Consider the following 56,824-nt stretch of genomic DNA (forward strand, 5'->3'; position numbering starts at 1 on the left):
CGGCAGCCAGTCCCATTGCAGCGAGACGGCACACCAGATGACGATCCCTGCGAAAATCAGCATCATTACGACGCGATGCGGTTGCATCAGAGATCTAAGACTGATCATTTACTACCCCCTGTCAGAGAGGGCTGGCCACGGCGGGCCCACTTTTCAATCCGGCCGAAAATGACGCCCGAGCACAGGGTGACCATGAGGTACAGAAACCCGGCAGACAAGAAGAAGGTAAAATAGGCGCGGGTGCTGCTGGCGGCTTGTCGGGTTTCAAGGGTCAGTTCGTTGAAGCCAACGACTGCAAGCAGCGCGGTGTCCTTGGTGGCGATCAGCCATAGATTGGCCAGACCGGGCACGGCAAAGCTCATCATTGCTGGTATCGTTACGCGGCGCATGGTCATAAAGGCTGGCATGCCATAGGACTTGGCAGCTTCGATCTGGCCGGGCGGTACGGCCTGAATGGCCCCGCGCAGAATTTCGGTGGCATAAGCCCCCTGAACAACGCCCAGCACCCAGATGCCAGCGGCCACTCCGTTGATCTCGACCCGTCCGCCACCTATGGCTGCGGATATCTTGTTAATAATATCCGACCCTACATAATACAGGATCAGGATCAGGACCAATTCCGGCACAGCCCGGATAACGGTCGTGTAAATGGCAAGAAGATCGCGTGTGACCTTCCCGCCGTATAGTTTGCCATAAGCTCCGAACAGTCCGATCACTAGGCCGAGCGCATAAGCACCAAAGGCGATTTGCAATGAATTGGACAAACCGCGCAGCAGATTGCCACCCCATCCTGGAGGCGAGAGCGACAGCAGCTCTGCGCTCTGCGCCAAACCTAGCGATTCCAGTAGTCCGGTCACGTTAATGGCTTAGTAGATGCTGGCAGAGAAGTAGTTCGAGGTGATCTTTTCATGTGTTCCATCCGCCAGGATGGCAGCGATACCCCTGTTCAACGCCTCTCGCAGATCATCTTGCCCTTTGCGGACACCGGCCCCAACGCCGCGCCCCAGAATGGCAGGATCATCTTTAACGGCCCCTTTGATTTCACAGCAGGCACCAGCGTCGGAATTCACAAAGTCCGCCATTGCGATGCTGTCGGCCTGTGTGGCGTCGATCCGGCCCGCAAACAGGTCCTGATTGGCTTCGTCCTGAGTTTGATAGACGCGCAGTTCCGCATCTTTGAAGTATTCTTGTGCATAGGCCTGGTGGATGGTCGAAGCCTGCACGCCAACAACTTTGCCCGCTAAGGATTCCGGAGTTGCATCGATATCGATCGACTTATCTGCGACGATGACCGCAGGAGTGTTGTAGTAAGGATCGCTGAAATCAATGGTTTTCAGACGTTCCTCGGTGATCGACATCGAGGCCATGATGGCGTCGATCTGCTGACCCGTCAGCGACGGGATGATACCGTCCCACGCAACTGGAGTGATGACGCAATCAAGTTCGGCCGCCGCGCAAACAGCGTTGATCACGTCGATCTCCCAGCCGACCCAGGTGCCGGAACTGTCAAGCGACGCGAATGGCGGATAGGGTTCGGCTGCGATACCAATCTTGACCTCTTCGGCACTGGCGACGCCAGCTGAAAGAAGTGCAGCAGCAAGGCTGGATGCAAAAATTTTACTGATTTTCATTATGTTACTCCCTGTTGGCTTTGTTTTGTTGGACTATGCGACCGAACTTAGAAACTGCTTCAATCGTTCAGACTTGGGGTTACCGAAAACCTCGGCAGGTGGTCCCTGCTCTTCAATTCGGCCTTGATACAGATAGACGACGTGATTGGCGACTTCGCGCGCGAACTTCATCTCATGGGTCACCAGCAGCATCGTCCGCCCTTCGGACGCAAGATCGCGGATCACGGTCAGCACTTCACCGACCAGTTCAGGATCCAGCGCCGAGGTCGGCTCGTCAAACAACATGACCGAAGGATCTACGGCCAGCGCTCGCGCAATTGCCGCGCGCTGCTGCTGTCCGCCGGATAGATATGCAGGGTAAGTGTCGGCCCGGTCGCCCAGCCCCACGCGCTCTAGCAACTCATGCGCACGCGCGATGGCCTGAGCTTTGGGAACCTTGAGTACGTGCACCGGCACTTCGATCACGTTCTCCAGAAGCGTACGATGGGTCCACAAATTGAACTGCTGGAAAACCATCGCCAGCCGGGTGCGTATACGCTCGATCTGTCGACGATTGGATGGGCTGCCATCGTCGTGCATCTCGACCTGCTCGCCACCTATCGTGATCTTGCCCGAACTCGGAGTTTCCAGAAAGTTGATGCAACGCAACATTGTCGACTTGCCAGAGCCCGACCCCCCGATGATTGCGACGACATCGCCTTTATGCGCCGTCAAGGACACGCCTTTCAAAACCTCTAGCGGGCCGAAGGACTTGTGTAGGTCTTCAACCTTAATCGCTTCGTCATTCTCTGTCGTATGATTTACGGGTGTAGCGGCTTTGGCTGCGTCCATATCCAGGCATCTTCTGATTTCAGCTTGCAGTAAGCCCCGAATCTCGTGATTATGCAAGTGTATAATAACTTCATGTCATGGATATGCCCGCGGTGCAGGACAATAGCCGAAAATTTACGCGTGAGTCCGCCGAGCATCGGCGCGAGGCATTGATTTTGGCAACTCTGGACCTGATCGCCGAGATGGGGGTGCGTGGCGCAACTGTGCGTGAGATCGCGGCGCGTGCAAACGTGACTCAAGGTTTGATCCGACACTATTTCACCTCGAAAGACGAATTGGTGCACGCGGCCTACGAGCATCATATGAATACGCTGACCGTCAAAACGGCCGCCTATACCGGGGAAGGGACGGCGGTGTCTCGGTTGTCGAACTTTGTCGATGCGTCTTTGCGGCCACCAATTGTCGATCCCAAGGTCGTCGCCCTTTGGGCCGGATTTCTGAACAAGGTCCAGACGGACCCCAAAATGCAACATGTCCACCAGCGCACTTATGACTACTTCCGAGACCATCTCGAAGCGCTCATCGTCGCTGCGCTCAAGGAAACCCGGCGCGATGTGGAACCCTTCGAGGCGAAACAGTTGGCGATCGCGTGCAACGCGGTGATCGACGGCCTCTGGCTGGAAGGCGGTGCGCTTCCGGATGCGTTTGCCGAAGGCCAGTTGCCCCAGATCGGCCTAGACTCGGTCGGCGCAATTCTAGGTATCACGTTGAACAAAGAGGCAGCAGAGTCATGAGAACCTCAGCAGTAACAGCTCGGTTGGCGGGTTTGGGTGGCGCCAAATGGAGCGTACACCTGAAAGCCCGCGAACTTGTCAAAGCAGGTGCTGATATCGTCGAGATGACGATAGGTGAGCCGGATGTTCCTGTGCCCGCCTCTCTGATCGAGACTACGGTACATTCGCTGCATGCAGCGCGGACGGGATATTCCAATGGTCGTGGAGAAGAGGGCCTGTTGGATGCGTTGGCCGAGCGATACTCGCTCCGCCGGGGACGCAGTTTTAAATCTGAAAACATCCTCTGTTTTCCCGGCACGCAAACCGCCCTTTTCGCGGTTATGGCCGGGGTTGCTGAGGCTGGCGACGAGGTTCTGGTCGGCGATCCGATGTATGCCACCTACGAAGGTGTCGTGCGCGCGTCAGGAGCAGACATGGTGCCCGTTCCCTTGCGACCCGAGCATGGATTTCGCCTTCAGGCTGAAGACATCGCCAAACGGATCACGCCGCGCAGCCGTGCGATCTTGCTGACGACGCCGCACAACCCAACCGGTGCGATCCTGACTGCGCAAGAAATTGCGGAGATCGGGCAATTGGCAATCGCGCATGATTTGTGGATCATAACGGACGAGGTTTACGAAGACCTGGTCTTTGAAGGGTCACAATTTGTCTCGCCCCTTGCGTATACGGAATTTGCGGATCGCGTCATCGGAGTTTCATCCATTTCGAAGTCACACGCTGCGCCCGGCTTCCGCAGTGGCTGGTGTGTCGGTCCATCCGACTTCTGCGAGGCACTGCTGCCTTATTCTGAAACCTTGCTGTTCGGAAATCAGCCCTTCATCGCGGATATGACCGAGAAAGCGATCCGTGACGGGTCAGAGGTTGCCTCTGGCATGGCCAAACGGTTCGCGGGCCGGGCCAGTTTGCTGGCGGATCGCTTGGGGGCCGACACTGAACTTGTTGTGCACCGTCCCGAGGCTGGGATGTTCGCACTCATTGATGTTGCGAACACCGGTCTTGATGGTGAGGCCTACGCATGGCGCTTGTTGCAAGCCGGAGTTGCTGTCATGCCGGGCTCGGCCTTCGGCGACAGCCTGAAGAACTGGGTGCGTGTGGCATTGACGATCAGTGACGATGATTTCGCCACTGCCATCACCCGCATTGTTGATCATGCCAACAACATACCGCGTGAGGTCGCATGAGCGCTCTGACAGTTGGGGAAGCTTTGGTCGCAGAGCTTCGGCGCCGAGAAGTGGCCTGTGTGTTCGGTATTCCGGGTGTCCATACCATCGAGCTGTACCGCGGTCTTGCGGCATCGGGTATTCGACATGTCACCCCTCGGCACGAACAGGGCGCAGGGTTTATGGCGGATGGCTATGCACGTGTATCGGGTAAGCCGGGCGTAGCTTTTGTGATAACTGGGCCGGGTTTGACGAATACGCTGACCCCTATGGCCCAGGCACGGTCGGATTCAGTGCCCTTGTTGGTGGTGTCCGGTGTTAACCCGACGGCATCGCTTGGAAAGGGCATGGGGCATTTGCACGAGCTGCCCGATCAACTGAAACTTGCGCAAACAGTCGCGTTGCTATCTGAACAGGTTTCTGACGCCGATCAGCTTGACCCGGTCGTAGACCGCGCCTTTCAGCGCTTGACCACCGAGCGGCCCGGGCCTGTGCATATCGAGGTTCCCTTGGATGTGGCTGCCCATCCCTATGTCGCGGCGCCCATTGCCCTTTCCCACACCGAGTGTCAGGCAGGTACTGATCTGATCAGTGAGGCTGCAAGCCGACTGGCCGAGGCTGGGCGCGTCGTAATTGTCGCCGGTGGTGGTGCAAAGCGCGCAGAGGGTGCTTTGCAAGCGTTGGCCGAAGCGCTTGACGCGCCGGTTGTGCAAACCGTCAACGCCCGAGGCCTCATGCATGATCATCCATTGACTGTGCCTGCCAGCCCCAGCTTGCCGGCCGTGCGCTACTTGATTGAAGACGCAGATTGCGTGCTGGCATTGGGAACCGAACTTGGCCCCACCGATTTCGACATGTATGCAACCGGCCAGATGGCAGAGATGCACGGTCTGATCCGGGTGGACCGATGCCGTGATCAGCTGGCCCGCCATACAGCCAAGGTTGCGATTCACGGAGATGTCGAACTGGTCGCACCTGTGCTGGCCGCGTCATTGCCAAAAACGGCAAAAAAGGGCGAAGGTGAAATGCGGGCCAAGCTTGTACGCACCGCTGCGTTGGACGAAATTGGCCCGGACTATCGCGAAATAGTTGATATTCTCAATGCGATCCGCGATGCGGTGCCCAATGCGCTTGTGATCGGGGACTCAACCCAACCGATTTATGCGGGTAACCTGTACTATGACCACGACCGTGCGGGTGGCTGGTTCAATGCTGCAACCGGATATGGTGCGCTTGGCTACGGAATTCCTGCGGCGGTCGGAGCTGCAATCGCCGCCCCTTCCACCCCTGTGGTGTGTATTGTCGGGGATGGTGGCGCCCAGTTTTCCCTTCCTGAAATCATGGCCGCCGTCGACGAAAACCTGCCTGTCATCTTCGTGATTTGGAACAATAGCGGGTACGGAGAAATTGCAACGTCGATGAGGGACGTCGGTGTAACAGTGATCGGTTGTAATCCTACGCCTCCCGATTTTGCGGCAACCGCAAAGTCTTTTGGCATTCCGTATTTTGAAGCTCGTGCGGAACCACAGGTGGTCGCGCGAAAGTTACGCGACGCTGTCGCCGTGAAAGGACCGTCCATGATCGAAATCACTGCCGCAAAACTTGCACCCACGAAAGACTGACCCATGACAGACCCCACTTTCGAGTTTTCACGCGCCATCACCCGTCGCCCTGCATCCACAATCGCAAACGGGCTGCGCGCTGAGGATGTCGGCGATCCAGATCTTGATGGGATGTTGGCAGCGCATCAGGCATATGTAGCCACCCTAAAGAGCACGGGTGCAGAGGTGATCGAGCTTGGTCCGCTCGATACCTTTCCAGACGCACAATTTGTCGAAGACACTGCTCTTTGCCTCCCTCAAGGCGTGGTTCTGATGCGGCCTGGTGCGCCATCGCGCATGGGCGAAGTCGCCGAAATGGCTCCGACCCTTCATGACTGCTACGATACGGTTCGTGCGATCGAAGGCCCTGGTCATATCGAAGGCGGTGATATTATTGTAACCGGTCGGGAAATTCTGGTGGGCCGATCAGATCGTACCGACGCGGAAGGTGTCGCTGAACTGGCAAGGATAACTTCTGATTGGGGACACAAGCTGCGGGAAGTCTTCACGCCCAAAGGTGTGCTGCACTTCAAAACAGATTGTTCGCTGATGGATGCCGAGACCATCCTGTCCACCCACCGACTGGACGCATCAGGCTGTTTTGACGGCTACCGTGTGTTACATGTCGCCGAAGGAGAAGAAGCCGCTGCCAATGCCATCCGTTTCAACAATCTGGTGCTGATGGCCGCGGGCTTCCCTCGAACGGCCGATATGCTGGACCGCGCAGGCTATGAAGTTGTCGAGATAGACAATACCGATTGTGCCAAGTTGGACGGTGGTATGTCATGCCTGTCTCTAAGGCTTCCCTAGAGGTATCGCCAAGTAGTTCTGTCGCAAACTCTGGCCTATATGTATTGGGCATGCGTCTAAAGTAACGTCTGTCGACCCAGAAGATGCGTTGCGAATTTGTGTCTAAGCCGACCGGCCATATCCCTGCGGCATCTTCCGGCGGGGGGTAAACCGGCAAGCCATCTGAATCGGGCCCGGCGGTGTTCCGCCCTAGGTTCGGTGAGAGGATGCCGCCGTCGCGCCGGACCTTCTCCAAAACGTGCCAAGAAAAGAAGCTTTGGTAGAAAGGTTGCGATCGTGGGCAAGAATCATATGACGACGACTGCAAAGATCTGGATCAGAATGAAGGGCATGACTTGGATTAATAGTGCGCCGATTACCAAGGTTCGAGCCATTGCCAAGCCAGGTTATCAGCTCGTGGCCCGCGCCAACTGACGGAACAGTTCGCACGAGTTGAAGCCACACAACGGGCATCCGAATTGAGCAGATCCACATTGGATTTGTTGAAGCGTTAGTCGGGCGTTGCGCCGATTGAAATGATCTGCGTGCACAATGTGGTGGCCGCAGCAAGTGACCGAGCCGTGGTCTGGGCCATGGTCGGCAGGATCATCCATTCCAATGCCCACGCGCTGCCGGATCGTTCCTGTTCATGCACCATAGCATGGTGCATCCCGGACACCTGTACGGCGTTGAACCGCGCCAGTGTCACCAGCAGTTCAGCCAGAATGGGGTTCTGTTTATGTGGCATGGCCGAGGATGTTCCTCCACCGGACAGCCTGATCTCGTCCACGCCTTGTTGGGCCATCAGGCAGATATCCTGCCCCATCTTTCCCAGTGACCCCGAGATGCGCGACAGCAGATCGGCATACGCCACCAGTCTGTCGCGGGTGGTGTGCCAGCTTTGATCTTCCACATGCAGCCCAATTGCATCGGCGATATGCTTCGCCAAATCGTGCAGCGAGGGCCCGATCGTCTGACCATCGCCAACAGGTCCGGCCAGTTGCACGCATTCCACGCGCGGCCGCAGGTCGGATAGGTTTTGGTGATAGCTGCGCAGCGGATCGCGCCAGGTTTCGATCCGGTGGCCGACCGAGACAGGCAGGGCAACCTGCATCCGCGTGCGTCCCATAATTTGGCGTCCACCAAATTTTTCACTGAGATCGCCCAGCACGTCCGACAACTGTGACAGGCGCGCTTGCAACAGATTCGTGGTCTCACGCAAGGTCAACGCCAAGGCCGTGTCCATCACGTCTTGCGAGGTCGTTCCAGTGTGAATGGCTGGTGCCAGTGGTCCTGCATCCGATCTAAGGGCCTGAACCAGTGCTGGTGCAGGCAGCCCGTCCGCGATGGTGCCCGCGCGCAAAGTATCCATACCGGGCGCGGATTGTTCAATCCATGCGGCAGCAGCGTCCGCTTGGTCGGCGGGGATTTTACCGATTGCACCCAAGCCGCGTGAATAGGCAGCCTCGAAGGCCAGCATATGGGTGAGCGACCGTTCTGCAGACCAGATGCCCTGCGCCTCGGCGTCGCCGAACAGGCCGGAAAACCAGGGGTGCGAGAACAGATCGGTCATCGTCGTTGTCCTTATCTTGGGTCGTCCGGACTGGCGTCAGGCCGCAGCCGAGCGCAGACCCAGAATGGCGCGCGCCTGGTCTACACTCGCAACCGGGCGTTCATGGGCATGGCACAGATCGACGGCCCGCTGCACCAGCGCTGCATTGGACGGGGCCAGCGTGTCGCGATCCAGACGCACGTTGTCCTCTAGCCCCGTGCGCACATGCCCGCCCGCCGCGATGGACCATTCGTTCAGCTTGATCTGCCCAGCCCCGATCCCGGCGGCGCACCACGGGACGTCTCCGAACAGGCGGTGCACGGTATTGACGTAGAAGTCGAATACATCTCGATCCACGGGCATCGCATTACGGACCCCCATGACGAATTGGATATAGGGCGTATCGGGCAATTGCCCCTCGCGGTGCATCCGGGCCGCTTGCAGTATATGTGACAAGTCAAAAGCCTCGATCTCGGGTTTGACGCCGTAGGTTGCCATCTCGCTGGCCAGCCAGTTCACCAGATCGGGCGGGTTTTCATAAACGCGCGTCGGAAAGTTGTTCGATCCCACCGAAAGCGAGGCCATATCCGGGGACAGCGGCAACATACCCCCGCGCGCTTTGCCCGCGCCGGACCGCCCCCCGGTTGAAAGCTGCACAATCATGCCGGGGCAGTGCGTTTCGATCCCCTCCTTCAGCGCTGCGAACAGGTCGGGGTCCGAGGTGGGTTTGCCCTCGGCGTCGCGCACATGGCAATGAGCGATGGAGGCTCCGGCCTCGAACGCTTCGTGCGTGCTTTCGATCTGTTCCGATACGCTGATGGGAACGGCCGGGTTATCGGCCTTGGTGGGCACCGATCCTGTGATCGCCACACAGATGATGCAGGGGGTTTGAGAGACAGGATCAGACATCGAAAAACACTGTTTCTGAGGGGCCTTGTAATTGAATATCGAACCGGTAGCCGCCTTCCACCCGTTCCGCGATAAGAGTTTGCCTGCGCACGGGCTGCTCAATCAGGTTCAGCACCGGATCCGACGCATTTGCCGCCATTTCATCGGGGAAATAAAGCCGGGAGTTGAGGCCTACGTTGATCCCACGTGCAACGAGCCACAGGTTAATATGTGGGGCCATCACCGCGCCGGATTGGTCTGTCACGGGGCCCGGTTTGATCGTGTCGAACACCCATTCGCCCGTGTCGAAATCCGGTATCACACGGCCCCAGCCACGAAAGCCCGGATCAACAGTACCCAGACTGGGATAAACGCCATTTGCATCCGCCTGCCATGTTTCAATCAGTACATCCTTGACCGGCGCGCCGGTTCCGTCGCGCACCACACCGCGCACAGTGATCTTCGTCCCTGACGCATCTGGCCCCGCGATGTCACGGCCCAACTCGTGCCGGTAGATATCGAACCCGGCGTCTCCGGGGGCCAGCCCGATATGCACATAGGGCCCCGCAGTCTGTGAGGGCGTTTCCTTGAGATAGTCCAGCTTTTGCACCATGGTCAGTTCCCCTCGGGCCGGTTTTCAAAATAGGTCGACCGCAGCCCGCGCAGCACGATGTCGAATTTATAGGCAAGACAGTCGAAGGGAACGGAGGCGTTGATATCCAGCGCGGCCACCAGTTGGTCAATCGCGCGCGGGTCGGGGATCGTGTTGATGATCGGGCATTTTGCGATTAGCGAGTCGCCTTCAAAGTAAAGCTGCGTGATCAGGCGCTGCGCAAAGCTGGTTCCGAAGACTGACACGTGAATATGCGCAGGCCGCCAACTGCTGACCCAGTTGCGCCAAGGATAAGCGCCGGGTTTGACGGTGCGAAACTGGTAGTAACCCTGATCATCTGTCAGCGTTCGCCCGCAGCCGCCGAAATTCGGGTCGATGGCGGCCAGATAGGTGTCTTTCTTGTGGCGATACCGCCCGCCTGCATTTGCCTGCCAGATCTCGATCAGAGTATTGGGCACCGGGCGGGCGTTTTCATCCAGTACCCGTCCATGCAGCAGGATACGCTCGCCCACCGGATCGCCGGTTGTAGCGAAATTGCGCAGCAGGTCATTGTCCAACGGGTCGATGTCGCCATGGCCAAAGGTCGGGCCGGACAGCTCGCTTGTGGTTCCTTCCAGCGACAAAAGCGGCTGTTTCGGAGACCGTGTCACGCTGGTCTTGTAGTTGAGGTCCATGGCTTGCGGATGCCAGGCCCGGTCGCGGGGAAAAAGCTGGGTCATTCCGCCATGTCCTCCATCTCGGAAAAGGTTTGTTTGGCAAGGGCAATGGCCCGATTGGCGCAAGGAACGCCTGCATAGACGGCGGCGTGCAGGAAAGCCTGAAGGATATCGTCCTTCGAGGCCCCGGTATTGGCGCAGGCGCGCACATGCATGGGGATCTCGTCAAAGTTCCGCGTCGCGGCCAGCAGCGCCAGCGTGATCATGGAGCGTTCGCGCGGGGTGATCGTGTCATCCGCCCACAGCGTGCCCCACGCGGTTTCGGTGATCATGTCCTGAAACGGCGCGTCAAAGGCGGTTTTCCGGGCCTCGGCGCGATCCACATGGGCGTCGCCCAGAACCTTGCGGCGCACGGACATGCCGGTTGCATGGCGATCCATCACGTTCCCCTTTTCGTCGGTCATCTTCAATAGGGCAACCCTACATAGTTCTCGGCCATCGCCTTTTGCGCGGCTTCGTTGCTGCGCAGAAAGTCAATCTCGGCCCGTTGCATCTTGAGGTCAAATTCGGATTGGTCGGGAAAGCGGTGCAGAAGTGATGAAAACCACCAACTGAACCGCTCGGCCTTCCAAACCCGCGCCAGAGCGTTTTGTGAATAAGCGTCGATCCCGGCTTCAGACCCGTCGCGGAAATAGTCCTTCAAACCTTGAAAAAGGTAGTGCACGTCCGAGGCTGCCGTATTCAGCCCCTTGGCCCCGGTCGGGGGCACGATGTGCGCCGCATCCCCGCACAGAAACAGCCGCCCCCAGCGCATCGGCTCGGTCACGAAGGAACGCAGTGGCGCGATGGATTTTTCGATCGACGGGCCGGTTACAAGGCGATCGGCATATTCCTGTGGAATGCGGCGTTTCAGCTCGGCCCAAAAGGCGGCATCGGTCCAGTCTTCCGGGTGATCGGACAGAGAACACTGGATGTAATAGCGACTCAGCGCCTCGTTGCGCATCGAGCACAGCGCAAAGCCGCGATAGGACGAGGCATAGATCAGTTCGTGATGCACAGGCGGGGTTTCGGACAGAATGCCCAGCCAGCCAAAAGGATAGATCTTTTCGTATTCGCGCCGAACCGACAGCGGGATGGTTTGGCGGCTGACCCCGTGAAATCCGTCGCAGCCCGCGACGAATTCCGCGTCAATACGCTGATCTTGCCCATCGGCGGTGAAGGTCGCATAGGGGGCGTCGGTTTCGGCGTCATGAATGGTGACGTTTTCGGTGTTGAAGATCAGCGCGCCACCTGCGGCTTCGCGCGCGTCATAGAGGTCGCGGGTCACTTCGGTCTGGCCGTAAACCAGAACCGGGGTGCCGGTATGGTGCTGGAAGTCGACTCGGAAGCAATCCTCTTCGACCGCGATCAATGTGCCGCTATGTTCAATTGCCTCAGCGTGCAGGCGCGCGCTGACGCCTGCCTGATCCATCAGGTCGACAAAGCCCTGTTCCAGCACACCGGCGCGGATGCGTCCCAGCACATAGTCCTTTGTTCGACGTTCCAGAACGATGCTGTCGATTCCCTGCGTTGCGAGAAGCTGTGACAACAGCAAACCTGACGGCCCGCCGCCGATCACAAGAACTTGTGTCCGCATCTGATCCTCCTGTCCCCGCTGCGCAGGATTGCATTGCAGACAGGGTTTCGCAACGCATGGATGCCAGCATACCGTTGCGATTAAAGCATAAGGGGGCCATACATGACCCTATGCGATGGCCGGATACGGGCCGTGCAGGTTCAAAGGCTTTGACCTTGCGACAAAAACAGCGACAAAAAAGTTGCGATATTATGCATGTTATGCATTAAACTGCATCATGGCGCATCGCGCAGAGGAGGAGGAACCAATGAAGATCAAACGCACGCTCATCGGGGCGTTGGGGGCTTTGGCCCTTGGCATGGGAACGGCGGCAAACGCGGCCGAGTATGAATTCAACCTGCAAAGCTTCTTGCCTGCGCAGGCGACGATTCCATCGAAAATCATCGACGTCTGGGCCGACAAGATCGAAGAGGATTCGGGCGGACGCATCGAAATCACCCGCTATCCCTCGATGCAACTGGGCGGCAAGCCGCCGGAACTTCTGGATCAGGTGATCGACGGCGTGATTGACATGACCTGGAACGTCATCGGTTATACGCCGGGCCGCTTCCCGTCGACCGAAGTGTTCGAATTGCCCTTCCTGGTGAATGACGCCAAGCCCGCTTCGGCCGCGTTCTGGACCTTGCTGGAAGAAGACATCGCTGCGCGTGAGTTCTCGGACGTGAAGGTTCTGGGTGGCTGGGTCCACGGCCCCGGCATGATCCACGCTAACAAGGAGGTTCTGACGCCAGACGATTTCAACGGCATGAAAATCCGTGGCGCCTCGCGTCAGGTCAATGCCTTGCTCAGCACATTGGGCGCGACCCCGGTAGGTATGCCTGTGCCCGCGGTGCCCGAGGCGCTGTCCAAGGGTGTGATCGACGGCACGACCATTCCGTGGGAAGTGACCAAGGCGCTGAAAGTGCCGGAACTGGTGGAGAATCACACCGAATTCACCGGGCCGATGATGTATACCGTTACCTTCGTTCTTGCCATGAACAAGGACAAGTACGCCGCACTGCCGGATGATCTGAAGGCCGTCATCGACGACAACTCGGGTTTGGAATTTTCCATGTTCGCAGGCGAAGTCCAGCAGGCCTATGATGAGCCCGCACGTGAAATCGCGCTGGATCGCGGGAATAACGTGGTGACTCTGGACGCTGAACAATCCGCCGCCTGGGCCGAGGCCGCACAGCCTGTCTATGACACCTGGCTGTCCGAGATGAACGAAAAGGGCATTGACGGTCAGGCCCTGATCGATCGGGCCAAAGCGTTGATGAACGAGTACGGCAGCTAAGCCGGACCTTCCGCGCGGCGTATTCCGAACGCCGCGCGGCAATTATTCCAAAATCTGCATCGGCACCGTTGGTGGAGGGGACATGCACCAAACGATAGAAAAGCTGGCGCGCGGCATGGCATTGCTGGGCGGGGCGGTTCTGACGGCTTTGATCTTGTTGATCTGTATCTCGGTTCTGGGCCGGTCCCTCAATACATTGCTGCATGGGTGGCTCGGGCAGGTTGCGCCGGGCTTTTCCGAATGGGCGCTAGGGTTGGGCGTCGGGCCCATCAATGGCGATTTTGAGATTGTCGAGGCGGGCGTGGCCTTTGCAATCTTTGCTTTTCTGCCGCTCTGCCAGTTGAATTCGGGTCATGCGGTCGTGGATATTTTTACCTCGAAACTATCGCCTCGGGTTGACCGTATCTTGCGGATGTTGGCCGAGGTGGTCTTTGCCGCCGTTTTGGTACTGATAGCGGTGCAGTTGTTTGGGGGCATGATGGCGAAGCTACGGTTTGGCGAGAATACGTTTATCCTGCAATTCCCCGTCTGGTGGGGTTACGCCGCCAGCTTTTGCGCAGCCGTAGTGGCGGCGGTCGTTGGTCTTTATATGGCGGGCATCCGCATCCGCGAATGCGCGACAGGAAAGGAACTCCTGCCGTGAGCGATCTCGCCATCGGGTTGCTGTCCTTTCCGGCTCTGCTTTTGTTGATTTTTGCCCGGGTGCCGATTGGGTTGGCAATGTTCGTCACCGGTCTGGTCGGCATCGTGACCGTCACCGGAAACCTGAACATTCCGCTGGGTCGTTTGAAATCCGAGACCTACACGACCTTCTCAAGCTATTCGCTGTCGATTGTGCCGATGTTCCTGCTGATGGGGTATTTTGCGACACTGGGCGGGATGTCTACGGCCTTGTTTAAGGCTGCCGAGGGCTTTCTGGGTCACCGCAGGGGCGGTGTGGCCATGGCCGCGATCGGAGCTTGCGCGGGGTTCGGGGCGATCTGCGGATCGTCGCTGGCCACGGCGGCCACGATGGGGCGCGTGGCGCTGCCTGAGTTACGTCGGTATGGCTATGCCGGTGGCTTTTCTACCGCCACGCTGGCCGCAGGGGGGACGTTGGGCATTCTAATCCCGCCTTCGGTCGTGTTGGTGATCTACGCGATCCTGACCGAACAGAATATTGCCAAGCTGTTTCTGGCCGCATTTATCCCCGGCGTTCTGGCGGCTTTGGGTTATGTGATTGCCGTCTCGGTCTATGTGCGCCTTTACCCAGACAGCGCCGGAACCCGTCCCGCCGTGCCCTACCGCGAACGGTTTCGGTTGCTGCTGGACGTCTGGCCCGTGCTGGTTGTCTTTGGCGGCGTCGTCGGCGGCATCTATGCGGGGTGGTTCACGCCCACGGAAGGCGCTGCTGTAGGGGCGGCTGGAACTGGCTTGATCGCGGTTGCTAATGGGGGGCTGACATGGTCGACGCTGAAAGACAGTTTCACCACCACAGCCAAATCCACCGCGATGATCTTTTTCATCATTCTGGGCGCGGGGTTTTATAACGGGTTTCTGGCGCTGACGAATGTGCCGCAGGAACTGGCGAATTTCGTGTTGAGTCAGGGCTTCAGCCCCTGGGCAATTCTGGCGCTGATCCTGGTGTTTTATCTGATCCTGGGCTGCGTAATGGATAGCCTCAGCATGATCCTGTTGACGATTCCCATCTTTTACCCGGTCATATCTGTGCTGGATTTCGGTTTGGTTGACCTGATCGCGATGCAACATGATGCAGCCCGCGCTGCTCTGGCCGGAGCCACCGACATTGCTCCAGACATCCGGGCCGAGATCGAATCTCTGATTGCCTCGGGGGCCGAGATCAGTCGCGATTTGCAGAAAGAGATCGGTATCCGCGTCACACAAGGCATGGCGGACCGCATCGCCGAAGAGCGCACAGCCATCTGGTTCGGTATCCTCGTGCTGATCGTAGTAGAGGTCGGGTTGATAACGCCTCCGGTTGGGATGAATCTGTTTGTGATCAACACGATGGACCGTGAAACCCGCATGACCGAGACCTACAAGGCCGTGCTGTTCTTTGTCGGATCCGACATCCTGCGGGTCGTCCTTTTGGTGCTGTTCCCGGCGATCACCCTATTCCTGATCCCATTTGGCTGATCAGCGCTGATTTGTGCAAGAAAATGCACAAACGCAAAAAACACTGTTGCAAACATATCCGAGAAATGTGCATTATAACGCATATTTCAGGCGTCGGGGCGGAATTTTCCAAAAACCTCGATTCGAATGATCCCCGAACGAGGCGACCCAATGGGGGAGATGGGTCGCGCAGCAGGGTGATTGTTTTTCCGGCAAGCAGCCGCTGGCCTGTCGAGGGGAGGAGGAACCCGTGTCAGAAAACCAGAATGCATCCCTTTGGTTTGTGGATCGTCACCTGCGTGAAGGGCGCGGCGACAAAGTGGCCTTTCACGAGGCAGACGGACAGCAACGCACCTTGACTTATCGCGCCTTGGCCGAGGAAAGCGCACGGTTTGCCGGCGCGCTGGCGCGCCATGACGTGCGCCGGGAAGAGCGTGTTGCGATGGTCGTGCTGGACCAGATCGAATTTCCGATCCTGTTCTGGGGCGCGATAAAGTCCGGGGCCATTCCCGTGCCGATCAACACATTGCTATCCGCGCCGGTTTACGCCGCGACCCTGAACGATAGCCGCGCGACGGTTCTGATCGTATCGGCCGAGATGTGGGCCACGGTCGCACCTGCGATCCAAGGCAATACAAATCTGCGGCAGGTTATCGTTATAGGCGACGCGCCCGATGGCACCACCAGCCTTGAGGCGTTCATGGATGGGGCCACGCCAGTGGAAACCGTCACCTCGGACAGTGATGAGGCCGCGTTCTGGCTCTATTCCTCGGGCTCGACGGGTCTGCCGAAAGGTGTGCGCCATGTGCAGTCCAGCCTTCGGGCTACAGCTGATACATTCGGGGCGCAGGTGCTGGGTATCCGGGAAGAGGACGTGGTGTTCTCGGTCGCCAAGCTGTTCTTTGCCTATGGGTTGGGCAACGGGCTGACCTTTCCGCTGTCGGTTGGGGCAACGACGATCCTGCTTGGTGGCCGCCCAACGCCGGATGTGGCGTTTCAGATCATCGCCGCGCACAAGCCGACGCTGTTTTGCGGCGTGCCCACCTTCTTTGCCGCGATGAATGCGCGGTTCGAGGCGGGCGATCTACAAAGCGAACCAAATCTGCGCCTGTGTACATCGGCTGGCGAGGCGCTGCCGCGTGAGGTGGGCGAAGCATGGGAGAAGAATATGGGCGCGCAGATCGTAGATGGCGTGGGCTCTACCGAGATGCTGCATATCTTCCTGTCAAACCGGCCCGGCGACATTGTCTATGGAACCTCTGGCACGGCAGTGCCGGGCTATGACGTGCGTTTGGTCGACGAAGCCGATCACGAGGTGGGCGATGGCGAAGTGGGCGAGCTGCTGGTGCGGGGTCCTTCCTCTGCCGAAAGCTATTGGAACCGGCGCGAGAAATCGCGCGCGACTTTCGAAGGGCATTGGACCCGGACCGGCGACAAGTATGAGCGCACAGCCGAGGGTCGCTATATCTATTGCGGGCGCACGGATGACATGTTCAAGGTGTCCGGCATATGGGTCAGCCCGTTCGAGATTGAACAGACGCTGATCGAACATCCCGCCATTCTGGAGGCCGCGATTGTGGCCCATGCCGACGAGCAAGGCTTGGACAAGCCCCGCGCCTTTGTCGTTCTGAAAGATGGTCAAAGCGCGGATGCGATCGGGGATCTGAAGAACTTTGTCAAAGACCGGATCGGCAAGTGGAAATATCCGCGCTGGGTCGAGGTGGTGGACGATCTGCCCAAAACCGCAACCGGCAAAATCCAACGTTTCAAACTGAGGGAAACCGCATGATCTGGCAGGATGGCGGCTCGGGCCGCATGGATGTGAACGGCAAGGAATTGGAATACGGCATCTGGGGCCCTGCGCCACAGGATGCGCCGACTATCGTGATGCTGCACGAAGGGCTGGGGTGTTTAGCGATGTGGCGGGATTTCCCGGCCGAGATTTCGGCGGCAACCGGTTTTGGTGTTCTGGCCTATTCCCGTGCTGGCTATGGCCAATCCGATCCAGCAGAATTGCCGCGCCCGCTGGACTACATGACCGTCGAAGCGCAGCAGGTTCTGGGTCCCGTTCTGGATCAGGCTGGCATTCAGCGGGCGGTTCTGCTGGGCCATTCCGACGGTGCGACGATTGCGGCGATCTATGCGGGTTCGGTCTCGGACCAGCGGGTGCGGGGGCTAATCCTGATGGCGCCGCATTTCTTTACCGAAGAGATGGGGTTGGCTTCGATTGCCGCCGCGCGGGAAGCGTTTGATACCGGCGACCTAGCAGGGCGGCTGGCGTCTTATCACCGCGACCCGGCGGCGACATTTAATGGCTGGTGTGATGCGTGGCTGGACCCCGGTTTCCGCACCTGGAACGTGGCGGATGTTATCGACTACCTGCGCATTCCGACGCTTGCGATTCAGGGGCGTGAAGATCAGTATGGAACACTGGCTCAGATTGCCGAGGTTGAAACCCGCAGCTATGCCCCGGTCGAAACAGCGATACTGGACAATTGTCGACACGCCCCTCAGTTTGATCAACCCACAGCAACCCTGACAGCAATCGCAGAGTTCACCGCCCGGCTTGAGCGGTTGGAACACGCAATGCCTGAAATGGCATGACCAGCGACTGTTGGCCTCCGCACGCTTACGTACCGGGTCAGACAGCGCGTCACCCCGAAGGTCTGTTTGACCCGCTGAAAACCGGCCTGTCGGATGTTGCGCCGTCGGATCTGCAGAATACATCGGCCTGGACCAGCGGTTTGGCCTTTCTGAACGAAGGGTATTTTTGGGAGGCGCATGAGGTTCTCGAGGCCGTCTGGCTGGCCTGCCCACCAAATTCGCCAGAACGTCTGATGGTGCAGGCGGTTATTCAATACGCAAACGCCTGTCTGAAAGGCCGGATGGGGCAGCCTCGCGCGATGGCGCGTCTAATGACCTTATCCGACGATCTGGCTCGCGAGGCGATGGACCGGGCAGGAGGGGCTGTTCTGGGTTTGCATGGTGAGATGTGCAAAATAATGCACAAAATAGTAGAATTGGGGGATGAGAATGGCAAAAAATGTATCTAGAAGATGCGTTATTTTGCACTCAATTCTTTACTCGATACATGCAGCGCACTATTCTGCATGACTGAACTTAGGAGTTGCACATGACCAAGGTCATCAATTTTCAGACCGATCCATCGCAATATCGCCATTGGCGGGTGGAATATGATGGGCCGGTTGCGAACCTGTTTATGGATGTCGACGAAGATCAGGGATTGTTCGAGGGGTATCAACTCAAGCTGAACTCTTACGATCTGGGCGTCGATATCGAACTGGCCGATATCGTGCAACGGATGCGCTTTGAGCACCCCGAGGTGAAAGTGGTCGTCATGCAATCCGGTAAGGACCGGGTGTTCTGCGCGGGCGCGAATATCCGCATGCTCGGGGGGGCTGCCCACAGCCACAAGGTGAACTTCTGCAAATTCACCAATGAGACGCGCAACACCTACGAAGCCGCCGAAAAAGACAGTGGCCAGAAATATATTGCTGCCGTCAAAGGCGCCTGCGCCGGGGGTGGTTATGAGCTGGCGCTGGCCTGCAACCACATCATGCTGACCGATGACAGCACCTCCTCGGTCGCACTGCCCGAGGTGCCGCTGCTAGCGGTTCTGCCCGGCACGGGTGGGCTGACGCGGGTGACGGACAAACGCAAGGTGCGGCGCGATCTGGCCGATGTGTTCTGCTCGACCGAAGAAGGGGTCAAAGGTAAGCGGGCACTGGATTGGCGTCTGGTGGATGAGGTCGTGCCGAACTCCAAGTTCGACGCCACCGTGCAAGAACGTGCCCGCGAATTCGCCGCTGCGATGCCCAAGCCGGATGCTGCCGGGGTTGTTCTGGGTCCGTTGGACAAGACGGTCGGCGAAGATGGCTCGGTCACGTATAGCCTGATTGAAGTGGCTGTTGATCGAGATGTCCGCAAGGCGACCGTAACGATCAGCGGCCCGGATGCCGACGCGCCGCAGGACATGGCCGCGTTCACGGCGCAAGGGTATCAGGCCTATCTGTTGCGGCTGGCACGCGAACTGGACGATGCCATCTTGCATCTGCGCCTGAACGAAATGGAGTTGGGCCTGCTGGTCTTCCGCACCCAAGGCGACCCCGAGCTGTTTCAGGCGCATGAGGCGCTGTTGCTGGCCAATCGCGATCACTGGTTGGCTAATGAGGTGCTGCAATATTGGAAGCGCCTACTGAAACGGATCGACGTCACTTCGCGGTCGATGTCCGCGCTGGTCGAACATGGCTCGTGCTTTACGGGTATTCTGGCCGAAATCCTGTGGGCGGTGGATCGTACGTATATGATGGAAGACGAGTTCGAAGGCGACAATCGTCCCTTGGCGACGGTCACTTTGACCGATGCCAATTTCGGACCTTTGCCTATGGGCAATGACCTGACCCGGCTTGAAACCCGGTTCTACGGTACGCCCAATGCGGCTGGCCAGATGGAAGACCATAAAAACACCGCGCTGGATGCCGAAGCAGCCGACGAGCTGGGCCTTGTGACGATGATCCTGGATGACATCGACTGGGAAGACGAGATCCGCATCTTCGAGGAAGAGCGCGCCTCGTTCAGCCCTGATGCGATGACCGGGATGGAGGCGAACCTGCGTTTCGCGGGCCCCGAAACCATGGAAACTCGCATCTTTGGCCGCCTGACCGCGTGGCAGAACTGGATTTTCAACCGTCCCAATGCGGTGGGTCCCGATGGCGCGTTGCAACGGTACGGCACCGGGTTGCGCGGCGAATATGACATGGAACGTGTGTGACAGGTTCCGCCCGAGCTTCATCAGGAGAAAGACATGCTAGACGTCATCAACGTAAGTTACGACACTCAGATCCCCAACAATGTCGGCCTGAGCCAGGACCGCAAGGTTCTGAAAGCGCTTGAGAAATGGCATCCCGGTTATATCGACTGGTGGAACAAGCTGATCCCGCAGAACTTTCAGGACTCGATGGTCTACCTGCGCACCGCCGTCAGCGTTGACCCCAAAGGCTGGGCCAAGTTCGACTATGTGAAAATGCCGGAATACCGTTGGGGCGTTTTGCTGGCCCCGCAGGTCGAAGAGCGCATCATTCCAATGGGTGAGCATAAGGGCGAGAAAGCATGGCAAGAGGTGCCGGGCGAATACCGCAACATGCTCAAACGTCTGATTGTCATTCAGGGCGATACCGAGCCGGGCTCGGTCGAACAACAGCGGTTCTTGGGTCTGACAGCACCATCGCTTTATGACATGCGGAACCTGTTTCAGGTCAACGTGGAAGAAGGCCGCCACCTGTGGGCGATGGTCTATCTGCTGCAGAAGTACTTTGGCAAGGATGGCCGGGAAGAGGCCGATGACCTGCTGATCCGGTCCTCGGGCTCCGAAGAAGCGCCGCGGATGCTGGGCGCCTTTAACGAAGAAACACCCGATTGGCTGTCTTTCTTCATGTTCACCTATTTCACTGACCGTGACGGAAAGATGCAGCTGGAAAGTCTTGCGCAATCTGGGTTTGATCCGCTCAGCCGAACATGCCGCTTTATGCTGACCGAAGAGGCCCACCATATGTTCGTGGGCGAAACCGGTGTCAGCCGTATCGTGCAACGCACCTGCGAGGCGATGAACGAGGCCGGTCTGACCGACCCCTATGATATCGGCAAGGTCCGCGATCTGGGCGTGATCGACCTGCCGACGATCCAGAAAAAGCTGAACCTGCACTATTCGCTGTCGCTGGACCTGTTCGGACAAGAGGTTTCGACCAATGCCGCCAACGCTTTCAATGCGGGTATCAAGGGCCGGTATATGGAGAACCGTATCGACGACGACCACATGCTGCAAAGCGACACTTATGCAGTGAAATCCATTGTTGATGGGGCGATCGTGACGCAGGATGTGCCCGCGCTGACGGCGATCAACATGCGGTTGCGCGACGACTATGTCCGCGATGCCTCGGGCGGCGTCGGGCGTTGGAACAAGATCATTCAGAAAGCCGGGATCGAGTTCAATCTGGCCCTGCCAGACGAGGCGTTCCACCGTCAGATCGGCGTCTTTGCCGCGATCAAGGCCAATCCCGAAGGTGATATCATCTCTGAAGCGGAATGGGCCGCGAATGCCGACAAATGGCTGCCGTCCAAGGAAGATGGGGCCTATATCCAGTCGCTTATGGTGCCGTGCTATGAGCCCGGCAAATACGCAGGCTGGATCTCGGCCCCGAAGGTCGGGATCGACAATAAGCCCGGCGATTTCGAATATGTGAAACTGCACATGGCTTGATCTTGGGCCTGTTTGGCAGGGTAGTGGGGACCCCCTCTGCCCGCCGCATCTTGCCAGCCAACGCGGGAAGGACATGGATGATGGCAGCGGAACGTTCCGCACTCAGCGCAGACGAGGCCGAGATACAGCCCAATCACTCGGTGATCCGGGGGCGTTGTCTTGGCTGTGACACCTGTACCGGAATCTGCGCTGCACTTATCGACGCCATGACCCTTCCCGCCCTTATCCAGCGACGGCATAAATCATGAACAAACCCATCAAACAGCACCTGATCGACCCGGAAATCTGTATCCGTTGTTACACGTGCGAGATGACCTGCCCCGAACAGGCCATCGAACATGACGACAACAACGTGGTTGTGAATGCGGATCTGTGCAACTTCTGCATGGATTGCATCCCGGTCTGTCCGACCGGATCAATCGACGAATGGCGCGTGGTGACCGAACCTTACAGCCTGGAACAGCAATATGAGTGGGAGGAGTTGCCGGAACAGGAGGATCTGGGCTCGGATGACGCCGACACCGGGATAGAGGCGCTGGATGATGCGATGGCCGCGTTGCTGGCCGATGCCCATAAGGGTGCTGGTGGCAAATCCAAGGCCCCGGCCACGGCATCGAAACCCACGATCAACCTGTACAATTTGGGCAAACCTGTTCAGGCCGTTGTGCAGGGAAATTACCGCCTGACCGAGGCGTCCTCGGACAGTGATGTGCGCCATATCATTCTGGATTTTCAAGGTCACCCGATGCCGGTTCTGGAAGGCCAGTCGATCGGGATCATTCCGCCCGGCACCACAGGCGAGGGGCAACCGCATCTGCCGCGGCTCTATTCCGTGTCCAGCCCGCGGGATGGCGAACGGCCCGGTTTCAACAATGTCTCACTAACCGTCAAACGCGAAGAGGGCGGCGTTTGCTCGAACTATATCTGTGATCTGAAAAAGGGTGATGCGGTCAATGTCACAGGTCCATTCGGGTCGACCTTTCTGCTGCCTGATGATCCCGACGCACGTATCCTGATGATTTGTACCGGGACCGGCTCGGCCCCGATGCGCGCCTTTACCATGCGCCGTCAGCGCAAGGTGGGCACGATCCACGGTGGCATGACGATGTTCTTCGGGGCGAGAGCGCCCGACAGTTTGCCCTATTTCGGACCGTTGCAGAAAGTGCCCAAGACGCTGTTGGATCAGCACCTGGTATTCAGCCGGCAAGAAGGTCAGGACAAGGAATATGTTCAGGACAGGATGCTGGCCAAACGGGACATCGTCGCCGACTTACTGCAAGACTCCAACAGCTATGTCTATATCTGCGGCCTGAGGGATATGGAGGACGGGGTTGAGCAGGCCCTGACCGAAATTGCGGCGGGCGTAGGGCAGGACTGGACCGCGCTACGGGACCAGATGCGCGACTCCGGTCGGTACCACGTGGAGACCTATTGATGTCGGCCCGGCCAGCCTCGGCCTATCGACATGATATACGGGTGACATGGGGCGATTGCGACCCAGCCCGCATCGCTTATACCGGGCGCCTGCCATGGTTCACGCTGGATGCGATCAACGCCTGGTGGGAAGAGCATCTGGGTCAGGGCTGGTACCAGCTGGAACTGGACCGCAATGTCGGCACGCCCTTCGTCCGGCTTGAGATGGACTTCAAAGCGCCGGTCACGCCCCGGCACACGCTGGCCTGTCACGTATGGCCCAGTCGGTTGGGCACATCCTCCATCACGTTTCGCGTCGATGGCGAACAGGACAGCCAAATATGCTTTTCGGCCCAAACGGTCAGCGTCTTCATCGTGGCGGACGCGTTTGAAAAACGCCAACCGCCGCAGGATATCCAAGACCTGTTGGCTCCGTTTTTGCATGACGCCGGGCAGACCGGGACATAACCATTTTCCTTTTTGGTCCGGCGAACGTATTGTGCATTATTATACACATTCGGAATTGCGGAACATGGCGGAAATTACAACCTTCAGCGGGGTGTCGACCCAGATCGACACGGAATCCGAGATCGAACGCAGCATCTCGGCGCTGATGGTGCAGGTGGGCGAACGGGTCCGCAGCGCGCGTGAACGCAAGGGCATTTCTCGTCGGGTTCTGTCCGAAAGCTCGGGCGTGTCACAGCGCTATCTGGCGCAGCTTGAATCCGGGACGGGGAATATATCGATCGGGTTGCTGCAACGTGTGGCGCATTCGTTGGATCACCGGATCGAGTGGTTCGTGGGTGCCGAAGACCCGTGGAACTCCACCAGCCTGCGCGTGGCCGAATTGTTCTCTGCCGCCGACAGCGAAACGCGTGATCAGGTGTTGCAGGCCCTTTCACCCGACAGCGATCAGGCGGGTCGGGCACAGCGCGTCTGTCTGATCGGGTTGCGTGGTGCCGGGAAATCGACGCTGGGCAAACGGGCCGCTGAACAACTGGATGCGCCGTTTCTGGAGCTGAACAAGGAAATCGCCCTGCACGGCGGAATGCCGATTGATGAAATCCTCGCCCTTTACGGGCAAGAAGGGTACCGCAAGCTTGAGGCTGGATCGCTGGACCGAGTGATCGAAAACTATGACCGCGTGATCTTGGCCGTGGCCGGTGGCATCGTGTCCGAGCCCGAAACGCTCAACAAGTTGCTATCCAGTTTCCATACGATCTGGCTGAAGGCCTCGCCGCAGGAGCATATGGACCGGGTGCGCGCGCAGGGTGATGAGCGGCCCATGGCGGGCAATGCCGACGCGATGGAGCAGCTGACTTCAATTCTGGCCAGCCGCGAGGTTCTCTATGCGCGGGCGCGGTTCATGCTGGACACGTCGGGGCGGGCGCTGGACCAGTCGCTGAATGAATTGGTGACGATGATCCGGACGCAAAAGCTGTTGGATGCGTGACCTAGGACTATATCCACACAAAAGTGAACTATAACGCAGAAGGAGCCGATGATGGCCGTGGATGTCTGGCGTCAGGGGGCCGTTGGGTTTGTCAGGCTGAACAACCCGCCTGTGAATGCCATCGGTCTCAGCGTTCGGCAGGGCCTGTGGGATGCGTTGGCTTGGGTTCAGGCACAGAAAGGTCTGTCGCGGGTGGTACTGCATGGATCGCAACGCGTATTTGCTGCGGGCGCGGATGCGCGAGAGTTTGACGCGCCGCCGGTTGCGCCGCATTTGCCGGAGGTTTTGAATGGGATCGAGGCCTCGGACGTGCCGTGGGTTGCGGCGATAACGGGGGTTGCGTTGGGTGGTGGGTGTGAGCTGGCGCTGGCTTGCCGCTATCGGATCGCGGCGCCGGGTGTCCGGATTGGCCTGCCCGAGGTGACGCTGGGCGTGGTGCCCGGCGCGGGCGGCACGCAACGCTTGCCGCGCCTGATCGGGATTGCGGCGGCGGTTGATTTGATTGCAACTGGCAAGCCCGTACCCGCTGAACAGGCCGAAGCCTTGGGGCTGGTGGACGGTATCGCAGAGGACCCGGTGGATGTTGCGCGGCTTCTGGATGTAGGCACGCTGGAGCTGTCTGTGCCACCCGGATTGCGGGACTGGCCTGCCGCAGATGACACGGCGATTGCGGCCGTGCGCGCCGATGTCGTGCAGCGGATGCCCCACCAGATCGCGCCGCCTCGGGCGATTGATCTGGTGGCCCTGTGCGCCACGACCCCTTTGTCGGACGCAATGGCCCAAGAACGCGCCGCGTTTCTGGACTTGCGGCAAGGCGCACAAGCCCGCGCCCTGCGCCATATCTTCTTTGCCGAACGCGCTGTGCGGGGGCAGGACACCCCCAGCACTAGCCATATCGCAAATCGTATTCTTGCCCGGTACCACGAAGCGGCGGATACGGTGCTGATGGATGGCTCGACCCCGTGGGAGGTGGACGAGGCCATGGTCGAATTCGGCTATACCATGGGCCCCTACGAGGCGCAGGACCTGACCGGAGTGGACATCGCCCTTGCCAATCGCCGTAAAAACGCCTCGCGCGACCCGAACCGTCGATATATTCCCATCGCGGACCGGATGATCGAATTGGGTAAACTGGGCAAAAAGGTCGGCGCAGGCTGGTATCGCTATCCCGGCGGGGGCGGCAAGGTCGAGGACCCGATTGTGGCCGATCTCGCGCTGGAAGAGGCGCATTTTGCCAAGATCACCCGCTGCGATTACTCCGCAGATGAGATCACGGACAGGCTGCTGAGTGCCATGATCAACGAAGCGGTCGCCCTGTTGGACGAAGGCATCGCAACCTCGGCCCGCGAAATCGATTGTGCCAGCGTGACAGAACTTGGCTTTCCACGCTGGCGCGGCGGGTTGATGCATTATGCAGACACAATCGGGGCCAAGACCCTTCTGGCGCGATTGGAGACCTACGCGCAAGAAGACAGCCTGGCCTGGGCGGTCAGCCCATCCCTGTGGCGGTGCGCCGACCAGGGTATTTCCCTGTCCGACCGCTTTCCCGGCTAAGGCCTAGCCGATCAGGATATCCGCCATCCGTTCGCCAATGATCACGGTGGGCGCCATCGTGTTGCCGGTTGAAACGCGCGGCATGACCGAGGCATCGGCGATGGACAACCCCTCAAGCCCATGAACAGAGAGGTTACCGTCGACGACGGACATCTCATCCCGACCCATTTTGCAGGTGCAGCTTTGGTGGAAATAGGTGCCTGCTGCGTTGCGGGCGAAATCCTTCAGGCTGGCCTTGTCCAGCGACCCTGGCATGACCTCGCGCTTGGCGTATTCGGCCATTGGCGCGGCGTTGCCGATTTCACGGCACAGCTCGATACAGGTGGTCAGGGCGGTCAGGTCGGCCTCTTCCCGCAAGAACCCGCCGTCGATGGCAAGGGGAGCGGTCACATCAGCGCTGGTCAGGCGCACGCTGCCGCGGCTTTGCGGGCGCACCAGACCCGGCGCAATGGTCCATGCACCGGGCGGAACCTCGGTCTGCACGCCGGTGACTTCTGATGCATAGGGCACCTCGATGTGGAACGGTTGCAGGTCGGGCGTGTCCAATGACGCGTCGGATTTCCAGAAAAACGTGGCCTCGGCGGCGCTGTTGGCGGGGGGCAGGGGGGTGTTGTATTCCCAGATGCACCCGGCGGCCAGAATGTGGTCCTGAAAATTCTGACCGACGCCTTGCAGGTCGTGTTTGACCTCGACCCCAAGTGGTTTCAAATCCTGCGCCCGGCCGATCCCTGATTGCATCAGGATGCGCGGTGAGTTGATGGCCCCCGCCGACAGGATCACCTGTGATCCGGCGGTGATAGACTGAACCTGACCATCCTTTTCGAAGGTAACACCCGTCACCTTGGTGCCATCCATCGTCAGCGCATGCACGGTCGCCCCGGTCAACAGCGTGATATTGGGCTGGGCCAATGTCTCCCACAGGTAAGAGGCGGGCAGGTTCAGGCGTTGACCGTCGCGGATGCGCACATTGGCCAGTGCCGCGCCGCCGTCGCCCTCCATCATCGCGCCGTTCATGTCCTCGAATGCGGGGATGCCCACGGTCCCGCAGGCCTCGACAAAAGACTGGGCCGAGGGGTTGATGTTGCGCACCTGATCCACGTAAAGGCGCCCTCCGGTTCCGCGTCGGTCGGGGTCGGGCGCGCCTTGCCAGTCCTCGATCCGTTTGTAGATCTCCAGCACCGAGGCATAGTTCCACGCGTCGTCTCCGGTTTCAGCGGCCCAGAAATCGAAGTCATTCTTGTGCCCGCGTGCCCAGATCATCACGTTGATCGAGGACCCGCCGCCGACAACTTTGCCCATCGGCAGGATCAGAGAGCGGCCATTCAAGGCATCGCTGGGGTCAGCCGAGTAACCCCAATCCCGCTCGGACCGGATGTTTGTCGGCCAGAGCAGCGGGTTTAGCACCGCGTCGATCTGGTCGGTTCCTCCGGCCTCAAGCACCAGAACGCTGGCGTCGGTTTCAGCGGCCAACCGGCCTGCAACGACGGTCCCGCCCGAGCCTGATCCGATGACGATATAGTCATATTGCGGGGCCAGTGCCTGTGCGTTGTAGCGCTGAGTGATCGCCGCATCGCCCAGGGTTTGCGCTGCAGCCTGAACCGCCAATGCGCTTGCCCCTGTGGCAAGGGCCAGCTGAACAAACCGGCGGCGGCTGATCCGGCCATGCAGCAGACCCGCCTGTAGCGCGTTGAACATATCTCCGGCCAGCAGGTCCAAAGTTGGCTTCAATTTCATCTGTGTCTCCCTGTTTTCAAACGGTCCGTTGCTGCGCAACGGTCATGTCTTTTGGTCCGGCCAAAGGGCCGGTTTGGAACGGGGCGAACCCCATCTGGGTCGGAAACTCCTTCAGTGCGGCGACAGGACCCCGAGGGTCACGCGCATCGCATCCGGTAGTCGCGGGGCGTCACTCCGTATTGCGCTCTGAAGTTCCGGGTCAGGCTTTGGTGATGTCCAAACCCCCAACGCAGAGCGATTTCGTTGATCGACATGCGCGCGCAGCGCGGGTTTCGCAGGTCGTCGGCGATCCGGGCAAGCCGCATTTTTCGGATAGTGGACGAGATCGACCGGTTGTCTCGTCCATAAATCTCAGTCAGCCGCCGAACCGACATGCCCATCCCGGCCGCCAGCACGTTCCGGTCAAAAGACGGATCGCGCAGGTTGGCTTGAATGGCGGCATCGGAGCGCAACAGAATCTGCTGTTCGGGCTTGGACAGCTCGAACGCTGTTTCCCCGAGCGAGGCCAAACCGGTCACGAACAGGTCAAGGATGGTCGTCTGCATTGCGTGTTGCACGGCCTCACCTGCGGTATCTGCGGCCTCGACCAGTTGCACCACGCTGGACCCCGCAACGCGCCCGATGGCGCTGTTCCCGGACACTGTGATCCCGGTGAACTGATCCGCATTGGGCAGATGGGCCAGCAGGTCTTCGCGTGGGATTTGCACGACCAACTGACGGAACCCGTCCTGCAGGTCGATGCTGTAGCGATCCGTGCTGCTGTAGAGTGTGAAATCGCCGGGCCGCAGATGAGCCGCGCGCCCGCATTGGCTGATGGTGCCCTCTTTGGCGATTTGCAGGCTGATCAGAAAGCTTTCCTCGCTGGCGCGTGAGACGTCCTTCTGACGGCGGCGCACCAGTTGCTGGCTGCCGGTCACAAAGGATGTGGACAGGCGCGACATACGGTTGAGTGAGATCTCGCCGTCGAAGGCCTCGGGGCGGTCGCAGTGGCAATCGAGCATAACGTAAGCGTCGCAAACCGCCTCGCGCCAGAATGCAAACCTGTCTTTCCGCCGAACGCTATTGGTGCTGAGCAAAGACGTCATGTTGGAAACCCCATCTCCCGTCAGTTTTCTATCATGAAACCGTTGTTTCAAGAAACCTTGCCGGTATGTCGCCCATTCTGACCCGTCTTTCCGCCCAGATTGAGAAATCGGCCACCCGCAGATGTGCCACAGTACGGATCAGACCCGACCGATACTGAAGGAGATTGCCATGACTGCCCCGTTTAAAGCCGCCGCCGTTCAGGCCGCTCCCGCCTTTCTTGACCTGGATGCGGGGATCGACAAAGCGATCAAACTGATCGAAGAGGCCGCTGCGCAGGACGTTAAGATCATCGCTTTCCCTGAGACCTGGCTGCCCGGTTATCCCTGGTACATCTGGCTGGATGCGACCGCGCTTTACATGCCGTTGGTGCCGAAATACGCGGCAAACTCGATCGTGGCGGGCAGCCCGCAGGATAAACGGCTGGCGCAGGCCGCGCGCGACAACAACATGCATGTGGTGATGGGGCTGTCGTGGAACGTGAACGGCACGCTTTACATGGGTCAGTGGCACTATGGGCCGGATGGCGAGGTCATCTCGCGTCGGCGCAAGCTGAAACCCACCCATGTTGAGCGCACGGTTTACGGCGAAGGTGATGGCAGCGACATGGTGGTCTATGACACCGATCTGGGCCGGGTCGGGGCCTTGTGCTGTTGGGAACATATTCAGCCTTTGAACAAATACGCGATGTTTGCGCAGAACGAACAGATCCACATCGCCGCCTGGCCCAGCTTTTCGGTCTATGAAGGTGGGGCCTATGCCCTGGGCCCCGAGGTCAATTCCGCCGCCAGCCAGGTCTACGCAGTCGAGGGGCAGTGCTTCGTGCTGGCCGCCTGTGCAACCGTGTCCGACGAAATGGTTGAAGCGCTGTGCGACACACCGGTCAAGCAGCAGCTTTTGAAAAAGGGCGGTGGTTATGCTCGGATTTTCGGCCCCGACGGATCGCCTTTGGGCGAGGTCATCCCGCCGGACCAAGAAGGGTTGGTGATTGCCGAGATTGACCTGAACATGATTGCCATTGGCAAGGCAGCAGCCGATCCCTGCGGGCATTATTCGCGCCCTGACGTGTTCAGGCTGATGTTCAACAACAAACCCAGCCCGCCGGTCATGGCTTTTGACAATGAAGACGCGCGCGAATTTGCGGGCGCAGATTGTCGGACCGCATCACAAGCATCGCAGGACGGTGCCGAAACCGCGACATGATACGAACCTGATCCGGCGCATTGAACACAATTGATCGCGCTCGGCAGATAATCCTTGCAAGGGGAAGGATGCACCTGATCTTGTGTCCAGATGCTGGCGAGCTTTTGGGGGGAAAGAGCGTGCAGGACGGGCAGGACAAAGACTACGAACGCGAGCTGCGAATTCACGAGGCACTGGACGTTGCGTCGACGACGCCTGTATTTGCACTGTCTTTCCTGATGGCTTTTGTCGTTATGATTTTGCAGTTCGGCCCTGCAAACCTGACGCTTCCCGCGGTCGTATCTTTGGCATTGTTACTGGCCATGAATGTAATGGGGATGAAAAGTTATTACGCGCTGCGTAATAAGCCCAGGCCAAAGTCGATCTCGAAACGTCGCTTGAAAGTTATCCTCATTACCTCCGTGATCCTTGGAACAACATGGGGTTGCTTCAATTTTTTCATGATGCCGGTTTTGGCACCGCACGAACAGATGGTTCTGTATCTGTTCGCCTTTATCGGCGCGTTTGGCGGTTCTACGACTTTTTCGCTGAGGGTGACGTGGGGCTTCTCCAGCCCGGTCCTGTTTCTGACCTGGCTGTCCATGCTGCTGTGGGGACCGCTGGAGTGGTATTTCAACACGCTCACAATCTTGGGCACGGTTTTGGCGATTACGCAGCTCACGTTCCTGACCAGAAAAAGCGCAATCAACGGGATCAAGTTGAGTTTGGCGAATACCAAAGCGCTGAACGAACAACTTAAGGCCGAAGGCCGGATACGTGAACTTGCTCGCATCCCTGAAGAGAACCCCAACCCAGTCTTGCGAATCAGTGATGAGGGCAAGCTTATCTACGCCAACCGGGCCAGCGCACCATTGATCAAGGCGCTGGGTTTCAAGGTTGGCGCGCAGGTCGCAGCCGAATGGCGCGAGCGGGTCTCGCGCGGCATGACCGAGGACGAGCGGCAGGATTTCGAACATGCCGCCGGCGACTTGATCTACGCGCTGTTGCTTTGGCCGGTCCCGGATGGGGGCTACGCGAATGTCTACGGCCGCGACATCACCACACAGAAACGGGTCGAAAGTGAATTGCGCGTCGCCCGCGACATTGCAGAGGCGGCCAGTCAAACCAAAAGTTCGTTCCTTGCCAATATGAGTCACGAGCTGCGCACGCCCCTGAACGCCATCATCGGTTATAGCGAGTTGATGCTTGAAGAAGCGATAGACCAGAATGATGAAGCCAACCTGAACGACCTGAAAAAGATTCAGTCCGCAGGGAAACATCTGCTGGCGTTGATCAACGACGTTCTGGACCTGTCCAAGATCGAAGCGGGCAAGATGGAGTTCACTCTGGACACGTTCGACATCTCTCAGATGATCAACGACGTCAGTACCACGGTGCAACCTTTGGCCGAGAAAAACGACAACACGCTGGAAATCTCGTGCCCCGAAGATTTCGGCGAGATGGTTTGTGACCTGACAAAGGTCCGACAGGCGCTGCTGAACCTACTGTCCAATGCCTGCAAGTTCACCGAAAACGAGAAGATCACGCTGTCGGTCGTGGAGTCTAACGAAGGCGGTCAATTGGAATTTGCCGTTACCGACCGTGGGATCGGTATGTCACCAGAGCAGGTTGACCGGATTTTCGATGCCTTTACACAGGCCGATTCCTCGACCACGCGCAACTATGGCGGCACTGGGCTGGGTCTGTCGATCACCAAAGCCTTTTGCGAGCAACTGGGCGGCGATATTCACTGTGACAGCACGTTGGGTGAAGGGTCGACCTTTACCATCCGGCTACCGCGCATCTGCAAGGACCCGTCCGCTGATCTGTTGCAACGGGCCGAATATACCGAGGGCAGCGTGAACAGCGATCCAAACGCGCCGCTTGTTCTTCTGGTTGATGACGATCCGACTGTGCATGATCTGCTGGGGCGGCGTCTGGTTCGCGAAGGCTATCGCGTGCTGGCTTCGACCAACGGTGATGAGGCTTTGGAACTAGCACGGACAACGCGGCCTGACGCTATCACTCTGGATGTTTTCATGCCCGAGATCGACGGCTGGGCAGTGTTGTCCAAACTGAAAGAAGACCCAGAACTGGGGAATATCCCGGTTATCATGCTGACTTTCGCCGAGGACCGAAAACGGGGCCTGTCTCTCGGGGCCAGCGAGTATCTGGACAAGCCGATCGACACAGTCGCGCTGCTGAAGGCCCTCAAAGAGCATTGCCCAACGCAACCAACCCCGACTGTCCTGGTTGTCGAAGACGAAGCTGCAACCCGCGAATTGATCTGCCGCGTCCTCGGCCGGGAGGGTTGGCAGATCGACGAGGCCGTCAACGGGCTGGACGCGTTGCAACGCTTGTCTGAATCTGTTCCAGACGTGATCCTCTTGGACCTCATGATGCCCGAAATGGACGGGTTCGAGTTTCTGGCCGGAATGAAGAAAAACCCCGACTGGAAAGATATACCGGTCATCATTGTGACCGCCAAAACCCTATCCAGCGAGGATCGAATACGCCTGAATGGATCGGTCGATACGCTGATCCAAAAGGGTGGGGACGAAATTGAAACCATTCTTGCCCAATTGAATGAGATTCTGCTCACCTCCAGGTCTGAGGAAACGTGAGCAGAAGAACTCTTTTTAACAGCTCGATTGGTGGAAACACACCTTGGGCCAGACCTTTCCAGCCGAGCGCAGCCAGAGCGTGTGAAGACTTCGCGATCCAGCTTGGCTATATGATTGCGGGGTTCTATTCCAGATAAAGCGCTGTTGCCCCCGCGATCTGAGGTGCAGCAGCGAAAGTGTTGCTCATTCTTGGCGGCTGCGCATGGCTTTGGCGCGCTCTGTATGCAGCTTGCGGAAATATTCGTCAGATTCGGGGGTGCCGTCATGAAGGCTGCCGAACCATTTATCCAGGGGCACGTTGCTTTCGCCGAAATTTACGTTGTGATAGCGGTGGTGCAGATAGTGCATATAGCGGTCATTGCGCAGGGCCAGCTCATCTCCAAACACGATTTCATCGAATCCTGAATGGCTGACTGCAGGGCCGAGGGCAGTCTGGAACCCGTTGAACATCATGTGCAGCGGATGGCTGGGTACGATCACGTGAATCAGCATGCATGAGAAATAGATCAGATGTTCAACCGGATGCATTGCCAATCCGGACCAAGGGCCGACATTCACGTTCTTGTGGTGCAGGAAATGTATCCAGTCATACAGTGGTTTCCAATGGATCAGCCGGTGAATCCAGTAGAAGTGAAAGTTGCGCCAGAACGGAATTGCCATCATGAGAAGGCAGAACAGGATCGGATGCTCGGCCGGATCAAGATAGGGCATCCAGCCATTTGCATAGCCCCACCACAGGAAACATTCGTAACCGGTCCAGATCAGTGTACCGACCTGCGCCCAGAAAATATTGTCCCAGACCTGATCACCGAAAAGGAAAGTCGCGTTGTTCTTTGCCTGCCAGTTGGCGTTGTACTTTTTTAGACGCCCCTGCATTTTGAAACCGCAGAACCACAGGTGGATTATCCCAGTCCAAACCCAGATCAGCACAAGATTGCGCAAGAATATTTCACCCATCCAACCAAGTTGGAAAGTTTCCATGCGCGACAGTTCTGGCGTGAACCAGACATAGCAGACGCCTATCAGGACCATGTAAATGGCAAACCACGGAAAGAAAAACCCCGGAAAACCGGTTAGCCATCTGAATATCTTCGGGAAATTCAGCGGATCGTCCAGCAGCGGTTCAAGAAAAACCGGGCGGCCCGACCACCATTCACCACGGCGGTTTCGTTCCTGACCATGTTCGTCAATCGTGATCTTGGGCTTTTTCGCCATTTCATGTCCTTCCCACACCCAAACCCGGAAAAAAGGGCGCTACTAACCTTATACTCGGATAGAGAGGAGCCTGCATTCCGTCAACAAAAGTTTCGAAACTGTCTTGGAATGGCGAAAAAATAGACATCTCCCAAAATAATCTTGACGTGACTTCAACCTGTCCTTACGCCTTTTGACATGGACGACTCCTCTGCCCTGCAATCCTCGCCGGATATTTACGACAGCCTGCGCGATGGGCTGATCTGGGGGCGATGGAAGTCTGGGGAACGTCTGAAACCTCAGCACCTCAAGGTCGAGTTCGGCAGCACCACCGCAGCCCTTCGTGAGGCATTATTGCGGCTGGCCGGAGAAGGTTTTGTCGAAAACGAAAAGAACCATGGTTTCCGCGCAGTCGAGCATTCGGAAGACACGTTTCGGCAGGCGGCGCATCTGCGGCTTTTGCTGGAATGCGAAGCGGCTGAAATGGCGTTGAAACAAGGGGATTTCGAATGGGAAATGGCGCTGAACGCGGCGCATCACAACCTTGAATTTATTGAGGTGCGTATGGAGCGGGCGGATGATATTGAACCGTTTCTCAGGCGCTGGTCCCGGCAGGACTGGGTGTTTCACAGCACATTGTTGGGGGCGTGCAAATCTGATCTGCTGATGCAGACCTACAAGTCCGTCTACGACACGTTTCGAATGTACGCCGTATCCCGGATCACCGGGTTCGGGTTCTCACAGGTCACGCGGGGCGAACATCGGGCAATTTACGATGCTGCCATCGCCCGCGACTTGCCTGCTTGCCTTGATGCGATACGCGCGCATTTGGCGTTGTATGAAGACAATAACCGCCTGCCAAACAGGTTGGCGCCCAAGGGAGGAAAAGGGACATGAGCAAGATTGCTTTGGTGACGGGCGGCGGCTCTGGCATTGGCAAGGCCTGTGCGGTGAAGCTGGCCGAAAACGGATACACGGTTGTGGTCACCGGACGGCGGCAGGAACCGCTGGACGAAACTGTTGCTGCCATGGGCGGCGGGTTGGCTTTGGCCTGCGACGTGACGGATGCGGCACAGGTTGATGCCCTGTACGACCGGATCAAACAGGCGCATGGGCGTTTGGATGTCCTGTTCAACAACGCCGGCAACAATGTGCCCGCAGCGCCGATTGGGGATGTCCCACCCGAGGATTTCCTGACCGTGATGAACGTAAACCTCTATGGAGCGTTTCTGTGCGCGCGGGGGGCGTTTAACCTAATGCGCGATCAGGACCCGCAGGGCGGACGGATCATCAACAATGGCTCGATCTCGGCTGCGGTGCCCCGACCCGGATCAGCGCCCTATACAAGCTCCAAACATGCGATCACGGGCATGACCCGGTCGATCTCGTTGGATGGTCGCCCGTTTAACATCGCGTGCGGCCAGATAGACATTGGCAATACGGCGTCGGAAATGACCTCGAGAATGTCCGGCGGTGTGCCGCAGGCGGACGGGTCGATAAAGCCTGAACCAGTGATGAGTGTCGAGAACGTGGCGCAATCAGTTCTGCATATGGCCGATCTGCCGCTTGAGGCGAATGTCCAGTTCATGACCGTCATGGCCACCAACATGCCTTTCATCGGGCGCGGGTGACGCAGGTGGACACCATTCGTGCATCGCATGGCCATGACGCATTTCACAGGATCTGAGGGCTGATATGGCCGAGAAAATCCGCGCCTGTTCAACGGGCGACATCGAAGAAGAAGACGTCTTACGCCTTGATCATGGGGACAAAAGCCTGATCATCATCCACGGCCCGGACGGAAATTTTTATGCCACCGATGGTTATTGCACCCACGAAAAGCAGCACCTGTCCGACGGGCTGGTGGACGATTTCAACATCGAATGCCCGCTGCATTTCGGGGCCTTTGATTACCGCACCGGCGACCCCACCGCGGCACCAGCTTGCGAGGCGCTGAAAACCTACCCTGTCGCTGTTGAAGGCGACGATGTTTATGTTGAGATCTGAACCATGACCCTATTTGACCTGACCGGAAAAACTGCCCTTGTCACCGGATCCTCTCAGGGGATCGGATTTGCGCTGGCGCGAGGCTTGGCCGAGGCCGGTGCCTCGGTGGTGTTGAATGGCCGCGATACGACCAAACTGGATGCAGCCGTTGCCAAGCTGGCCGGCGAAGGCCACAGCGTCACGGCGCTGCCCTTCGACGCCACCGACCATGCGGCCGTCAAGGCTGCTGTGGACGGGTATGAGGGCACGGGGCAGATCGACATACTGGTCAACAACGCCGGGATGCAGTTTCGGTCAGAACTGGAGAATTACCCCGCCGAGATGTTCAGCAAGCTGCTGGAGACCAATATCTCAACGGTCTTCAACGTTGGGCAAGCCTGTGCGCGGCATATGATCGGCCGCGGTGCGGGTAAAATCATCAACATCGCCAGCGTTCAAACCGCGCTCGCCCGGCCCGGCATTGCGCCTTACACCGCGACCAAAGGCGCCGTAGGCAATCTGACAAAGGGTATGGCCACTGACTGGGCCAAGCATGGGCTGCAATGCAACGCAATCGCGCCGGGCTATTTCGATACGCCCCTGAATGAGGCGCTGGTCAACGATCCCGAATTCTCGGCCTGGCTGGAAAAACGCACCCCGGCGGGCCGCTGGGGCAAGGTCGAGGAACTGGTGGGGGCCTGCGTGTTCCTGTCGTCCCCGGCATCCAGCTTTGTCAACGGACATACTCTGTTCGTGGACGGCGGCATCACGGCGAGCTTGTAAGCCATGCGTGCGATTGTCATTCACTCTGCCCGCGACCTACGTATTGAAACTCGCGAAGTGCCAGAGCCAAGATCTGGTCAAGTTCGTATAAAAATGGCCGCAGGGGGTATTTGCGGCTCGGATTTGCATTATTACAACCACGGTGGTTTTGGCACGGTGCGCCTGCGCGAGCCGATGATCCTCGGGCATGAGGTTTCGGGTCATATTGAGGCGTTGGGCGAAGGTGTCGACGGGCTGGCTGTTGGCGATTTGGTTGCCGTATCCCCATCGCGGCCCTGCGGCAATTGCCAGTATTGCGCCGAAGGCCTGCGCAACCATTGCGAAAACATGCGGTTTTACGGCTCTGCCATGCCGTTCCCGCATATTCAGGGCGCGTTTCGTGAGGTTCTGGTGGCAGATGCCAGCCAATGCGTGCGTGCAACGGGCCTGACGGCGGGTGAGGCGGCGATGGCCGAACCGCTCTCGGTCGTGTTGCATGGCACCCGACGCGCGGGAGAAATTTTGGGCAAGCGGGTTCTGATCACCGGCAGCGGTCCCATTGGCACTCTGGCTGTGCTGGCTGCACGTGCAGCAGGGGCGACCGAGATTGTCGTGACCGACCTTGAGGATAACGCGCTTGGCTTTGCGTCTCGGGTGGGTGCCGATCGGGTCATCAACGTGGCGCACGATAGCGACGCGTTGGCCGCCTATCAGGCGGGCAAAGGCACCTTCGATATCCTCTACGAATGTTCCGGCAGCCCCCAGGCGCTGGCCGCAGGCATTGCCGCGCTGCGTCCGCGCGGCATCGTTCTGCAACTGGGTCTGGGCGGAGACATGACCATCCCTATGCAGATGCTGACCGCCAAGGAACTGGACCTGCGCGGCTCGTTCCGGTTCCACGAGGAATTCCCCACCGCCATTGCCCTGATGCAGAATGGCAGCCTGGATGTGAAACCGCTGATCTCGCACACGGTGCCTTTGGACCAGGCGCAGGCGGGCTTTGACCTGGCGGGGGATCGAACGCAGGCAATGAAGGCGCAAATCGCATTCGGATAGGAGCCCCAAGCGAAATCCTTTTTTAGAAGCTCAGGACTCGGAATGAGAGGCCAATTTGCTGGGCAATGCCCCAGTTAAACAGCTTGCCGCTGAGTTCGATCAGGTTCAGCGGTCCCCACTACGGGATCATGACCAAATACCAAGACCTTGTGTTGCACGCAGGCCAGGCTCAGCGTGTCATTCTCCACCAAGATGAAACGATTGTGGCTCTAAATAACGCAAAAAATCGGACTATCTGCCCGACTTATTGAACTGCAAATGGGGTAAGGCTTTCCTTGAACTGTTCAATGAACTCTAACGTCACCAGCGACGGTTGCTTCAGGATAGGCCGGACGAGCGAAAGGGTATGTGGAAGTTCAGGTGTGAACGGTCGAAAGCTAAGACCACGTGAGGCGTATTGCACGGCGTCCAACTCGCTGACGACAGAAACGCCTACGCCTTTCATGGCCAGCTCGCAGGCTGCGGTAAACTGCCTGACCTCGATATGCGAATTCAACGTCGCATTGGCGTTGTGAAAGGCTTTGGAAAGCCTGCTGAAGAAATCGCTGTCTCGTCGGGTGTGGATCAGTTTGCAGTCAGCAAGATCCGCTGGTGCTATGGTAGACAGGTTTTCAAGGTGATGTCCTGTTGGGAAAACGCAAACGGTGCGGACGTCGATGTTGTTGCTTTCAACCGCAGGATGACCGTTGAAACTGTCTGTTATGCCGAAATCATATTGCTCTCCGATCATCCATTCCAGAATGCGCTCTGGCCGGTCCGGTTCGATCGTCAAAGTCACTCCGGGTCGATCTTTTAAAAACCCTGCAACCACGTTGGGCAGATGGCTGGTTGCAAATCCGGGAAGGCAGGCAACGCGAATATGCCCTGCCTTGCGCTGCGTGATGTCCTGGCTGACATCCGAGATTTGATTCATCAACTCAAGGACGCGTTCAACGCTAGGCAGGAGGTAGCGCACCTCTTGCGTGGGAACCAAACGACCTTCTCGACGGTCGAAAAGTTGAAACCCGAGCGACTTTTCAAGATCTGAAAGTAGCCTGCTGACAGCCGGTTGGCTTACGCCCAAATCGACTGCGGCCGCCGTGACCGAGCCATTGGTCGTCATGGCCATCAGTGCTTCCAATTGCCGGACCCGCAGAGTTTGGTTCATCGCTGTTTCCAATCGTTCTCGAGCTTTCATAACACCATGTTATTTTTTTATCCATCAGATCGGACTTGAATTATAATTCTGTGCGTTTAACGTCGGGAAATCGTCATGTGTGCCGAAGCTGTTGAGCGGTCGGTATTCAACGAAGCATCGAACCTGATGCATGGGAGGAATCATGAAAAAGAAATTTCTCGGCGCTCTTGCCGTAACAACTGCTTTGTCTCCGGTGGCGGCAATGGCGCAGACCGAAGTTCAGTTCTGGCACGCTTTCACAGGTCGTCTGGGTGAGCTTGTGAAAGCCCAAGTGGAAGAATTCAACGCAAGCCAGGATGAATTTGTCGTGGTGGAAAGCCACAAGGGTAACTACTCGGAAACCTTGAACGCAGGCATCGCGGCGTTTCGCGCGGGGGAACAACCCCACATCCTGATGGTGTTCGAAGTCGGCACTGCCACGATGATGTCCGCCGAGGGAGCTGTCAAACCTGTGTTTGAGGTCATGGCCGAAAGCGGCGCATCCTTTGACCCCGACGCTTATATCGGCGCTGTCAAAGGCTATTATACCACCACCGATGGCGACATGCTGTCCTTGCCCTTCAACTCGTCGACGCCAGTTCTGTGGGTCAATCGTGACGCTTTCGAAGCTGCCGGTGTTGATCCCGACACCGACCTGTCTACGTGGGAAAATGTCGGCGCGGTTTTGGATCAGTTGAAAGCAGGCGGTGAAGACTGCCCGCTGGTCACCGCTTGGCAGAGCTGGATTCACCTTGAAAACCTGTCCGCATATCACGACGTCCCGTTTGCCTCGAAGGACAATGGGTTTGCCGGTCTGGACACCGAGTTGATGTTGAACGGGCCCACGCAGGTCGCACACCTGACTGCCATGGGTGATTGGGCCAAGGACGGAAAATTCATCTATACCGGTCGCCGCAACGAAGGCGGAGCCAACTTCCGGTCTGGCGAGTGCGCACTGTTTACCGAAAGCTCAGCGGGCTATGCGGGCATCAAGGCCGAGGCCCAGTTCGACTTTGATGTCCGCCCGCTGCCCTATTGGTCTGGCGTGATCAGCGAGCCGCAGAACACGATTATCGGCGGTGCTTCGCTTTGGGTGATGGAAGGCCATGAGGACGATGCATATAAAGGCGTTGGCGAGTTTCTCAGCTTCCTGTCGACCTTGGGTGTTCAGGCCGATTGGCACCAGAATACCGGCTATCTGCCGATCACCGCCGAAGCCGGTGTCGAGACGCGCAATGCAGGGTTCTATGAAGAGAACCCTGGCACTGATATTGCCGTGATCCAGATGACCGCGAAAGAGCCAACCGCTAATTCCAAAGGTCTGCGTCTTGGGTCGTTCGACCAAATCCGCGGCATTATCGACGAGGAACTTGAGGCGATCTGGTCGGGAGAAAAGACCGCACAAGAGGCGATGGACAGTGCAAAAGAACGCGGAGACGCCCTGTTGCGCCGCTTTGAGACTGCAAATCGCTAGAATTAAAGGCACATGTGGGCCGGTCCTGGCCCACATGTTTATTTGCTGATGGGCCTCTAGGATGGAAAAACGCGTCACCTTTCGCGGCTGGCTTTTGCCACTAGCACTGATCGCGCCGCAAGTCATCATCTCGGCCGTTTTCTTCTTTTACCCCGCAGGTCAGGCGATCTGGCAATCTTTGTTTATCCCCGACCCGTTCGGGTTATCTTCGCAATTCGTTGGATTGGGCAATTTTGAATTCCTGCTCAGCGACAAGTTCTATCGTGCGTCTTTCGTGACCACCGCGGTGTTTTCGACGCTGGTCACACTCTGCTCAATGATTCCGGCGCTGTTTCTGGCGGTTTTGGCGGATCGGCTGATCAAAGGATCGGGCGTCTATCGGACGCTGTTGATCTGGCCCTATGCGGTCGCGCCTGCTGTGGCCGGGGTGTTGTGGCTGTTCATGTTCAACACTCGCGTCGGCGTGATCTCATGGTATCTGGGCCAGCTTGGCTATGATTGGAACCACGTTCTGAACGGGACCGAGGCGATGGGACTGGTCGTCGTAGCTTCGGCCTGGGGGCGTATCAGCTACAACTTCCTGTTTTTCTTCGCAGCCCTGCAATCGGTCCCCAGATCGGTGATCGAGGCCGCCGCGATCGACGGCGCCCGCTTTTGGCGGCGGTTTTTCACCATCGTGTTGCCATTGCTGTCGCCAACCGCGTTTTTCCTGCTGGTGGTGAATGTGGTCTATGCGTTCTTTGAAACCTTCGGGGTTATCCACACGATCACCGGGGGCGGGCCGCAACAAGCCACGACCATTCTGGTCTACAAGGTCTTCTCCGACGGGTTCGTGGGGCAAGATCTGGGATCGTCCTCGGCCCAGTCGGTCATCCTGTTGGTCGTAGTTGGCCTTCTGACCGTCATCCAGTTCAAATACGTGGAAAAGAGGGTGCACTACTGATGGCCGCCCAACAACACGGAATGGTCGAGAAACGCGGCGCGGGAATCTGGCTGACCCATGCCTTCATGATCCTGGGCGTTCTGATCATCTTCTTTCCGATCTGGCTGGCCTTTGTTGCCTCGACTGTCACGCAGGCTGATATCGTGTCGCCCCCTATGCCGGTGACGCCAGGGGACCAGTTCTGGGTGAACTACAAGGCGGCGCTGTTTTCAGGCGTCAACGTGCCCGTGGCGACGATGCTGTTCAACAGTCTGGTGATGGCCATCGGCATTGCCGTGGGTAAGATCATCATCTCGCTGCTGTCGGCCTTTGCGATTGTTTACTTCCGCTTTCCCGGTCGTCAGACATTTTTCTGGATGATCTTCATCACCCTCATGCTGCCGGTCGAGGTGCGGATCGTTCCCACATTCGAGGTTGTGGCCGGGTTTGGTATGCTCAACAGCTATTCGGGGCTGATCTTCCCGCTGATCGCTTCGGCCACCGCGACCTTCCTGTTCCGTCAGTTCTTTCTGACCATTCCCGATGAATTGGCCGAGGCCGCGCGTGTCGACGGTGCCCGCCCGTTGCGGTTTTTCATTGATATTGTCGTGCCCATGAGCCGCACCAATATCGCGGCGCTGTTCGTGATCTTGTTCATCTATGGCTGGAACCAATATCTGTGGCCGCTGCTTATCACCACCGACCCGGAAATGAACACCATTGTAATGGGCATCAAGCAGATGTTCCCTTCGGGCGATGATTTTGCCCATTGGCCGACGATCATGGCCACATCCATACTGGCGATGATCCCGCCGGTCATCGTCGTCGTATCCATGCAAAAGCTGTTTGTGCGCGGCCTTGTCGATAGCGAGAAGTAAGAAATGGCAACTGTAACCCTGCAAGACGTCAAGAAAAGCTTTGGTCCCACGGATGTGATCCACGGCATCGACATCGACATTGCCGACGGAGAGTTCATTGTGATCGTCGGCCCGTCGGGCTGTGGGAAATCTACGCTTTTGCGCATGGTGGCCGGTTTGGAAACCGTTACTTCGGGCGAAATCCGCATTGGCGATGAGCGCGCCAATGAGAAAGAGCCGATGGACCGCGACATCGCGATGGTGTTCCAGAATTATGCGCTCTATCCGCATATGTCGGTGCGCCAGAACATGGGCTATGGGCTGAAGATCGCTGGACTGCCTAAGACGCAAATTGATGCGAAAGTGACCGAAGCGGCCAAGCTGTTGCAGCTTGAGCCATTGTTGGATCGAAAACCCAGACAGTTGTCCGGTGGCCAGCGTCAACGGGTGGCAATGGGTCGGGCCATTGTTCGCGAACCAGCTGTTTTTCTGTTTGATGAACCGCTCTCGAATCTGGACGCCAAGCTGCGCGTGCAGATGCGCCTTGAAATCCGTGAACTTCAGGAAAAACTTGGGATTACATCCCTGTACGTGACGCATGATCAGGTCGAAGCCATGACAATGGCGGACCGGATGATCGTGATGAACGCAGGCGTGGCCGAGCAGATCGGAACTCCGCTTGAGGTTTACGAAACGCCGAAAACACTGTTTGCAGCGCAATTCATCGGCAGCCCCGCGATGAATATTTTTGACGCGCACCGCGACAACGGATTGATCAAGGTTGGGGATATCGAGATTGGCCCTGCACAAGGCCCGGATGCCAACCTAATGCTGGGTATCCGTCCCGAACATTTGTTTGCTGACAATAGCGGCCCCTTTGAAACCAGTGTACAAATGGCAGAGCCGTTGGGCGCAAACACGTTGCTACACGGCCTCCTTGCCAACTCTGGCGCTACAATCACGATCAGTCTTCCGGGCGTCCACCCTATCGAAGGTCACCACCCGAAAATGCGGTTTTCGGTTGCGCCCAAGCATATGCACTTGTTTGACAGCAAAACAGGTAAGCGGCTGGAAAGCTGATACCGTCCCCGCGGAACAGGGTTTGTGGGTTCAAATGATGTCCTGGCCTTGGGACATGCTGGTCCCTTACGGCATCGACGCTCTATTGAACTTTCGGCACGGTCCTGATGCTGTACTTTAATTTCGCGGTCCGGCCACGCTGTTTCGCGAAACGATCCTGTGATCCAAATAGACCGAGCCGGTCGAAAAGGGTTTCTTTTCAAGTTGTTCCAGCAATATTTCCATGGCGCGTTGTCCAATAAGGTTCCGGGCCTGATGCACTGTGGTCAACTCAGGCTGGAAAATGCGAGCGAAAGGGACGTCGTCAAAACCCATGACGGATATATCATCCGGTACCGAGTAGCCGTGCTGTTGCAGGCTTCGTATGACCCCCATGGCGGATTCGTCGTTTGCGCAAAACACGGCAGTCGTGTCGGGCCAGTTTTTTGCCAGGTGGTGCCCTGCGTGTTCACCGTCTGAGTATACGAAGCCTCCGTCTATGAGGCGAATGTGGTCTGACAGCCCCGCTTCGGTCATTGCCTTCACATATCCATCTCGCCTGTCTTTGGTCAGCGTATTGTCCTGAGGTCCGGTGACATGGGCGATTTTCCGGTGACCTTGTTCAATCAAGTACCGTGTGGCGTCGAATGCGGCCCTTTCATTATCCGTGCCAACGTGCGGATAAGGTGTTCCGTCCAGGCGTTCTGAGATCGAAACGGCAGGGGTGCCTTCGGGTAGCATTCCGTCTGGGGGCGCTTCCCCGTTCAGGATCAAGGCCCCGTCCGCGCGTCCATTGCGCAGGTTTTCGAGGATATTCGCGTAGCGCGTGCTATCCCCGTTTGTGTTGCCTATCAGAATTGTCAAATTTGCGCGGGTGGCAACCTCTTCGATACCGGAAAGGATTTTCGAGAAGAAGGGGTTGGAGATATCCGGGAGGATGACAAGTATAGTCCCGGACCTGTTGCGACGCAGCATCTGTGCAGCAGTATTGACGCTGTAGCCTGTTTCCGAAACGGCGGCAAACACTGCATCCCGTGTTTTTTTAGAAACGATATCAGGGGATTGCAGCGCCCGACTTACTGTAGCCGTCGAAACTCCGGCCACCCGTGCGACGTCCCGAACCGTGGGTCTGTTGTTCGATTTCTTTGTCATGTCAGCCAGTAATAGCAGCGAAAAAGACAGAATGTAATCCTTTACATTAAAAATGAAAACGATTACATAAGATTCGAGACGGGTGTGCGATTTTGCCTTGGGAGGGGAAATGAAGCTGGGCGTGAACCTGCTTTGTGTCGGTGGATTTATCGACCAGTCGCAGCTGAAGTTCTGTCAGTTAGCGGCTGAAGTAGGGTATGACGGTGTTGAAATTCCCGTGCTCGAAGGAACAGCTGATCACTATGAATGGCTGGGCGGCGAATTGGACGCGTTGGGGTTGGAGCGAACATGCACCGCGATTACGCCTGACCCGAATGCGGACCCCACCAGTGCTGATCCTGAAATCCGCGTGCGTGGGCTGGAGCATCTGGACTGGATCGTAGATTGCGCCAACGCACTGGGTGCTCAAACCATCGGGGGACCTTTCCACGCACCGATCGGCCACTTCACCGGCAGTGGTCCGACTACCGAAGAATGGAAACGCGGTGCTGATGCTCATCGTCGGATGGCAGAAAAGGCATCAGTGCAAGGAATGCGGTTGGCGCTTGAGCCGCTCAACCGGTTTGAGACCCATTTCCTGAACACCGCCCAACAGGCCGCGCAATACTGTAAAATGGTCGATCATCCCGCTTTTGGGATCATGTACGATACCTTTCACGCACATATCGAGGAAAAAGACCAGGCAAGGGCAATCGCTGCAGTCGCTGGTCAAATCAACGTGCTGCACATTTCTGAAAATGATCGGGGCACCCCTGGAACAGGGCAGATTGATTTTGGGCGGGTTTTCTCATCCGTGAAAAAGACCGGGTTCGACGGATGGGTCGTTATGGAAGCCTTTGGCGCAGGCGTGCCGGAACTTGCTGCGGCTACGCGTATCTGGCGCCCCATGTTCGATACTCATGCGCAGTTGTTTCGGGACAGTGCTGAGTTCATTCGTAAGAATTGGGCCCAAGCATGACCGGTGACGCAATCTTTGAGATGAAAGGGATCACCAAGGTTTTTCCAGGGATCAAAGCACTGGATTCGGTCAGTTTTTCGGCTCGGGCTGGTGAGGTTCACGCGTTGGTCGGAGAAAACGGCGCGGGCAAGTCCACCCTGATGAAAGTTCTGTCGGGTGTTTATCAGGCGGAAGAAGGGGAAATATTCCTTCGCGGTCGGAAGGTTCGGTTTCAGCATCCGCTGGAATCGCTCACCCAGGGTGTGAGTGTGATCTATCAGGAGTTCTCGCTGCTGCCGGACAGAACAGTGGCCGAGAATATATTTCTGGGTCGCGAACCAACCAACCGGTTTGGTATTTTGGACGCCGCGAGGATGCGGCGCGAAACGCGCAACGTGCTGGCTTTGTTTGGAGATCGCCATCGGTTTGGACCCGACACGCTGGTCAGTGATCTGGACGTTGCGCAGCAGCAGATGGTTGAAATCGCGAAAGCATTGTCCTTGAACGCGCAAGTGATCGTCATGGACGAGCCAACCGCAGCCCTAAACGATGCGGAATGTGACTTGCTGTTTCAACTGGTCGAAGACCTGCGGGGGCAGGGGCGTTCGATCGTCTATATTACCCATCGTATGCGCGAAATTCGGCGTCTGGCCGACCGTGTGACCGTCATCAAGGACGGAAAAGTAGCTGCCGCGTTTGATGATGTGCCCGAAACCGGCCAAATCGTAGAAGCTATGGTCGGGCGAGACATCGGGCATTTCTATCCCGACCCCGCAACATCGGACGAGGTCGGCGCCCCGGTTCTGACCGTGCACGGTGGGGGTAACGCGCGCTTGTTCGACATTGATCTTGAACTGTGTGCAGGTCAGATCACCGGATTCGCAGGTGTTCAGGGGGCAGGTCGCACTGCATTGGCGTTGGCCTTGTTTGGCGCAGAACCCTTTGAGACCGGCACAGTGTCGGTCGAAGGGCAACCGGTTTCGCTGACAAGCCCGCGCAAGGCCGCCAAGGCGGGCATCGCCATGTTGCCAGGTGATCGCAAGGCCGAGGGGCTCATGCTGATGCAATCGGTTCGGGACAACGGAATGATCTCGGCACGCGCGTTTTCCAACCCCTTGGGCGCGCCGAACAATACGCCGATTGCGACACTGGATCAGATGGATAAGCTGTTTGACTCCTTTGACCTGCGAGCTGCGAATTACGAGGTCGAGATTCAGTCTTTGTCCGGCGGTAATCAGCAAAAGGCCATCGTTGCCCGCTGGCTGTCCTTGGCTCCAAAAGTCCTGATCTTTGTTGAACCGACCAGAGGGATCGACGTCAACACCAAGGCCGTCATCTATGCTCAGATGCGCAGTTTGGCACAAGACGGCGCGGCAGTTATGGCAATCTCGTCTGACTTGCCCGAGGTTCTAGGCATATCGGACCGGGTTCTGGTGATGAGCGACGGTAAAATCGTGGCCGAATTTGGATATGGCGCCAGTGAGACTGAGGTCATGCATGCAGCAACTGAAGCGCATTTGGGACTTGAAACCTCATGAAACCTGCGGGCTCAAGAAATCTCATGGCTTTTGCGCCATTCTTGCTGCTGATGGCCGCGATCGCTGTCTATGTCATCGTGGCCGTGCTGACAGGCCAGACCCAATTCCTGACGGTTGAAAACCTTCTTGGTCTGTTGGGGCGCTCAATTGCCCTTGGGATCACGGCAGTGGGCCAGACCTTTGCCATATTGATCGCGTCAATTGATCTGAGTGTAGCGAACTTAATCTCGGTATCTGCCGTTCTGGCGTCATCAATCATGTCGGGCGATCCTTCGATGATGCTGCCAGCGATTGCCGCCGTTTTGGCTGTGGGTGTTGTGGTCGGGTTGATCAACGGGCTGGTAATCACCCAGTTCGAAGTCAACCCACTGATCGCTACTCTTGGCATGGCGCTCGTCCTGCAGGGCCTTCTGAGCGCCACGTTCAACAATTTTGCCGGCGAGGTGCCAGAAGAGTTCCAGGTCTTTGCCTATGGGCAAGTCGGGGGAATATCGATCAGTTTGATCTTTCTGATCGCGCTGACCGTGGCCGCTTGGTTGTTTCTGCGCTTTACCCGCGCCGGGTCGAATATCTATTCAGTTGGAGGCAATCCGGACGCCGCCAAATTGGCGGGTATGCGGACAACCCGCGTGGTCATCATGGCGCATGTGATCTGCTCGGTCTGCGCCACCATTGCGGGGTTGTATCTGGCCAGTCGGTTGCGTTCGGGCGCGCCGTGGATTGGGCGGGACGGGGTATATGATCTGGAGTCCATCGCTGTGGTGGTGATCGGCGGCACGGCGCTTTCAGGTGGGCGCGGAGGTGTTTGGGGCACCCTGATGGGGGTGATGATTTTCTCGCTGATCGACTCGATTTTCAACATTGCCGGTGTCGATGCCTTCGCGAAACAGATCCTGCGCGGGATCATCATTGTGGCGGCTGTTGCCGTCTATGCAGTGCGGAGCCGGAGGATCGAGGCGTGATCGAACGGCTAAAGCAGATCAATCCCGTCTTTCTGGTACTGGCACTTTTGTTTGTGGCGATTGCGATCCTGTCGCCGTATTTCCTGCAGCCTACCGGGTATATGAATTTTCTCAAACGGGCCGCTCCGATCGCAATTTTGGCCGTTGGGCAATTGTACGTCATCAATTCGGGCGGATTCGACCTGTCGGCAGGGGCGTTGGTGACTTTGACCGTGATCGGCAGTTCCATTCTGCTGGATGGCGACGCTAGCGCGACGTGGTGGGTTGTCCTGGTCATGCTGGGTGTAGGTGTGATTGTCGGAACGGCGAACGCGCTCGTGGTGTCGTGGCTCAAAGTGCCATCGATTATCGCTACTCTGGGGATGATGATCACGCTCAGCGGTGTCGCTCTGACATGGTCAGGTGGGGCTCCTCGCGGTTATCTGCCAGAGAACTTTAGGTTCTTCGGCCGGTATTTGATCAAGGATGTGCCGCTGATCAAGATTCTTCCGGTGGCGGTCATCGTTATGGTCATTGTCTGTGCCGGTATGTGGTGGCTGATGCATCGCACCAATTACGGCAAGCGTCTGATTGCGATGGGCGACAACCCAAAGGCTGCATTGCTGGCGGGCGTCCCGCTTACCGAGACCAGGATCATCGCTTTTGTCGTATCTTCGGTCTCGGCTGTTATCGCCGGGATCCTTCTTGGCGGCTTTGCGGGGGTGTCCACAGATGTGGGTGTCGGGCTGGAGCTGCAGGCCATTACCGCTGCTGTGATCGGCGGTGCGCAATTGCTAGGCGGGCGCGGCACTGTCGGGGCAACGATCGCGGGTGCGCTGGTATTGCAGGCGATGTTTACGCTGCTCAACATTCTGGGCTTCCCTAAGCCGATCCGGGACGTGGTTCAGGGTCTGATTTTGATCTCGGCGGTGGTGATCGCCGGATACCGACGACGCCGATCAGGGGGATAGGCGCCCGAAACTTTTCAGAGGAGGAAAACAAAATGATCAACAAGTTTACAGCGACAGCCTTGGCGGCTTTGGTGGTAGCGCTTCCCGCGCAAGCACAGAATTTCGATGACCCGGTGGAGTTCGCCAAACAAAAGGACATGCTGGGGGCTGCCGCCAACGGCGAGGCTGAAACACCCTGGTTGCAGTACTATGGCGACGTGATGGCTGATACGTCGGCGTACAAGAAAGACGGCCCTCATACGATTTGTTTTTCGAACGCGGGCGTCAACAATCCTTGGCGCGTAGTTGGTTGGAATACAATGCAGGCCGAGGTCGAGCGGCACGACAACATTGCGGACTTCGTTGTGACCGATGCGGAAGGCTCGGATGACAAACAGATCGCCGATATCGAAGATTTGCTGGCTGGCGGAACTTGTGACGCCTTGATCGTGTCCCCCAACACGACAGCAGCCCTGACCCCCGCTGTGGAAAAAGCCTGCGCGCAATTGCCGGTCATCGTGTTTGACCGCGGCGTAAACACGGATTGTCCCGTGACGTTTATCAAACCGGTCGGCGGGTATGGTTTCGGCATTCAATCGGGCGAGTTCATCGCCGCCAACGCACCCGAAGGCTCGGACGTACTGATGTTGCGCATCCTGCCCGGCGTGGATGTGCTGGAAACCCGCTATTCCGCGGCCAAGCGCATCATGGAAGAGGCTGGGTTAAATATCGTAGGGGCCGAGTTCACCGATGGCGACCGTGCCAAGACCAAGGCGATTGTCGAGGATTATATCCAGCGCGGAACCCAATTGGGCGCAGTTTGGATGGACGCTGGTGCCACTTCAGTCGCCGCTATCGAAGCCTTCGAAGATATGGGCTTGGAGGTTCCGATCGTAACCGGCGAGGATCAGCAGGATTTCCTACAGAAATGGCAGGAGATTGGCCTGAACACCATTGCTCCGACCTACCCGACTTATCAGTGGCGCACGCCTATCCTGGCAGCTCTGAAAGTTTTGGATGGCGAGGCCATTCCTGGGCCGGAATGGAACCTGCCACAACCGGCGATCACCAGCGACAATCTCGGCGATTTTGTGAACCCCTCCATGCCTCCGCTGCACTACGCAGCCTGCGGGTGTGAAGACATGCCCGGCTACCCTGAACGCTGGGGTGGCAAATAACTGAGTGAATTCACCGGGGCTGCTTGAGGCCCCGGTATTCGGAATTTGAAAGGGAGTCTGTGATGTCGGGTGCAATCAAAGGGCCAGGACTGTTTCTTGCGCAGTTTGCGGATGATGCCGCGCCGTTTAATTCGCTGGGGTCGATTGCGGAATGGGCGGCCGGTCTGGGGTACAAGGCAGTGCAGATCCCGACCTTTGATGGGCGGCTGTTCGACTTGGACAAGGCGGCGGACAGTCAGACCTATTGCGACGAAATACTTGGCACCTGCCGCGACGCAGGGGTTGAGATAAGTGAACTGTCGACCCATTTGCAAGGCCAGCTGGTTGCCGTTCACCCGGCTTATGATCCAGCTTTCGACGCCTTCGCGCCCCAAAACATGCATGGCGACCCAAAAGCGCGGCAGGATTGGGCTGTGGACCAGGTGAAGAAAGCTGCCAATGCGGCCCGGCGCTTGGGGCTGGACACAACGGTAAGTTTTACCGGATCACTGGCCTTTCCCTATCTTTACCCTTGGCCGCAGCGCCCCCAAGGTCTAATTGAAGAAGCCTTTTCCGAGCTTGCCCGTCGCTGGCGTCCGATCTTTGACGCCTATGCAGAACAGGGCGTTGCCATCGGATTTGAAATTCACCCTGGCGAGGACGTCTTCGACGGAGCCACCTTCGAGATGTTTCTGGATGCGGTGAACGGGCACGAGGCCTGCCAGATCAACTACGATCCCTCGCATTTCCTGTTGCAGCAGATGGACTATCTAGAGTTCATCGACCTCTATCACGAGCGCATCTGTGCTTTCCACGTCAAGGATGCCGAGTTCAACCCGACCGGTCGCCAAGGTGTCTATTCCGGTTATCAAAGCTGGACCAACCGGGCGGGGCGGTTCCGCAGCCTTGGCGACGGGCAGGTAGATTTTGGGGCGATTTTCTCGAAGCTGACGCAATATGGATATGACAGCTGGGCTGTTCTGGAATGGGAATGCTGTCTAAAATCGCCCGAGCAGGGCGCTGCCGAGGGCGCGCCCTTCATCGCGCGTCATATCATTGAAACCACGGACAAGGCCTTTGACGATTTCGCAGGCGGCGAAGTGGATCAGGCCATGATCCGATCCATGCTGGGGTTGGGCCAATGACACCATTGAAACTGGGCATGGTCGGCGGCGGAAAAGGCGCCTTTATCGGAGCCGTACACCGAATTGCCGCCCGGCTGGATGGGCAGTGGCAGCTGGTGGCCGGTGCGCTGTCTTCCGACCCGCAGCGCGCGGCGGCCTCGGCGCAAGAGCTGGGGCTTGATCGGAGTTATGCAGATTTTCGTCAGATGGCACAGGCCGAGGCAGCGCGCGACGACGGTATCGACGCCGTAGCGATTGTGACGCCCAACCATATGCATGCCGATCCGGCGATTGCGTTTCTTGAAGCGGGGATCCACGTCATTTGCGACAAACCTCTTTCCGCCACTGCTGAGGATGCCGCGCGCATCAAGGCCGCAGCCGAGGCGTCATCCGCCCATTTCATCCTGACGCACAATTACACCGGCTATCCGATGATCCGGCAGGCACGTGAGATGGTGCAGGTGGGTGAGTTGGGTAAGTTGCGGCTGGTGCAGGTCGAATACGCGCAGGACTGGCTGACCGAACCGGCGGATGCCGACAACAAACAGGCCGACTGGCGCACGGACCCTGCACGGTCGGGTGCTGGGGCGATCGGCGATATCGGCACACACGCTTTCAATCTGGCGTATTTCGTGTCGGGTGAAGTGCCCTCACATCTGGCGGCGGACCTTTCAAGCATGGTGCCGGGCAGGCAAGTGGACGACAACGCCCATATCCTTCTGCGCTATGGCAATGGTGTGCGAGGCATGCTGTGGGTCAGTCAGGTGGCTGTGGGAAATGAAAACGGGCTGCGACTTCGGGTCTATGGCGACAAGGGCGGGTTGGAATGGTCACAGGAACACCCCAACCATCTGTACTTTAGCCGCTTTGGTGAACCAACTCAGGTTCTGACCAGAGGGTCGGCGGCGACATCAGAAACCGCGCGCGCGGCCACCCGCATTCCGCCCGGTCACCCTGAAGGCTACCTGGAAGGGTTTGCGACGATTTACAAGGACGCAGCGGCGCTGATCCGAAAAGATCAAGATCGCCAAGATCTATTGCCTGAGCTGAGTGATGGTTTGCTGGGGATGGCATTCATCTCGGCTGCACTCAAATCGTCCGATAGTGATGGCGTGTGGCAGCCGGTCTCAATCCAGTAAGGTAACTGAGCTTGCGCCGAACCTAATGACGGCAATGACCCGCCAGACGCTTGGACTCCAAGGTTGTCTGTGGTTTCGCCGTAGGTTTTGTCAAAATCTGCGCAGTCTATTTGGGATCATAGACATACCCGATCCCGCGTACGGTCCGGATGATCTGGGGCTTTTCGGGGTTTGTCTCCAGTTTTCGGCGCAACCTGGAAATACGGATGTCGATACTGCGATCAAACGGGTCCCAGGACCGATCATGCGCATGTTCAAGTAGTTGGTCACGGTTCAGAACACGCCCTTTGTTTTCCGCGAAAACCTTGAGCAACCTGTATTCCATGGCCGTCAACGGAACTTCTGACCCATCTTCGGCCAGAAGTTTGGCGGCCTCTTTATCCAGTACATAATGTCCAAATGCGGCCTGTTCGGCGTCAGTCGAACCCGCCGAGGGTTTGTCAGTCAGGGCTTCGCGACGTAAAATGGCCTTGATCCGGGCTTCAAGTTCCCGAAGGTCGACCGGTTTGCCCAGGTAATCATCTGCGCCCATCTCAAGCCCGACAATCCGGTCTACAACGTCGCCGGCTGCCGTCAGCATGATGACTGGCGTCATGTTATCTGGTCGCAGAGATCTGAGGATGGACAAGCCGTCCTCGTTGGGCATGTTGATATCCATGATCATCAGGTCGACCGGCACATCTGCAACAATCGCGCGCAGTTCTTCGCCGCCAGAGGCAGTTGAGACCTGATACCCGCGTTTGCCCAGATATTCTTGCAACATCTCACGCACGTCGATTTCATCGTCGCACACCAGAATGTGGCATTGCTGACTATTCATCTGACAAGTCCTTCTGGTCTGCAAGCAACTGCCCGACAAGTGTCCGGAGTTCCGAGGGTGATACGGGTTTTTCAAGATAGGGTAGGCCGGATTCCTTCAGTAAACCCAAAGAGCTTTCGCCCATCGTGTCACCGGTGATATAAGCGGTTTTCTTCAGCATCTCGGGGAAGCGCGTTTTCAACGCTTCAAAAATCTTTCGCCCATCGACACCCGGCATGTTCAGATCGCTTAGAAAGATATCGTATGACGATATCTGCAGCCGGTTCAGCGCCTCTTCACCCGAGGACACGAAGTCTACCTCGAACCCTTCCCGTCGCAGGATCTCGGCATTCAATTCCCCGACCTCGACCTCGTCATCCACTACTAAGGCCCTATGCCTGGATGCGGCTGGAATGGAGTCTTTTGTGTCATCCGAACGGGTGCTTTCGTCAGAGGCGATTGGCAGGGTAATTCGGAAACACGTGCCAGTGCCTCCAGTTTGCTCCAGCCTGATCTGACCACCATGGGACAGTATTATGCGGTGACAAAAGGCCAGGCCGATGCCTGTGCCATCGCCGACCTCCTTGGTGGTGAAGAAGGGCTCGTATATCCGCGGTGCTATGGTTTTGGGGATGCCGGGGCCGTTATCCTCGACTGTGATTTCGATCATGTTTGTGTCTGCCCGGGTTTCGGCAGACAACGTGATCCGATCGCCGACACCCGAAGATGTCATCGCCTGTTCCGCGTTGATAATCAGGTTGATGATAACCTGCGTGATTTGATCTGCGTCCCCTGCAATGGGTGGCATATCCTGCGGAACAACGCGAGAAATATTGATCTCACCCGAGGTGCTGCCATAGCCCGCCACATCGGCAGCAGTTTCGATCAAAGTGAGCACATCGACGGGTTCGATCTTGCTGGGTTGCTGCCGTGCCATCGCAAGAAATGTTTTGACGATCTTGGCGCAGCGTTCCGCGGCGTTGCCGATCTTTTCAATTCTGACTGTCAGGTCCGGATCTGTTATCTCTTCCTTCAACATCAGCGAATGACCCACAACCACCGACAGCGGATTGTTAAGCTCATGGGCGACACCGGCAAGCAGCTCTCCCAGGGCCGACATTTTTTCATTCTGGAAAAGCATCTCGCGCTGTTTTGTTAGTTCGGCTTCAATGGCCAGTTCGTCTGTCAGATCACGCGTGTTCGAAACGATGACTTCCTCGCCATTGAATTCGATAAGTCGAGACGAATCCGCGGCCCAGAATTTGCGCCCACGCGCGTCAACGAACTCCATCCGCCGGTCCTTCAGCGCACCTTCTTTTCGCAGGTCGTTCAAGTATCGCTCGCGCTCGGTCGGGTCGGCATAGTACGACTTGGAGCTCTCGGCATCGCCAAACAGCGCTTTGATCTCGGGCGTTGCAAACAAGACCTTGCCAGTTTCTGCATGAGTCATGTTGATCGCGGCAGGGTAGGCCTCCATAACCTGTCGGATCAACGCATCGGCTTCTTTTTGCACAGTCAGGTCGATGATGCTGGTGACGATGACTTCTTCGCCTTTGTAGTCGATCAGCTGCGAAGAGATTGACGCTGGAAACGTCGCGCCCGCTGCGTTCACCAGATCTAGCTTGTAGTCCTCAACCCGGCCATCGGCCAAAAGCAGAGTGATGAAATCTGCGCGTTCTTCCGGGTTCAAATAGTGCTCGCGCGCTGACTTCGAAGGGCCGAACAACTGCAACGCCGCCGGCGAGCGATAGAGGATCTGTCCATCGCCAATGCGCGCCATGGTGACGACGGCAGAGCTGGCATCCAGCACCTTGCGGATCAGTAGATCCCCATCGCGCTCTTCAACCTCGGCCTGTTTTCGTTCAGTGATATCCTCGCGCGTGACGACGAAACCGCCGAACTTCGTTGGATGAACAGAGACCAGAAACGTCCGCCCATCCGTTTCAAGAAGCTCAAAGTCCTGAATGAAGTCGATACCATTGGCCAGCCGGTCCGAGACCCATTGCTGTTCATTGCCGACTGCGTCCGCGTAGATGCCCCGCCGCGCCGTTTCGCGCATCAGGATTTCCCAGTCGAGGCCCGGTTCCAGCAGGTCGGCAACCCCTTTGTTCATCTCGGCATAGCGTTGGTTGAACATGACCAGACGACGATCGTCGTCATAAAGGGCAAACCCCTCTTTCAAGGACTCGATCGCGTCGCGCAGAAGATCCCGCGCCTTTTCGATTTCTTCTAGATCAGTTGCCGAGTCCATGTTCATTCCGAATGTCTAGAATATCAGTGTTTCAGTGCCATTTCAAAATCGGCCAGCTGTGTTTCAATTGTTTCAAGGCGTGCATTTTCCTGCCACAGACCTTCGAAAACATGGCGTGTTTGGAACCGGATAGCGCGTTGTGTGAACGGCTTCACAGAGCAACAACTGAAACACGAACCGCTGATTTCAGAAATCACATTGAAACATAAAACGCCCAGTTTTGGTCCATCAAAATTGTAGTTGGGTCAAAATGATGAGTATTTCTTTTATCACTACCGAAACAACCAACGCACCGATTGTCGCGTTGCATTCCTCGGCATCAAATGGTGGCCAATGGGGTCAGTTGGCAAAGGATCTGGCAGGGCGGTTTTCTCTCCATGCCTTTGATTTGCCCGGCTACGGGCTCGATCCCCTTGAACCTGACATGTCCCAGACTGGCGCGGCAATTTCGGCAGCACCTGTTCTGCGCGAGATCGAAGCACTGGGACGCCCCGTGCATCTGGTCGGTCATTCCAACGGTGGCGGCATCGCGATCAAGATCGCTCTGCTGCGCCCTGACCTGGTGAAAAGCCTGACGCTCTACGAGCCGGCAACATTTCATTTCCTTGCTCAAGGGAATGACTTGGGCCAAGTGCTGTTTCGCGACATTCAGCACGTGTCGGCGACGGTCTCGACTGCGGTATCCACGGGTGATCCCGCCAGTGCGATGCAGCACTTCCTGAACTTCTGGAATGAAGATGGATTTTGGGAGGCGCTGCCCGAACAGGCCAAAGACCGCTTCGCCACGATGGTGCCCTCGGTCCTGCGCGATTTCGAAAATGGTTTCGCCGAAGACTGGGATCTGTCCGAACTGTCCAGGCTTGAAATGCCGACTCTGGTCATGACCGGGCTGGAATCACCGCAGATTGCGCAGCACGCGGCAGTGGAAATCGCGCAGGCGCTGCCCAATGCGCGGATGGCGCTGTTGCCCGAGCTGGGGCACATGGCTCCGATCTTCCAGTCGGAATGGGTCAACTCGCGGATCATTGAACACGTGGCCAGCACCGAGCGGCCCGCCGTGAACATCAGCTGGCCAAGCGGGAAAGCCGCCTGAGCCACATAAATTCAGCATTCAGCAAGAAGGATTGTGATCATGAATGTTCAAACATCTACCACGGCCACCCCGGACTTTACGGCTATTAAAGCCAAACAGAACGTTGCCTGGGGGTCTGGCGACTACAGCAAAGTGGGCGTGACCCTGCAGATCACCGGAGAAGAGCTTGCCGAGGCGATGGCGATGACGCCGGGTGCCAAAATTCTGGATGTCGCGGCCGGAAATGGCAATGCCACCCTGGCGTTCGCCCGGCGGTTTTGCGATGTCACGTCGACCGACTATGTTGAAACTCTGCTGCAGGCCAGTAGCCAGCGCGCCAAAGCCGAAGGTCTGTTTGTGACCTACAAAGTTGCCGACGCCGAGAACCTGCCTTTCGGGGATCAGACTTTTGATGCGGTGGTTTCAACCTTTGGTGTGATGTTCACGCCCAATCAGCAGCAATCCGCGGCCGAGCTTCAGCGCATGGTTCGTCCGG

Annotated in this window: 54 protein-coding genes (2 of these 54 running past the window's edge); 37 read left to right on the forward strand and 17 right to left on the reverse strand. The window is 57.6% G+C overall.

Features of this window, described 5'->3' with window-relative positions; translation table 11 throughout:
• The 4 genes in view from ACR3E7_RS19045 to ACR3E7_RS19060 are tightly spaced (at most 33 nt apart) and all read right to left on the reverse strand, a layout consistent with a single transcriptional unit that may run on beyond the window.
• On the reverse strand, positions 1-108 hold the start of the coding sequence (locus ACR3E7_RS19045; RefSeq protein WP_480504003.1) for an ABC transporter permease. It extends 681 nt beyond the left edge of the window; only the first 108 of its 789 coding nucleotides appear in the window; it begins with the start codon at positions 106-108; its stop codon lies beyond the left edge, outside the window.
• A complete protein-coding gene (locus tag ACR3E7_RS19050; protein WP_170771707.1) occupies positions 105-857 on the reverse strand; it encodes an ABC transporter permease in 753 nt (250 codons plus the stop codon). Before ACR3E7_RS19050 ends, ACR3E7_RS19045 begins: the two co-directional genes overlap by 4 nt.
• Positions 858-866: 9 nt before the next feature.
• The gene (locus ACR3E7_RS19055) at positions 867-1,631 is read right to left on the reverse strand and encodes a transporter substrate-binding domain-containing protein (RefSeq protein ID WP_170771705.1); all 765 of its coding nucleotides are present in this window, start codon (positions 1,629-1,631) and stop codon (positions 867-869) included.
• Positions 1,632-1,664: 33 nt separating this feature from the next.
• Positions 1,665-2,462, reverse strand: a complete 798-nt coding sequence (locus tag ACR3E7_RS19060; RefSeq protein ID WP_480504004.1) for an ABC transporter ATP-binding protein — start codon at positions 2,460-2,462, stop codon at positions 1,665-1,667.
• A 77-nt stretch (positions 2,463-2,539) separates the two neighbouring features.
• On the opposite strand from ACR3E7_RS19060, the gene ACR3E7_RS19065 reads away from it, so the two are divergent.
• The 4 genes from ACR3E7_RS19065 to ACR3E7_RS19080 are packed head-to-tail and all read left to right on the forward strand — an operon-like array spanning position 2,540 to position 6,767.
• Positions 2,540-3,196 (forward strand): TetR/AcrR family transcriptional regulator, encoded by a 657-nt coding sequence (locus ACR3E7_RS19065; RefSeq protein ID WP_170789393.1) that lies wholly within the window; start codon positions 2,540-2,542, stop codon positions 3,194-3,196.
• Entirely contained in the window at positions 3,193-4,377 is a 1,185-nt protein-coding gene (locus ACR3E7_RS19070; protein ID WP_170789394.1) for a pyridoxal phosphate-dependent aminotransferase, read from the forward strand. The genes ACR3E7_RS19065 and ACR3E7_RS19070 overlap by 4 nt, the downstream gene beginning before the upstream one ends.
• Positions 4,374-5,978, forward strand: coding sequence for a 5-guanidino-2-oxopentanoate decarboxylase (locus ACR3E7_RS19075; protein ID WP_480504005.1), 1,605 nt, complete (start codon positions 4,374-4,376; stop codon positions 5,976-5,978). Before ACR3E7_RS19070 ends, ACR3E7_RS19075 begins: the two co-directional genes overlap by 4 nt.
• 3 nt (positions 5,979-5,981) lie before the next feature.
• Complete coding sequence (locus tag ACR3E7_RS19080) at positions 5,982-6,767, forward strand: arginine deiminase family protein (RefSeq protein ID WP_170771697.1); 786 nt, start codon at positions 5,982-5,984, stop codon at positions 6,765-6,767.
• Positions 6,768-7,257: 490 nt separating this feature from the next.
• Here ACR3E7_RS19080 and ACR3E7_RS19085 read toward each other — a convergent pair whose 3' ends face one another.
• Genes ACR3E7_RS19085 through pobA form a run of 6 tightly spaced genes read right to left on the reverse strand, consistent with a single transcriptional unit; the run spans position 7,258 to position 12,091 of the window.
• Complete coding sequence (locus ACR3E7_RS19085) at positions 7,258-8,319, reverse strand: 3-carboxy-cis,cis-muconate cycloisomerase (protein ID WP_480504006.1); 1,062 nt, start codon at positions 8,317-8,319, stop codon at positions 7,258-7,260.
• A gap of 36 nt (positions 8,320-8,355) precedes the next feature.
• On the reverse strand, positions 8,356-9,207 hold the full coding sequence (locus ACR3E7_RS19090; protein WP_480504007.1) for a 3-oxoadipate:acetyl-CoA acetyltransferase: 852 nt from the start codon (positions 9,205-9,207) through the stop codon (positions 8,356-8,358).
• The gene (pcaG, locus tag ACR3E7_RS19095) at positions 9,200-9,799 is read right to left on the reverse strand and encodes a protocatechuate 3,4-dioxygenase subunit alpha (RefSeq protein WP_480504008.1); all 600 of its coding nucleotides are present in this window, start codon (positions 9,797-9,799) and stop codon (positions 9,200-9,202) included. The genes ACR3E7_RS19090 and pcaG overlap by 8 nt, the downstream gene beginning before the upstream one ends.
• A 2-nt stretch (positions 9,800-9,801) precedes the next feature.
• A complete protein-coding gene (gene pcaH, locus ACR3E7_RS19100; protein WP_480504010.1) occupies positions 9,802-10,518 on the reverse strand; it encodes a protocatechuate 3,4-dioxygenase subunit beta in 717 nt (238 codons plus the stop codon).
• Entirely contained in the window at positions 10,515-10,919 is a 405-nt protein-coding gene (gene pcaC / locus ACR3E7_RS19105) for a 4-carboxymuconolactone decarboxylase (protein WP_170771687.1), read from the reverse strand. The genes pcaH and pcaC overlap by 4 nt, the downstream gene beginning before the upstream one ends.
• 2 nt (positions 10,920-10,921) lie before the next feature.
• Positions 10,922-12,091 carry a 4-hydroxybenzoate 3-monooxygenase gene (pobA, locus tag ACR3E7_RS19110; RefSeq protein ID WP_170789400.1) on the reverse strand — a complete coding sequence of 390 codons (1,170 nt, stop codon included), beginning with the start codon at positions 12,089-12,091 and terminating at the stop codon, positions 10,922-10,924.
• Between the two features lie 247 nt (positions 12,092-12,338).
• Between pobA and ACR3E7_RS19115 the strand changes: the two genes are divergently transcribed.
• The 13 genes from ACR3E7_RS19115 to ACR3E7_RS19175 all read left to right on the forward strand — a co-directional run bounded on the left by ACR3E7_RS19115 (position 12,339) and on the right by ACR3E7_RS19175 (position 26,179).
• Positions 12,339-13,367, forward strand: coding sequence for a TRAP transporter substrate-binding protein (locus ACR3E7_RS19115; protein ID WP_170771683.1), 1,029 nt, complete (start codon positions 12,339-12,341; stop codon positions 13,365-13,367).
• A gap of 82 nt (positions 13,368-13,449) precedes the next feature.
• Positions 13,450-14,010, forward strand: coding sequence for a TRAP transporter small permease (locus ACR3E7_RS19120; protein ID WP_170771681.1), 561 nt, complete (start codon positions 13,450-13,452; stop codon positions 14,008-14,010).
• Positions 14,007-15,503, forward strand: coding sequence for a TRAP transporter large permease (locus ACR3E7_RS19125; protein WP_480504011.1), 1,497 nt, complete (start codon positions 14,007-14,009; stop codon positions 15,501-15,503). Before ACR3E7_RS19120 ends, ACR3E7_RS19125 begins: the two co-directional genes overlap by 4 nt.
• Positions 15,504-15,732: 229 nt before the next feature.
• Positions 15,733-17,271: a benzoate-CoA ligase family protein gene (locus ACR3E7_RS19130; protein ID WP_480504012.1), complete on the forward strand. Its 1,539-nt coding sequence runs from the start codon at positions 15,733-15,735 to the stop codon at positions 17,269-17,271.
• Positions 17,268-18,086 (forward strand): alpha/beta fold hydrolase, encoded by an 819-nt coding sequence (locus tag ACR3E7_RS19135; RefSeq protein WP_480504013.1) that lies wholly within the window; start codon positions 17,268-17,270, stop codon positions 18,084-18,086. The genes ACR3E7_RS19130 and ACR3E7_RS19135 overlap by 4 nt, the downstream gene beginning before the upstream one ends.
• Positions 18,083-18,535, forward strand: coding sequence for a DUF309 domain-containing protein (locus tag ACR3E7_RS19140; protein WP_480504015.1), 453 nt, complete (start codon positions 18,083-18,085; stop codon positions 18,533-18,535). Before ACR3E7_RS19135 ends, ACR3E7_RS19140 begins: the two co-directional genes overlap by 4 nt.
• A gap of 80 nt (positions 18,536-18,615) precedes the next feature.
• A complete protein-coding gene (gene boxC, locus ACR3E7_RS19145) occupies positions 18,616-20,274 on the forward strand; it encodes a 2,3-epoxybenzoyl-CoA dihydrolase (protein ID WP_480504016.1) in 1,659 nt (552 codons plus the stop codon).
• Between the two features lie 33 nt (positions 20,275-20,307).
• Positions 20,308-21,759, forward strand: coding sequence for a benzoyl-CoA 2,3-epoxidase subunit BoxB (gene boxB / locus ACR3E7_RS19150; protein ID WP_170355230.1), 1,452 nt, complete (start codon positions 20,308-20,310; stop codon positions 21,757-21,759).
• Positions 21,760-21,839: 80 nt separating this feature from the next.
• A complete protein-coding gene (locus ACR3E7_RS19155) occupies positions 21,840-22,007 on the forward strand; it encodes a hypothetical protein (RefSeq protein WP_480504018.1) in 168 nt (55 codons plus the stop codon).
• Positions 22,004-23,194: a benzoyl-CoA 2,3-epoxidase subunit BoxA gene (gene boxA / locus ACR3E7_RS19160; RefSeq protein ID WP_480504019.1), complete on the forward strand. Its 1,191-nt coding sequence runs from the start codon at positions 22,004-22,006 to the stop codon at positions 23,192-23,194. The genes ACR3E7_RS19155 and boxA overlap by 4 nt, the downstream gene beginning before the upstream one ends.
• Positions 23,194-23,640: an acyl-CoA thioesterase gene (locus tag ACR3E7_RS19165; protein WP_480504021.1), complete on the forward strand. Its 447-nt coding sequence runs from the start codon at positions 23,194-23,196 to the stop codon at positions 23,638-23,640. Before boxA ends, ACR3E7_RS19165 begins: the two co-directional genes overlap by 1 nt.
• Positions 23,641-23,704: 64 nt before the next feature.
• Positions 23,705-24,625, forward strand: coding sequence for a helix-turn-helix transcriptional regulator (locus ACR3E7_RS19170; protein WP_480504022.1), 921 nt, complete (start codon positions 23,705-23,707; stop codon positions 24,623-24,625).
• A 51-nt stretch (positions 24,626-24,676) separates the two neighbouring features.
• Positions 24,677-26,179, forward strand: coding sequence for an enoyl-CoA hydratase-related protein (locus ACR3E7_RS19175; RefSeq protein ID WP_480504023.1), 1,503 nt, complete (start codon positions 24,677-24,679; stop codon positions 26,177-26,179).
• Positions 26,180-26,182: 3 nt separating this feature from the next.
• Here ACR3E7_RS19175 and ACR3E7_RS19180 read toward each other — a convergent pair whose 3' ends face one another.
• Positions 26,183-27,913, reverse strand: coding sequence for a GMC family oxidoreductase (locus ACR3E7_RS19180; protein ID WP_480504025.1), 1,731 nt, complete (start codon positions 27,911-27,913; stop codon positions 26,183-26,185).
• Positions 27,914-28,050: 137 nt separating this feature from the next.
• Positions 28,051-28,998, reverse strand: coding sequence for an AraC-like ligand-binding domain-containing protein (locus tag ACR3E7_RS19185; RefSeq protein WP_480504026.1), 948 nt, complete (start codon positions 28,996-28,998; stop codon positions 28,051-28,053).
• Between the two features lie 169 nt (positions 28,999-29,167).
• Between ACR3E7_RS19185 and ACR3E7_RS19190 the strand changes: the two genes are divergently transcribed.
• Positions 29,168-30,199 carry a carbon-nitrogen hydrolase family protein gene (locus ACR3E7_RS19190; RefSeq protein WP_480504028.1) on the forward strand — a complete coding sequence of 344 codons (1,032 nt, stop codon included), beginning with the start codon at positions 29,168-29,170 and terminating at the stop codon, positions 30,197-30,199.
• 68 nt (positions 30,200-30,267) lie between these two features.
• Positions 30,268-32,802: a hybrid sensor histidine kinase/response regulator gene (locus tag ACR3E7_RS19195; RefSeq protein WP_480504029.1), complete on the forward strand. Its 2,535-nt coding sequence runs from the start codon at positions 30,268-30,270 to the stop codon at positions 32,800-32,802.
• Between the two features lie 183 nt (positions 32,803-32,985).
• On the opposite strand, the gene ACR3E7_RS19200 is transcribed toward ACR3E7_RS19195, so the two are convergent.
• Complete coding sequence (locus tag ACR3E7_RS19200) at positions 32,986-34,017, reverse strand: sterol desaturase family protein (RefSeq protein WP_480504030.1); 1,032 nt, start codon at positions 34,015-34,017, stop codon at positions 32,986-32,988.
• Between the two features lie 177 nt (positions 34,018-34,194).
• Between ACR3E7_RS19200 and ACR3E7_RS19205 the strand changes: the two genes are divergently transcribed.
• The 5 genes from ACR3E7_RS19205 to ACR3E7_RS19225 all read left to right on the forward strand — a co-directional run bounded on the left by ACR3E7_RS19205 (position 34,195) and on the right by ACR3E7_RS19225 (position 37,800).
• Complete coding sequence (locus ACR3E7_RS19205; protein WP_480504032.1) at positions 34,195-34,893, forward strand: GntR family transcriptional regulator; 699 nt, start codon at positions 34,195-34,197, stop codon at positions 34,891-34,893.
• On the forward strand, positions 34,890-35,627 hold the full coding sequence (locus ACR3E7_RS19210) for an SDR family oxidoreductase (RefSeq protein WP_480504033.1): 738 nt from the start codon (positions 34,890-34,892) through the stop codon (positions 35,625-35,627). Before ACR3E7_RS19205 ends, ACR3E7_RS19210 begins: the two co-directional genes overlap by 4 nt.
• A gap of 64 nt (positions 35,628-35,691) precedes the next feature.
• Complete coding sequence (locus tag ACR3E7_RS19215; protein WP_480504035.1) at positions 35,692-36,003, forward strand: non-heme iron oxygenase ferredoxin subunit; 312 nt, start codon at positions 35,692-35,694, stop codon at positions 36,001-36,003.
• A gap of 3 nt (positions 36,004-36,006) precedes the next feature.
• Positions 36,007-36,765 (forward strand): SDR family oxidoreductase, encoded by a 759-nt coding sequence (locus ACR3E7_RS19220; protein WP_480504036.1) that lies wholly within the window; start codon positions 36,007-36,009, stop codon positions 36,763-36,765.
• A 3-nt stretch (positions 36,766-36,768) separates the two neighbouring features.
• Positions 36,769-37,800 carry an L-idonate 5-dehydrogenase gene (locus tag ACR3E7_RS19225; RefSeq protein ID WP_480504037.1) on the forward strand — a complete coding sequence of 344 codons (1,032 nt, stop codon included), beginning with the start codon at positions 36,769-36,771 and terminating at the stop codon, positions 37,798-37,800.
• Positions 37,801-38,044: 244 nt separating this feature from the next.
• On the opposite strand, the gene ACR3E7_RS19230 is transcribed toward ACR3E7_RS19225, so the two are convergent.
• Complete coding sequence (locus tag ACR3E7_RS19230; RefSeq protein ID WP_480504038.1) at positions 38,045-38,947, reverse strand: LysR substrate-binding domain-containing protein; 903 nt, start codon at positions 38,945-38,947, stop codon at positions 38,045-38,047.
• Between the two features lie 172 nt (positions 38,948-39,119).
• Here ACR3E7_RS19230 and ugpB point away from each other — a divergent pair, with 172 nt between their 5' ends.
• The 4 genes from ugpB (at position 39,120) to ACR3E7_RS19250 (ending at position 43,289) form a co-directional block, all read left to right on the forward strand.
• Complete coding sequence (gene ugpB, locus ACR3E7_RS19235; RefSeq protein ID WP_480504039.1) at positions 39,120-40,430, forward strand: sn-glycerol-3-phosphate ABC transporter substrate-binding protein UgpB; 1,311 nt, start codon at positions 39,120-39,122, stop codon at positions 40,428-40,430.
• A 61-nt stretch (positions 40,431-40,491) separates the two neighbouring features.
• Positions 40,492-41,373, forward strand: a complete 882-nt coding sequence (gene ugpA, locus ACR3E7_RS19240) for a sn-glycerol-3-phosphate ABC transporter permease UgpA (RefSeq protein ID WP_170771635.1) — start codon at positions 40,492-40,494, stop codon at positions 41,371-41,373.
• Between the two features lie 20 nt (positions 41,374-41,393).
• A complete protein-coding gene (gene ugpE, locus ACR3E7_RS19245) occupies positions 41,394-42,230 on the forward strand; it encodes a sn-glycerol-3-phosphate ABC transporter permease UgpE (RefSeq protein WP_170789456.1) in 837 nt (278 codons plus the stop codon).
• Between the two features lie 3 nt (positions 42,231-42,233).
• Entirely contained in the window at positions 42,234-43,289 is a 1,056-nt protein-coding gene (locus ACR3E7_RS19250) for a sn-glycerol-3-phosphate import ATP-binding protein UgpC (protein WP_480504041.1), read from the forward strand.
• Between the two features lie 117 nt (positions 43,290-43,406).
• Here the strand turns inward: ACR3E7_RS19250 and ACR3E7_RS19255 are convergent, their stop codons facing one another.
• Positions 43,407-44,420, reverse strand: coding sequence for a LacI family DNA-binding transcriptional regulator (locus ACR3E7_RS19255; RefSeq protein WP_170783165.1), 1,014 nt, complete (start codon positions 44,418-44,420; stop codon positions 43,407-43,409).
• A 109-nt stretch (positions 44,421-44,529) separates the two neighbouring features.
• On the opposite strand from ACR3E7_RS19255, the gene ACR3E7_RS19260 reads away from it, so the two are divergent.
• From ACR3E7_RS19260 to ACR3E7_RS19290, 7 genes are all read left to right on the forward strand, one after another.
• A complete protein-coding gene (locus ACR3E7_RS19260) occupies positions 44,530-45,378 on the forward strand; it encodes a sugar phosphate isomerase/epimerase family protein (protein WP_480504042.1) in 849 nt (282 codons plus the stop codon).
• The gene (locus ACR3E7_RS19265; protein WP_480504044.1) at positions 45,375-46,895 is read left to right on the forward strand and encodes a sugar ABC transporter ATP-binding protein; all 1,521 of its coding nucleotides are present in this window, start codon (positions 45,375-45,377) and stop codon (positions 46,893-46,895) included. Before ACR3E7_RS19260 ends, ACR3E7_RS19265 begins: the two co-directional genes overlap by 4 nt.
• A gap of 23 nt (positions 46,896-46,918) precedes the next feature.
• The gene (locus ACR3E7_RS19270) at positions 46,919-47,857 is read left to right on the forward strand and encodes an ABC transporter permease (RefSeq protein ID WP_480504046.1); all 939 of its coding nucleotides are present in this window, start codon (positions 46,919-46,921) and stop codon (positions 47,855-47,857) included.
• Positions 47,854-48,807 (forward strand): ABC transporter permease, encoded by a 954-nt coding sequence (locus ACR3E7_RS19275; RefSeq protein ID WP_170783161.1) that lies wholly within the window; start codon positions 47,854-47,856, stop codon positions 48,805-48,807. Before ACR3E7_RS19270 ends, ACR3E7_RS19275 begins: the two co-directional genes overlap by 4 nt.
• Before the next feature lie 32 nt (positions 48,808-48,839).
• A complete protein-coding gene (locus tag ACR3E7_RS19280; protein ID WP_480504047.1) occupies positions 48,840-49,964 on the forward strand; it encodes a substrate-binding domain-containing protein in 1,125 nt (374 codons plus the stop codon).
• Between the two features lie 62 nt (positions 49,965-50,026).
• Positions 50,027-51,088: a sugar phosphate isomerase/epimerase family protein gene (locus ACR3E7_RS19285; protein WP_480504049.1), complete on the forward strand. Its 1,062-nt coding sequence runs from the start codon at positions 50,027-50,029 to the stop codon at positions 51,086-51,088.
• Positions 51,085-52,206 carry a Gfo/Idh/MocA family protein gene (locus ACR3E7_RS19290; protein WP_480504051.1) on the forward strand — a complete coding sequence of 374 codons (1,122 nt, stop codon included), beginning with the start codon at positions 51,085-51,087 and terminating at the stop codon, positions 52,204-52,206. The genes ACR3E7_RS19285 and ACR3E7_RS19290 overlap by 4 nt, the downstream gene beginning before the upstream one ends.
• 106 nt (positions 52,207-52,312) lie before the next feature.
• Here the strand turns inward: ACR3E7_RS19290 and ACR3E7_RS19295 are convergent, their stop codons facing one another.
• Entirely contained in the window at positions 52,313-53,026 is a 714-nt protein-coding gene (locus ACR3E7_RS19295) for a response regulator (protein ID WP_480504053.1), read from the reverse strand.
• Positions 53,019-55,262, reverse strand: a complete 2,244-nt coding sequence (locus tag ACR3E7_RS19300; RefSeq protein ID WP_480504055.1) for an ATP-binding protein — start codon at positions 55,260-55,262, stop codon at positions 53,019-53,021. The genes ACR3E7_RS19295 and ACR3E7_RS19300 overlap by 8 nt, the downstream gene beginning before the upstream one ends.
• 247 nt (positions 55,263-55,509) lie before the next feature.
• On the opposite strand from ACR3E7_RS19300, the gene ACR3E7_RS19305 reads away from it, so the two are divergent.
• Both ACR3E7_RS19305 and ACR3E7_RS19310 read left to right on the forward strand, forming a co-directional pair.
• A complete protein-coding gene (locus ACR3E7_RS19305) occupies positions 55,510-56,349 on the forward strand; it encodes an alpha/beta fold hydrolase (protein WP_480504057.1) in 840 nt (279 codons plus the stop codon).
• A gap of 39 nt (positions 56,350-56,388) precedes the next feature.
• A protein-coding gene (locus ACR3E7_RS19310) for a class I SAM-dependent methyltransferase (RefSeq protein ID WP_480504059.1) crosses the window boundary here: on the forward strand, positions 56,389-56,824 show its 5' portion. The gene runs 395 nt beyond the window's last position; the window shows 436 of its 831 coding nt (coding positions 1-436); it begins with the start codon at positions 56,389-56,391; its stop codon lies off the right edge, out of view.

This window comes from Ruegeria sp. BK1, assembly GCF_056535645.1.

Bases quoted from the DNA above. Each gene is read 5' to 3' on its own strand.
- ACR3E7_RS19055 (WP_170771705.1), bottom strand. From the start codon at position 1,631: ATGAAAATCAGTAAAATTTTTGCATCCAGCCTTGCTGCTGCACTTCTT.
- ACR3E7_RS19060 (WP_480504004.1), bottom strand. From the start codon at position 2,462: ATGGACGCAGCCAAAGCCGCTACACCCGTAAATCATACGACAGAGAAT.
- ACR3E7_RS19065 (WP_170789393.1), top strand. From the start codon at position 2,540: ATGGATATGCCCGCGGTGCAGGACAATAGCCGAAAATTTACGCGTGAG.
- ACR3E7_RS19070 (WP_170789394.1), top strand. From the start codon at position 3,193: ATGAGAACCTCAGCAGTAACAGCTCGGTTGGCGGGTTTGGGTGGCGCC.
- ACR3E7_RS19075 (WP_480504005.1), top strand. From the start codon at position 4,374: ATGAGCGCTCTGACAGTTGGGGAAGCTTTGGTCGCAGAGCTTCGGCGC.
- ACR3E7_RS19080 (WP_170771697.1), top strand. From the start codon at position 5,982: ATGACAGACCCCACTTTCGAGTTTTCACGCGCCATCACCCGTCGCCCT.
- ACR3E7_RS19085 (WP_480504006.1), bottom strand. From the start codon at position 8,319: ATGACCGATCTGTTCTCGCACCCCTGGTTTTCCGGCCTGTTCGGCGAC.
- ACR3E7_RS19090 (WP_480504007.1), bottom strand. From the start codon at position 9,207: ATGTCTGATCCTGTCTCTCAAACCCCCTGCATCATCTGTGTGGCGATC.
- pcaG (WP_480504008.1), bottom strand. From the start codon at position 9,799: ATGGTGCAAAAGCTGGACTATCTCAAGGAAACGCCCTCACAGACTGCG.
- pcaH (WP_480504010.1), bottom strand. From the start codon at position 10,518: ATGACCCAGCTTTTTCCCCGCGACCGGGCCTGGCATCCGCAAGCCATG.
- pcaC (WP_170771687.1), bottom strand. From the start codon at position 10,919: ATGACCGACGAAAAGGGGAACGTGATGGATCGCCATGCAACCGGCATG.
- pobA (WP_170789400.1), bottom strand. From the start codon at position 12,091: ATGCGGACACAAGTTCTTGTGATCGGCGGCGGGCCGTCAGGTTTGCTG.
- ACR3E7_RS19115 (WP_170771683.1), top strand. From the start codon at position 12,339: ATGAAGATCAAACGCACGCTCATCGGGGCGTTGGGGGCTTTGGCCCTT.
- ACR3E7_RS19120 (WP_170771681.1), top strand. From the start codon at position 13,450: ATGCACCAAACGATAGAAAAGCTGGCGCGCGGCATGGCATTGCTGGGC.
- ACR3E7_RS19135 (WP_480504013.1), top strand. From the start codon at position 17,268: ATGATCTGGCAGGATGGCGGCTCGGGCCGCATGGATGTGAACGGCAAG.
- ACR3E7_RS19140 (WP_480504015.1), top strand. From the start codon at position 18,083: ATGACCAGCGACTGTTGGCCTCCGCACGCTTACGTACCGGGTCAGACA.
- boxC (WP_480504016.1), top strand. From the start codon at position 18,616: ATGACCAAGGTCATCAATTTTCAGACCGATCCATCGCAATATCGCCAT.
- boxB (WP_170355230.1), top strand. From the start codon at position 20,308: ATGCTAGACGTCATCAACGTAAGTTACGACACTCAGATCCCCAACAAT.
- ACR3E7_RS19155 (WP_480504018.1), top strand. From the start codon at position 21,840: ATGGCAGCGGAACGTTCCGCACTCAGCGCAGACGAGGCCGAGATACAG.
- boxA (WP_480504019.1), top strand. From the start codon at position 22,004: ATGAACAAACCCATCAAACAGCACCTGATCGACCCGGAAATCTGTATC.
- ACR3E7_RS19165 (WP_480504021.1), top strand. From the start codon at position 23,194: ATGTCGGCCCGGCCAGCCTCGGCCTATCGACATGATATACGGGTGACA.
- ACR3E7_RS19170 (WP_480504022.1), top strand. From the start codon at position 23,705: ATGGCGGAAATTACAACCTTCAGCGGGGTGTCGACCCAGATCGACACG.
- ACR3E7_RS19175 (WP_480504023.1), top strand. From the start codon at position 24,677: ATGGCCGTGGATGTCTGGCGTCAGGGGGCCGTTGGGTTTGTCAGGCTG.
- ACR3E7_RS19180 (WP_480504025.1), bottom strand. From the start codon at position 27,913: ATGAAATTGAAGCCAACTTTGGACCTGCTGGCCGGAGATATGTTCAAC.
- ACR3E7_RS19185 (WP_480504026.1), bottom strand. From the start codon at position 28,998: ATGACGTCTTTGCTCAGCACCAATAGCGTTCGGCGGAAAGACAGGTTT.
- ACR3E7_RS19190 (WP_480504028.1), top strand. From the start codon at position 29,168: ATGACTGCCCCGTTTAAAGCCGCCGCCGTTCAGGCCGCTCCCGCCTTT.
- ACR3E7_RS19195 (WP_480504029.1), top strand. From the start codon at position 30,268: ATGCACCTGATCTTGTGTCCAGATGCTGGCGAGCTTTTGGGGGGAAAG.
- ACR3E7_RS19200 (WP_480504030.1), bottom strand. From the start codon at position 34,017: ATGGCGAAAAAGCCCAAGATCACGATTGACGAACATGGTCAGGAACGA.
- ACR3E7_RS19205 (WP_480504032.1), top strand. From the start codon at position 34,195: ATGGACGACTCCTCTGCCCTGCAATCCTCGCCGGATATTTACGACAGC.
- ACR3E7_RS19210 (WP_480504033.1), top strand. From the start codon at position 34,890: ATGAGCAAGATTGCTTTGGTGACGGGCGGCGGCTCTGGCATTGGCAAG.
- ACR3E7_RS19215 (WP_480504035.1), top strand. From the start codon at position 35,692: ATGGCCGAGAAAATCCGCGCCTGTTCAACGGGCGACATCGAAGAAGAA.
- ACR3E7_RS19220 (WP_480504036.1), top strand. From the start codon at position 36,007: ATGACCCTATTTGACCTGACCGGAAAAACTGCCCTTGTCACCGGATCC.
- ACR3E7_RS19225 (WP_480504037.1), top strand. From the start codon at position 36,769: ATGCGTGCGATTGTCATTCACTCTGCCCGCGACCTACGTATTGAAACT.
- ACR3E7_RS19230 (WP_480504038.1), bottom strand. From the start codon at position 38,947: ATGAACCAAACTCTGCGGGTCCGGCAATTGGAAGCACTGATGGCCATG.
- ugpB (WP_480504039.1), top strand. From the start codon at position 39,120: ATGAAAAAGAAATTTCTCGGCGCTCTTGCCGTAACAACTGCTTTGTCT.
- ugpA (WP_170771635.1), top strand. From the start codon at position 40,492: ATGGAAAAACGCGTCACCTTTCGCGGCTGGCTTTTGCCACTAGCACTG.
- ugpE (WP_170789456.1), top strand. From the start codon at position 41,394: ATGGTCGAGAAACGCGGCGCGGGAATCTGGCTGACCCATGCCTTCATG.
- ACR3E7_RS19250 (WP_480504041.1), top strand. From the start codon at position 42,234: ATGGCAACTGTAACCCTGCAAGACGTCAAGAAAAGCTTTGGTCCCACG.
- ACR3E7_RS19255 (WP_170783165.1), bottom strand. From the start codon at position 44,420: ATGACAAAGAAATCGAACAACAGACCCACGGTTCGGGACGTCGCACGG.
- ACR3E7_RS19260 (WP_480504042.1), top strand. From the start codon at position 44,530: ATGAAGCTGGGCGTGAACCTGCTTTGTGTCGGTGGATTTATCGACCAG.
- ACR3E7_RS19265 (WP_480504044.1), top strand. From the start codon at position 45,375: ATGACCGGTGACGCAATCTTTGAGATGAAAGGGATCACCAAGGTTTTT.
- ACR3E7_RS19270 (WP_480504046.1), top strand. From the start codon at position 46,919: ATGGCTTTTGCGCCATTCTTGCTGCTGATGGCCGCGATCGCTGTCTAT.
- ACR3E7_RS19280 (WP_480504047.1), top strand. From the start codon at position 48,840: ATGATCAACAAGTTTACAGCGACAGCCTTGGCGGCTTTGGTGGTAGCG.
- ACR3E7_RS19285 (WP_480504049.1), top strand. From the start codon at position 50,027: ATGTCGGGTGCAATCAAAGGGCCAGGACTGTTTCTTGCGCAGTTTGCG.
- ACR3E7_RS19290 (WP_480504051.1), top strand. From the start codon at position 51,085: ATGACACCATTGAAACTGGGCATGGTCGGCGGCGGAAAAGGCGCCTTT.
- ACR3E7_RS19295 (WP_480504053.1), bottom strand. From the start codon at position 53,026: ATGAATAGTCAGCAATGCCACATTCTGGTGTGCGACGATGAAATCGAC.
- ACR3E7_RS19300 (WP_480504055.1), bottom strand. From the start codon at position 55,262: ATGAACATGGACTCGGCAACTGATCTAGAAGAAATCGAAAAGGCGCGG.
- ACR3E7_RS19305 (WP_480504057.1), top strand. From the start codon at position 55,510: ATGAGTATTTCTTTTATCACTACCGAAACAACCAACGCACCGATTGTC.